At 68.7% G+C, this 56043-nt stretch carries 52 protein-coding genes and 1 tRNA gene; 33 read left to right on the top strand and 20 right to left on the bottom strand.

Annotated features, from left to right (window positions below; genetic code table 11):
• Positions 1–149: 149 nt before the first annotated feature.
• Positions 150–905, top strand: coding sequence for an LPXTG cell wall anchor domain-containing protein (locus HMPREF0043_RS07755; protein ID WP_021602465.1), 756 nt, complete (start codon positions 150–152; stop codon positions 903–905).
• Positions 906–1023: 118 nt separating this feature from the next.
• Here the strand turns inward: HMPREF0043_RS07755 and HMPREF0043_RS07750 are convergent, their stop codons facing one another.
• The 4 genes from HMPREF0043_RS07750 to HMPREF0043_RS07735 form a co-directional block, all read right to left on the bottom strand.
• On the bottom strand, positions 1024–1830 hold the full coding sequence (locus HMPREF0043_RS07750) for an LD-carboxypeptidase (protein ID WP_021602464.1): 807 nt from the start codon (positions 1828–1830) through the stop codon (positions 1024–1026).
• 185 nt (positions 1831–2015) lie between these two features.
• On the bottom strand, positions 2016–2915 hold the full coding sequence (locus HMPREF0043_RS07745) for a DMT family transporter (protein ID WP_021602463.1): 900 nt from the start codon (positions 2913–2915) through the stop codon (positions 2016–2018).
• A complete protein-coding gene (locus HMPREF0043_RS07740) occupies positions 2912–4036 on the bottom strand; it encodes a glycosyltransferase family 4 protein (RefSeq protein ID WP_021602462.1) in 1125 nt (374 codons plus the stop codon). The genes HMPREF0043_RS07745 and HMPREF0043_RS07740 overlap by 4 nt, the downstream gene beginning before the upstream one ends.
• A 226-nt stretch (positions 4037–4262) precedes the next feature.
• Entirely contained in the window at positions 4263–4601 is a 339-nt protein-coding gene (locus tag HMPREF0043_RS07735; RefSeq protein WP_040318157.1) for a MerR family DNA-binding transcriptional regulator, read from the bottom strand.
• A gap of 129 nt (positions 4602–4730) precedes the next feature.
• Between HMPREF0043_RS07735 and HMPREF0043_RS07730 the strand changes: the two genes are divergently transcribed.
• Together HMPREF0043_RS07730 and HMPREF0043_RS10305 are read left to right on the top strand one after the other, a co-directional pair.
• Positions 4731–5870, top strand: coding sequence for an MFS transporter (locus HMPREF0043_RS07730; RefSeq protein WP_021602460.1), 1140 nt, complete (start codon positions 4731–4733; stop codon positions 5868–5870).
• Between the two features lie 200 nt (positions 5871–6070).
• Positions 6071–7132, top strand: a complete 1062-nt coding sequence (locus HMPREF0043_RS10305; RefSeq protein WP_021602459.1) for a hypothetical protein — start codon at positions 6071–6073, stop codon at positions 7130–7132.
• A gap of 410 nt (positions 7133–7542) precedes the next feature.
• Here the strand turns inward: HMPREF0043_RS10305 and HMPREF0043_RS07720 are convergent, their stop codons facing one another.
• Positions 7543–8298 carry an IclR family transcriptional regulator gene (locus tag HMPREF0043_RS07720; protein WP_021602457.1) on the bottom strand — a complete coding sequence of 252 codons (756 nt, stop codon included), beginning with the start codon at positions 8296–8298 and terminating at the stop codon, positions 7543–7545.
• A gap of 99 nt (positions 8299–8397) precedes the next feature.
• Between HMPREF0043_RS07720 and leuC the strand changes: the two genes are divergently transcribed.
• From leuC to HMPREF0043_RS07700, 4 genes are all read left to right on the top strand, one after another.
• The gene (gene leuC / locus HMPREF0043_RS07715; protein ID WP_021602456.1) at positions 8398–9795 is read left to right on the top strand and encodes a 3-isopropylmalate dehydratase large subunit; all 1398 of its coding nucleotides are present in this window, start codon (positions 8398–8400) and stop codon (positions 9793–9795) included.
• A 26-nt stretch (positions 9796–9821) separates the two neighbouring features.
• Entirely contained in the window at positions 9822–10478 is a 657-nt protein-coding gene (gene leuD, locus HMPREF0043_RS07710) for a 3-isopropylmalate dehydratase small subunit (RefSeq protein WP_021602455.1), read from the top strand.
• Positions 10479–10633: 155 nt separating this feature from the next.
• Positions 10634–11956, top strand: a complete 1323-nt coding sequence (gene murA, locus HMPREF0043_RS07705; RefSeq protein WP_021602454.1) for a UDP-N-acetylglucosamine 1-carboxyvinyltransferase — start codon at positions 10634–10636, stop codon at positions 11954–11956.
• A 4-nt stretch (positions 11957–11960) separates the two neighbouring features.
• Complete coding sequence (locus HMPREF0043_RS07700) at positions 11961–12812, top strand: lysophospholipid acyltransferase family protein (RefSeq protein WP_051317497.1); 852 nt, start codon at positions 11961–11963, stop codon at positions 12810–12812.
• 43 nt (positions 12813–12855) lie between these two features.
• Here HMPREF0043_RS07700 and HMPREF0043_RS07695 read toward each other — a convergent pair whose 3' ends face one another.
• Complete coding sequence (locus HMPREF0043_RS07695; protein WP_021602452.1) at positions 12856–13488, bottom strand: AMIN-like domain-containing (lipo)protein; 633 nt, start codon at positions 13486–13488, stop codon at positions 12856–12858.
• Positions 13485–14636, bottom strand: a complete 1152-nt coding sequence (locus HMPREF0043_RS07690; RefSeq protein WP_021602451.1) for a trans-sulfuration enzyme family protein — start codon at positions 14634–14636, stop codon at positions 13485–13487. The genes HMPREF0043_RS07695 and HMPREF0043_RS07690 overlap by 4 nt, the downstream gene beginning before the upstream one ends.
• Before the next feature lie 51 nt (positions 14637–14687).
• On the opposite strand from HMPREF0043_RS07690, the gene HMPREF0043_RS07685 reads away from it, so the two are divergent.
• Both HMPREF0043_RS07685 and HMPREF0043_RS07680 read left to right on the top strand, forming a co-directional pair.
• Entirely contained in the window at positions 14688–15797 is a 1110-nt protein-coding gene (locus HMPREF0043_RS07685) for a D-alanine--D-alanine ligase family protein (RefSeq protein WP_021602450.1), read from the top strand.
• Positions 15798–15970: 173 nt separating this feature from the next.
• Positions 15971–16510: an NADPH-dependent FMN reductase gene (locus tag HMPREF0043_RS07680; protein WP_021602449.1), complete on the top strand. Its 540-nt coding sequence runs from the start codon at positions 15971–15973 to the stop codon at positions 16508–16510.
• Positions 16511–16615: 105 nt separating this feature from the next.
• Here the strand turns inward: HMPREF0043_RS07680 and HMPREF0043_RS07675 are convergent, their stop codons facing one another.
• Entirely contained in the window at positions 16616–18139 is a 1524-nt protein-coding gene (locus HMPREF0043_RS07675; protein WP_084432433.1) for an MFS transporter, read from the bottom strand.
• A gap of 96 nt (positions 18140–18235) precedes the next feature.
• On the opposite strand from HMPREF0043_RS07675, the gene HMPREF0043_RS07670 reads away from it, so the two are divergent.
• Positions 18236–18970: a MerR family transcriptional regulator gene (locus HMPREF0043_RS07670; protein WP_021602447.1), complete on the top strand. Its 735-nt coding sequence runs from the start codon at positions 18236–18238 to the stop codon at positions 18968–18970.
• Positions 18971–18977: 7 nt separating this feature from the next.
• Positions 18978–19937: a thiamine-phosphate kinase gene (thiL, locus tag HMPREF0043_RS07665; protein WP_021602446.1), complete on the top strand. Its 960-nt coding sequence runs from the start codon at positions 18978–18980 to the stop codon at positions 19935–19937.
• Between the two features lie 160 nt (positions 19938–20097).
• Here thiL and rpmB read toward each other — a convergent pair whose 3' ends face one another.
• A complete protein-coding gene (gene rpmB, locus HMPREF0043_RS07660) occupies positions 20098–20289 on the bottom strand; it encodes a 50S ribosomal protein L28 (RefSeq protein ID WP_040318132.1) in 192 nt (63 codons plus the stop codon).
• A 214-nt stretch (positions 20290–20503) separates the two neighbouring features.
• On the opposite strand from rpmB, the gene HMPREF0043_RS07655 reads away from it, so the two are divergent.
• The 7 genes from HMPREF0043_RS07655 (at position 20504) to HMPREF0043_RS07625 (ending at position 26390) form a co-directional block, all read left to right on the top strand.
• The gene (locus tag HMPREF0043_RS07655; protein WP_269528723.1) at positions 20504–22636 is read left to right on the top strand and encodes an ATP-dependent DNA helicase RecG; all 2133 of its coding nucleotides are present in this window, start codon (positions 20504–20506) and stop codon (positions 22634–22636) included.
• A gap of 62 nt (positions 22637–22698) precedes the next feature.
• Complete coding sequence (locus HMPREF0043_RS07650) at positions 22699–23256, top strand: RsmD family RNA methyltransferase (RefSeq protein ID WP_040318131.1); 558 nt, start codon at positions 22699–22701, stop codon at positions 23254–23256.
• A complete protein-coding gene (gene coaD / locus HMPREF0043_RS07645; protein WP_021602441.1) occupies positions 23253–23765 on the top strand; it encodes a pantetheine-phosphate adenylyltransferase in 513 nt (170 codons plus the stop codon). Before HMPREF0043_RS07650 ends, coaD begins: the two co-directional genes overlap by 4 nt.
• On the top strand, positions 23765–24367 hold the full coding sequence (locus HMPREF0043_RS07640) for a hypothetical protein (RefSeq protein ID WP_021602440.1): 603 nt from the start codon (positions 23765–23767) through the stop codon (positions 24365–24367). Before coaD ends, HMPREF0043_RS07640 begins: the two co-directional genes overlap by 1 nt.
• A complete protein-coding gene (locus tag HMPREF0043_RS07635) occupies positions 24358–24927 on the top strand; it encodes a YceD family protein (protein WP_021602439.1) in 570 nt (189 codons plus the stop codon). Before HMPREF0043_RS07640 ends, HMPREF0043_RS07635 begins: the two co-directional genes overlap by 10 nt.
• Positions 24924–25643 (top strand): ribonuclease III, encoded by a 720-nt coding sequence (gene rnc, locus HMPREF0043_RS07630; RefSeq protein WP_021602438.1) that lies wholly within the window; start codon positions 24924–24926, stop codon positions 25641–25643. The genes HMPREF0043_RS07635 and rnc overlap by 4 nt, the downstream gene beginning before the upstream one ends.
• 93 nt (positions 25644–25736) lie before the next feature.
• Entirely contained in the window at positions 25737–26390 is a 654-nt protein-coding gene (locus HMPREF0043_RS07625) for a response regulator (protein WP_021602437.1), read from the top strand.
• Between the two features lie 201 nt (positions 26391–26591).
• Here HMPREF0043_RS07625 and HMPREF0043_RS07620 read toward each other — a convergent pair whose 3' ends face one another.
• From HMPREF0043_RS07620 to HMPREF0043_RS07600, 5 genes are all read right to left on the bottom strand, one after another.
• On the bottom strand, positions 26592–28229 hold the full coding sequence (locus tag HMPREF0043_RS07620) for a GAF domain-containing sensor histidine kinase (RefSeq protein ID WP_021602436.1): 1638 nt from the start codon (positions 28227–28229) through the stop codon (positions 26592–26594).
• Positions 28230–28245: 16 nt separating this feature from the next.
• Positions 28246–30099: a thiol reductant ABC exporter subunit CydC gene (gene cydC / locus HMPREF0043_RS07615; protein ID WP_021602435.1), complete on the bottom strand. Its 1854-nt coding sequence runs from the start codon at positions 30097–30099 to the stop codon at positions 28246–28248.
• Complete coding sequence (cydD, locus tag HMPREF0043_RS07610; protein ID WP_021602434.1) at positions 30096–31748, bottom strand: thiol reductant ABC exporter subunit CydD; 1653 nt, start codon at positions 31746–31748, stop codon at positions 30096–30098. Before cydD ends, cydC begins: the two co-directional genes overlap by 4 nt.
• Positions 31749–31830: 82 nt before the next feature.
• Complete coding sequence (cydB, locus tag HMPREF0043_RS07605; RefSeq protein WP_021602433.1) at positions 31831–32955, bottom strand: cytochrome d ubiquinol oxidase subunit II; 1125 nt, start codon at positions 32953–32955, stop codon at positions 31831–31833.
• An 11-nt stretch (positions 32956–32966) separates the two neighbouring features.
• Positions 32967–34430, bottom strand: coding sequence for a cytochrome ubiquinol oxidase subunit I (locus HMPREF0043_RS07600; RefSeq protein ID WP_021602432.1), 1464 nt, complete (start codon positions 34428–34430; stop codon positions 32967–32969).
• Positions 34431–34797: 367 nt separating this feature from the next.
• Here HMPREF0043_RS07600 and HMPREF0043_RS07595 point away from each other — a divergent pair, with 367 nt between their 5' ends.
• The 5 genes from HMPREF0043_RS07595 to HMPREF0043_RS07575 all read left to right on the top strand — a co-directional run bounded on the left by HMPREF0043_RS07595 (position 34798) and on the right by HMPREF0043_RS07575 (position 41184).
• Positions 34798–37557 carry an Rne/Rng family ribonuclease gene (locus HMPREF0043_RS07595; RefSeq protein WP_021602430.1) on the top strand — a complete coding sequence of 920 codons (2760 nt, stop codon included), beginning with the start codon at positions 34798–34800 and terminating at the stop codon, positions 37555–37557.
• A gap of 144 nt (positions 37558–37701) precedes the next feature.
• A complete protein-coding gene (gene rplU / locus HMPREF0043_RS07590) occupies positions 37702–38019 on the top strand; it encodes a 50S ribosomal protein L21 (RefSeq protein ID WP_021602429.1) in 318 nt (105 codons plus the stop codon).
• Between the two features lie 34 nt (positions 38020–38053).
• Entirely contained in the window at positions 38054–38311 is a 258-nt protein-coding gene (rpmA, locus tag HMPREF0043_RS07585) for a 50S ribosomal protein L27 (protein WP_021602428.1), read from the top strand.
• A gap of 70 nt (positions 38312–38381) precedes the next feature.
• Entirely contained in the window at positions 38382–39905 is a 1524-nt protein-coding gene (gene obgE, locus HMPREF0043_RS07580) for a GTPase ObgE (protein WP_021602427.1), read from the top strand.
• A gap of 328 nt (positions 39906–40233) precedes the next feature.
• On the top strand, positions 40234–41184 hold the full coding sequence (locus HMPREF0043_RS07575) for a hypothetical protein (RefSeq protein ID WP_156897555.1): 951 nt from the start codon (positions 40234–40236) through the stop codon (positions 41182–41184).
• 54 nt (positions 41185–41238) lie between these two features.
• Here the strand turns inward: HMPREF0043_RS07575 and trxA are convergent, their stop codons facing one another.
• Positions 41239–41598: a thioredoxin gene (trxA, locus tag HMPREF0043_RS07570; RefSeq protein ID WP_021602423.1), complete on the bottom strand. Its 360-nt coding sequence runs from the start codon at positions 41596–41598 to the stop codon at positions 41239–41241.
• Between the two features lie 219 nt (positions 41599–41817).
• Between trxA and nadD the strand changes: the two genes are divergently transcribed.
• From nadD to HMPREF0043_RS07545, 5 genes are all read left to right on the top strand, one after another.
• Positions 41818–42564 (top strand): nicotinate-nucleotide adenylyltransferase, encoded by a 747-nt coding sequence (nadD, locus tag HMPREF0043_RS07565; RefSeq protein WP_021602422.1) that lies wholly within the window; start codon positions 41818–41820, stop codon positions 42562–42564.
• A gap of 3 nt (positions 42565–42567) precedes the next feature.
• Entirely contained in the window at positions 42568–43731 is a 1164-nt protein-coding gene (locus HMPREF0043_RS07560; protein ID WP_021602421.1) for a hypothetical protein, read from the top strand.
• 8 nt (positions 43732–43739) lie between these two features.
• A complete protein-coding gene (gene rsfS, locus HMPREF0043_RS07555; RefSeq protein ID WP_021602420.1) occupies positions 43740–44156 on the top strand; it encodes a ribosome silencing factor in 417 nt (138 codons plus the stop codon).
• Positions 44153–44767, top strand: coding sequence for a histidine phosphatase family protein (locus tag HMPREF0043_RS07550; protein ID WP_021602419.1), 615 nt, complete (start codon positions 44153–44155; stop codon positions 44765–44767). The genes rsfS and HMPREF0043_RS07550 overlap by 4 nt, the downstream gene beginning before the upstream one ends.
• 152 nt (positions 44768–44919) lie before the next feature.
• A tRNA-Ala gene (locus tag HMPREF0043_RS07545) sits at positions 44920–44992 on the top strand.
• Positions 44993–45464: 472 nt separating this feature from the next.
• Here the strand turns inward: HMPREF0043_RS07545 and HMPREF0043_RS11145 are convergent.
• From HMPREF0043_RS11145 to HMPREF0043_RS07535, 3 genes are all read right to left on the bottom strand, one after another.
• On the bottom strand, positions 45465–45914 hold the full coding sequence (locus HMPREF0043_RS11145) for a hypothetical protein (protein ID WP_156897554.1): 450 nt from the start codon (positions 45912–45914) through the stop codon (positions 45465–45467).
• Positions 45915–46407: 493 nt separating this feature from the next.
• Positions 46408–47172: an SDR family oxidoreductase gene (locus HMPREF0043_RS07540; protein ID WP_021602416.1), complete on the bottom strand. Its 765-nt coding sequence runs from the start codon at positions 47170–47172 to the stop codon at positions 46408–46410.
• A gap of 75 nt (positions 47173–47247) precedes the next feature.
• Positions 47248–48099, bottom strand: coding sequence for an aldo/keto reductase (locus tag HMPREF0043_RS07535; RefSeq protein ID WP_021602415.1), 852 nt, complete (start codon positions 48097–48099; stop codon positions 47248–47250).
• 666 nt (positions 48100–48765) lie between these two features.
• On the opposite strand from HMPREF0043_RS07535, the gene HMPREF0043_RS07530 reads away from it, so the two are divergent.
• Positions 48766–49881, top strand: a complete 1116-nt coding sequence (locus tag HMPREF0043_RS07530) for a trypsin-like serine peptidase (protein WP_232206079.1) — start codon at positions 48766–48768, stop codon at positions 49879–49881.
• A 135-nt stretch (positions 49882–50016) separates the two neighbouring features.
• On the opposite strand, the gene rbsK is transcribed toward HMPREF0043_RS07530, so the two are convergent.
• Both rbsK and HMPREF0043_RS07520 read right to left on the bottom strand, forming a co-directional pair.
• Entirely contained in the window at positions 50017–50934 is a 918-nt protein-coding gene (gene rbsK / locus HMPREF0043_RS07525) for a ribokinase (RefSeq protein ID WP_021602412.1), read from the bottom strand.
• A gap of 76 nt (positions 50935–51010) precedes the next feature.
• Positions 51011–51829, bottom strand: a complete 819-nt coding sequence (locus HMPREF0043_RS07520; RefSeq protein WP_021602411.1) for a DeoR/GlpR family DNA-binding transcription regulator — start codon at positions 51827–51829, stop codon at positions 51011–51013.
• 190 nt (positions 51830–52019) lie between these two features.
• On the opposite strand from HMPREF0043_RS07520, the gene HMPREF0043_RS07515 reads away from it, so the two are divergent.
• The 4 genes from HMPREF0043_RS07515 (at position 52020) to HMPREF0043_RS07500 (ending at position 55996) form a co-directional block, all read left to right on the top strand.
• On the top strand, positions 52020–53543 hold the full coding sequence (locus tag HMPREF0043_RS07515; protein ID WP_021602409.1) for an FGGY-family carbohydrate kinase: 1524 nt from the start codon (positions 52020–52022) through the stop codon (positions 53541–53543).
• A complete protein-coding gene (locus tag HMPREF0043_RS07510) occupies positions 53540–54571 on the top strand; it encodes a 2-hydroxyacid dehydrogenase (protein WP_021602408.1) in 1032 nt (343 codons plus the stop codon). Before HMPREF0043_RS07515 ends, HMPREF0043_RS07510 begins: the two co-directional genes overlap by 4 nt.
• Before the next feature lie 10 nt (positions 54572–54581).
• Entirely contained in the window at positions 54582–55232 is a 651-nt protein-coding gene (locus HMPREF0043_RS07505; RefSeq protein WP_021602407.1) for a class II aldolase/adducin family protein, read from the top strand.
• Between the two features lie 221 nt (positions 55233–55453).
• Positions 55454–55996 (top strand): DM13 domain-containing protein, encoded by a 543-nt coding sequence (locus HMPREF0043_RS07500; RefSeq protein WP_021602405.1) that lies wholly within the window; start codon positions 55454–55456, stop codon positions 55994–55996.
• Positions 55997–56043: the final 47 nt, after the last annotated feature.

Here is a 56043-nt window from a genome sequence, read left to right as displayed (position 1 = left end):
CCTGGTCGATTGCGGGACGAAGTCCGATCAGCGGCTTGGCGTGTTATATGCGATTGGGTAAACTAGATGACTGTGACAGGTCCGTCCTGACGGATCGGACAACGCTCACTTCCTTTCATACAAATGATTTTGAGAAAAGTGGTGTGAAGATGAAGCGACTGACGCACGTGAACGCCGCATTCGCTCTGGCGGCGACCGTCACGGGGCTTTCCACGGGAGTGGCGGCTGCCGACGACACTGGAACCCCGAACCCTTCAGCCCCGAGCTCTTCGAAGCAGTCGGCCGACGCGTCGACCAAGCCTTCCCCGTCGGGCACGACCTCCTCCACATCCGGCAAGGCGGGAGCCACGGCCCAGGGGAAGCATGCCGACGTCTCGGATGACCCCCCAACCACTCCGAACCCCTCCCCTTCGCCGTCCGCGAGCGGTTCCGGCGATCCGAAGCCGTCCAGCCCTTCCACCTCGACGAGCCCGACGTCCCCCAAGCATCGCGAGGATCCGACGGCCCCGTCCAAGCAGGCGCCGTCCAAGGATCCGGGCGGCGCCTCTCCCGTCATCCCCGGCATCCAGAACCCGGTCGCACGCACGCCGAACCCCGGCGCCGTCGCCGTCTCATCGCAGGAGCGGGCCTCCGAGGTCGGCAAGTGGGCGGGAACGCTGCAGTCGGTCGGCAGGCCCGGCGTCAACGCCAAATCGATCGGGACCGCGAACGAGGGGACGATCAACGCGGGCGGAGACGTCCAGGTGGACGTCACCGTCAAACCCGACACGAAACCCGCGAAGAAGCAGGCACAGGCCTCATCCCTGCCGTCGACCGGCGCGGACTCGCTGACCACCGGCGTGGTCGCGGCCTCCTTCCTCGTGGTGGGCGGCGGGCTGCTCGCCTACCGGCGCCGCTTCAACTGACGCCCCCGGGCCGTCGGAGCATTCATCGACGATTCCGATGCCGTGCTCGGCCCCGTCTGCTCGGACGGGGCCGAGCACGTGGAACGTGCGGGGCTCACAGCCTGCCACGCCCCGCCGCTCACCCGAGCGTCGCGGCCTGCGAATCGGCGGAATGGCCCAGGCCCGGCGCCTCGATCACCGGGATCCGGCCCGCGTATTCGCCCACGAGGGCCAGAGCCGCCTCGCGTTGGCCCGCCTCGTCGACGGCGGTGAGCTGACCGACGGCGATCCCGGCGACCTTCCCGAAAGTCCCCAGATGCGCGTGATGCGCCAGGCCGGCGGCGAGAGCCTTCAGCGAAGCGCCCAACGACTCGACGAGGAGCACGCCCCCGGCGAGGTCCGGCCAGTACCGCGTCCCCGCGAGTTTGAGGAAACACCTGAGGTTGCCCCCGAGCCAGGGGAGCGCCTCGAAGGCGTCCGCGTCGCCGTCGGCCCCGGCGAGCGCGGGCCTGATCGTCTCGCCGGCGAGGGCCGCGTCGAGAACGCCGAATCCGCGGTGCAGGCCGGCCATCGCATTCCACAGGACGGCCGTCCGGCCCGTTCGCGCCACGATCGCGTTGAGGACGCACGTCAAGTCGGAGTACCCGACCACGGGCTTCGGGTTGGCGGCTATCGTCCCCCAGTCGAGGTAGGAGAGGACCTCGTTGGCGAGGTCCCCGCCCGAGACGTCGACGACCGCCTCCACGCCCGGATCGGCGAAGGCCCGGTTGAGCATGCCGGCCCGCCGCCGAGGGTCCCGTCTCCAGCCGTCCGCTCCGAGCTCCCGGATCGCCTCGGCGTCCGGATCGTACCCGGCGGCGGCCAGAGCCGAGACGAGCTCTCCCAGCCTTCCGGCAGGCGGAGGCTGGACGGGATCGGAACACGACACCAACGACAGACGGCCCATGCGCCGATGCTATAGCAATTCGGTGTGGACGGCGGATCAATGATGATACTGGGCGTTCCCCGCATCCGGCTCGTCACCGCGGCCCCGGCCCCTGGCGGCTGGCTAGGAGCGGGCGCCCGGAGCCCCGGCGACGACGGGGGAGCGGTGAGGGCGCACCGGACCGCGCCCGCGCGGCAGGCGCGCCTTCAGCTCAGGTAGTACGCGGCCATGCCCGCGGCCACCACGGCCACGCCGGCGAGCTGGACGATCCCCACGGGCGTCTTCTGGGCTCCGAAGAGGCCGAACTGCTCGATGGTCATCGAGCCCAGAAGCTGGCCGATGAGCACGACCATCAGACTGACCCCCGTTCCCAGCTTCGGAACGAGGCCCGCCATACCGGCGACGAACAGCGCCCCGACGGGGCCGCCGAGCCACATCCACACGGGGCCGGGCTCCTGCCGCTTCGGCCACTGCCAGGTGAGGGCCATGAGGACCAGCAGGAGGAGAGCCCCCGTCCCGTAGGTGATCAGGCCCGAGGAGATCGACGAGCCCAGCGCCTTGTTGAGATTCCCGTTGACCGCGGCCTGGACGGCGGCGTACACGCCCACGAGGACGCCCAGGAACCGCCACACGAGCGCGGGCTTCGCCGAGCCGCGGCCGCGCGCGTAGAAGGCGATGATCATGCCCGCCCCGGCCAGGCAGCCGCCGAGGACCCTCCAGACGGATATCGGCTGGACCGGCGAGTTGAACCAGCCGAAATGGTCGATGAGCAGGCCGGAGACGATCTTCCCGGCCACGGGCAGCACGACGGTCTCCACAGCCCCCACCTTCGGGAAGATGAGGATCACCGTGACGAGGGCGAGCACGCCGAGGGCGCCGCTGGTGTAGGACCACCACGGCGCGTCCGCCCCGGGGAGGACGGGCATCCTGCCGGCCGCTACGAACGCGCCCAGGAAGATGGTGCCGAGCGCGTAGGCGACGAAGGAGGCGGCGAGCGTCGTCCCCACGGAGACCTTCAGCCGGGTGTTCATGGCGCTTTGGACCGGAAGGATGAACCCGACCGCGATCGCCAGCGGGAAGACGAGGACCATGTGGGTGGATGTCATGTCAGCTCCTTCAGCAGGGGGGCCGCGAGGGTCGACCAGCGCCACGCCCGGTCGACCCATCGGCGCCCGGCCTCGCCCATGGCCTTCGCGCGGACCGGATCGTCGAGCATGTACGCGACGGCGGCGGCGCAGGCCTCGGCGCTGCGGCCGGCGGCCACGAGCCCGGTGACCCCGGGCAGGACGGCTTCGGGGGCGCCGCCCGAATCCCCGGCGACGACGGGCAGCCCCGCCGCGTACGCCTCCAGGTAGACGATGCCCAGCCCCTCGATGTCCAGGCCTCCTCCCCGGGTGCGGCACGGCATGGCGAAGACGTCCCCGAGGCTGTAGTGCGCGGCGAGTTCGGCGAAGGGGACCTCCCCGGTGAAGACGATCGACTCCCGCGCCGGGCAGGATGCCGCCAGGGATCTCAGCTTCGCCTCGTAGGGGCCCTTCCCGACGATGACGAGTCTGGCGTCGGGGTGGCCTTCCAGGATCGCGGGCCAGGCCCGGATGAGCGTGTCCTGGCCCTTGCGCTCGACCAGTCGGGAGATGCAGACGACGACGGGCTCGCCCCCGATCCCGTAGCGCTCGCGCAGGGCGGAGCGCCATTCGGAGGAGAAGGCGAAGTCCTCGGGGGCGATCCCGCCCGGCATGCGGACCCTGCGGACGTCGCCCAGGCAGGTCTCCAGGCGCCGCAGCGTCGCCTCCGTCAGGTAGGTGACGACGTCGGCTCCCCGGAAAACGCGTTTGAGGAAGGACCTGGCCCCGGGGATCATCGACCAGCCGATCTCGTGCCCGTGAGTCGTCGAGACGACGCGCGAGGCCCCCGCCGCCCGCGCAGCGCGGGCCATGATCCCCAGAGGCGTCGACGCGCCGAACCAGACGGCCTCCACGGCCCTCTCGCGGATGATACGCTGCATCGTGCGGCGGACGGCGGGCGTGGGGAGCATCGTCGTCTCCGGATGGCGGATCGTCGTCCACGGCTGCTCGGCGTCGTAGTCGGCGGCGCCTCCGCCCGGCGGGCTCGAACAGTAGACCGTGAGCGCCTCGGGGTCCAGTTCCCCGACGAATCCCTCCAGATAGGTCTGGATCCCCCCTCTGCGTGGCGGGAAGTCGTTGGTGACGAGGAGCGTTCGCTTCACCCCGATATCCTAGCTCCCCGGAGGCGTTGCGATCCACAGCGACCTACGCGAGCGTAGGCCGTGCGGCCGACGATGCGGCGGATGGGACCTCGCCGTCCCCGGCGCGGCGCGCGGCCGCCCCGCGCAATCCCGCGTTGCCCGCCGGCATTCGACGCCGCCGGATCGCCTGGTTCGCCCGCAGCCGGATCGCTCCTCGCAGCCGGGAGCCGTGCCGGCGACCGCCGGCCTACCTGGCTTCCAACCTGTCCAGGATGACCTCCTGGGCTTCCTTCAATCGGTCGATCCGCCGCTGCAGGTCCTCGACCTGGCGTTCCAGCGCCCGGCGGGCCGACGGGCACATGGCGGTCGAGTCCCGCGCGATGCACGGGGTGAGCCGGCGCACGTCGCTCAGGCGCAGGCCGACCGCGAACAGGGCGTGGATCCGCCGGGCCCGTCCGGCCGATCCGGCGGCATAGTCCCTGTATCCGTTGGGCAGCCTGTCCGCCGCCAGGAGCCCGGTGTCCGTGTAGTAGCGGACCTGCCGCACGGACAGCCCCGACAGCCTCGCCACCTCGCCGATGCGCACGCGTCCTCCCTCGCCCTTGACTCTGACATCGATGTCAGAGTTTAGCGTAGCGGATGGCATGCGGAGCAGCCGGATCCCCAGGACGCGGAATCCGGCCCGAACGCCGCTCGGCGGCGAGAAAGGCACAAAATGGCACCCCTGTCCATCCTCTCCTTCGGCGTTATGTTCCTCGTGGGAACCGACACCTTCCTCGTCGCGCCCCTCCTGCCGGAGCTGACGGCGCGCTTCGCCAGCCCGCCCGCCTCGGCGGGGTGGATGGTCTCGGCCTACGCGATCGGCTACTGCGTCACCGCGGTGTTCGCCGGTCCGGTGTCCGACCGCTTCGACCGGCGGCGCGTGCTCGTCGCCGGCATGAGCGCCTTCTCCGCGGCGACGGCCGCCTGCGGGCTGGCCTCGACGCTGTGGCAGATGATCGCCCTCCGCGCCCTGGCGGGGGTGTGCGCGGCCGTCGCCGCCCCGCAGGTGTGGGCTGCGATCCCCCAGCTCGTGCCTCCCGGGCGGGTCGTCGCGGCGATGGCCGCGCCGACGGCCGGCCTGACGGTCGCCCAACTCGTGGGCGTGCCCGTGGGAAGCCTGCTCGGCGCCGTCTCGACGGCCGCCCCGTTCCTCGCCGTCGGCGCCGCGGGCGCGGGGACGTCCCTCGCTCTGTGGCTGTGGTATCCGCCCGTGCCGCCGCAGGCCTCGAAGACCCGCGTGATCGCCCAATACGGAGGCCTTCTGGCCGTACCGGCGGCTCGCTGGCGCTTCGCGGCCTACTTTGTCTTCCAGCTCGGCAACTTCGCCGTCCTGTCCTTCGCGCCGACCTGGTTCTCCACGGACTTCGCCCTGGACGCGACGGGGGTCGGCTACGCCATGATCGCCCTGGGCACCGGCAACACCCTGGGCGCACTGGCGGGGCCGCGCATCGTCGCCCGATGGGGGACCGGCCGGACGCTCCTAGGCTGCATGCTCGCCTACCTCGTCTGCTATCCGGCCCTGCCGTGGAGCGGAAACCTGGCCGTGGCCCTCGCCGTCCTGTCCGTCGTCTTCTTCACCGGCGGGACCCTATTCCCCGTGTTCATGGGGCTCTTGCAGTCGCTGACGGCAACCGCGCGGGGGACGGTCTCGGCCCTGGCGAACGTCCTCATGTACGCGGGGAGCGCCGTCGCCGGAGCTCTGGGCGGCCCGCTGATGACCGGCTCATGGGGTTTCGCGGGGATCGCGTGCCTGGTCTGGACGACGACCGCCTGCTCGACGCTCCTGTGGGCCCGATCCGGCGCGATGAGATGAGAGAGCGGGCGGGCGCCCTGAGGCGGCGGACGCTCGCAGGTCGCGGGAGACGGCGCCGGCAGGGTTTCCGCGTGCGGCCTGCGCGGGCGCCGTGGGGAATCCTATCCTGAATGGACCCATTGCGCGCTTCCACGGAAAAGATTAGCCTGCGAAACAAGGACAAAACTACTTATTGTAGCTAATTATTTTAGGAGGATACAATGAGGTTCGTCCGTATCGTAGCGTCGCTGTCGGCATTGTCACTGGGGATAGCGGGGACGTCGGTCGCTGCGGAGTCGTCAGGCCAAGGGGCCGACACCACGTCGAGCGCAACCGCGCAGAAGGCCTACCAAGCCATCGCGGGAGTCGATCGCAAGCTGACCGAGGCGGCCACCGACGTTCCGGCTAGCACGTCCGGCGCAGACGCGTTGAAGACGACGCAGCGAGGCGTCGGCGTCACAATCCCCACCGACCCCAGATCGGATGTGACGATCGCCGGCCGAAACGGCGCCGTCTCCGTGACGCTGCCGTTCTCCGGCTCGGCGGCGAAAGCCGCCTCGTCGCACTCCGGAACCGTCACCTTCGACAACAAGAACAGCTCGTCCACGACTCCGATCGCACGCGGCGACGGCAGCACGCAGATCAATACCGTGATTAATGACGCAAAGGCCCCGAAACGATACACCTATAAAATGAAGGTGCCGCAAGGAGCGAAGATCGAGCAAAAAGCAAATTCCATCCTCGTGACGAAAAATGGGAAGTTGGTCGCTGGAATCGCGCCCGCCTGGGCCAAGGACGCCAAAGGCAAGAGCGTCCCGACCCACTACGAGGTCAAAGGCGATGCTGTCACCCAAGTGGTCGACCACAGCGACAAATTCACGTATCCCGTCGTCGCCGATCCGTGGTTGGGGGCGGACCTGTTCGAAACATTGGAGACGAACAGGAAAGGCCAGTATGAAGGCCAAGATGTCTATTCGGGCATGCTATCGGCTTGGGGAATGGCTGTCTATACTGGAAGTGGCATCCCCTCAAATATAGTCGTAGGCAATCAAATTATTCGTTACATTGGCTGGGAGGAATGGAAAGACCGTCTTGTCGGCCAGAATCCAGCGGCAACGCTAGAACAGCAGTATGCTTGCCACGTTGCGTATGGATATGCGTTTTGGGGAGCTGGCTTCCATTGGGACCTGGAAGCGGCGCGGCCTTCTAATCCGATGTGGGATCTCCCTGGATACGTGTTGCGGCACAAATGCAACTGGACGCAGGACGATCTGTGGTGGTGATGCAAGAAACTGTAAGTGAAGCATTGTGCCCATATAGTGGTTTTGGCCTGTAGGGCGCCTTTTCCGTTGATCGGCATCGGTATGTGCCAAGACTTTTTCCGCTTCGCCCGATAACGGGAAGTGCCATCACGATTGCCTCTGTTTGTCTGTTCGGCAGGGGAGCGAAGCCGGATCCTTCGCTCCCCTGTCTTTTGCTTTGCGTCCGCTATCGAGATACTGCCGTTTCGCCGTCGAGATGTCGGCGCTTCGCATGAAAAGTACTTAGATACATGAAAAGTACGTATTTCATGCATTTTTATGCGTCGATGCACTTTTCGCCCGTCTTTTGCGCATGAATTTTGCGGAGTTTTGCGCGCGGGCTTTGTTTGTCCTGTAACGTGTGCCTGCAAGGCCGCGCCGCAGCCGCACCTTCACAGATCCGCGTTGAGGCCCTCGGTCGTCTGCAGGACGTCGGTCAGGCGCTTGGCCGCGGTGACGACGGCGGCGGCGTGCTGGCGGCCGGGCTGCCGGCCCATTCGCTCGATGGGGCCGGAAATCGAGACCGCTGCGATCACCCGGCCCGAGGGCCCCCGCACGGGCGCCGAGAGGGAGGCGACGCCGGCCTCCCTCTCGGCGATCGACTGAGCCCACCCCCGGCGGCGGACCGCCGACAGGTTGGTCGCGGTGAAGCTCGCCCCGTGCAGGCCTCGGTGGAGCTGGTCGGGCTCCTCCCAGGCGAGGAGGATCTGGGCCGCCGAGCCCGCCTTCATCGACAGCGTCAGGCCGATGGGGATCGAATCGCGCAGGCCGATCGAGCGCTCGGCGGCGGCCACGCACACCCTCTGCTCGCCTTGACGGCGGTAGAGCTGGGCGGACTCGCCCGTGTGATCCCGCAGGGCGACGAGCACGGGGTTGGCCGAGGCCAGGAGCCGGTCCTCGCCCGCAGCCGAGGCCAGCTCGCCCAGGCGGGGGCCCAGGACGAACCGCCCCTGCGAGTCCCGGGCGACGAAGCGGTGGAATTCGAGCGCCACGGCCAGGCGGTGCGCCGTCGGGCGCGCCAGATGCGTGGCCGTCACGAGCTGGGTGAGAGTCTGCGGCCCCGCCTCCAGCGCCGCGAGAACGTAGGATGCCTTGTCGATGACGCCAACGCCGCTGGCGTTGGCGTCCGACGTCGAAGAGCTGTCCATGGGCTGATACTTCCATCTCAAACCGTGAGATGCAAGTGCGCGGATCGGCGGGGTCGCGTCATTCTTGACGGACACGATCGTACACGGGGAGGTAGCGTCATGGGTGCGACTCTGGCGGAGAAGGTGTGGCGGGACCACATCGTCCAGCGCGGCGAGAACGGCGCCCCCGACCTCCTGTTCATCGACCTCCAGCTCGTCCACGAGGTGACGAGCCCCCAGGCCTTCGAGGGCCTCCGCCTCGCGGGGCGCCCCGTGCGCAGGCCAGATCTGACGCTGGCCACGGAGGACCACAACACGCCGACCCTCGACATCGACCTGCCCATCGCGGACCTCACCTCGCGCGCTCAGATCGAGGCCCTGCGGCGGAACTGCGAGGAGTTCGGCGTGCCCATCTACTCGCTGGGCGACGCCGACCAGGGCATCGTCCACGTCGTCGGCCCCCAGCTCGGGCTCACCCAGCCCGGCATGACCATCGTGTGCGGCGACTCCCACACGTCCACCCACGGCGCCTTCGGCTCGCTGGCCCTCGGGATCGGAACCTCGGAGGTCGAGCACGTCCTGGCCACCCAGACCCTTCCCCTCGCCCCCTTCAAGACGATGGCCATCGACGTCGACGGCGAACTCAAGCCCGGAACCACCGCCAAGGACGTCATCCTGGCGATCATCGCCAAGATCGGGACGAACGGCGCCCAGGGCCACGTCATCGAATACCGCGGAGAGGCCATCCGCTCCCTGTCGATGGAGGCCCGGATGACGATCTGCAACATGTCGATCGAAGCCGGCGCGCGGGCCGGAATGGTCGCTCCCGACGAGACGACCTTCGCCTACGTCGAGGGCCGGCCGAACGCGCCGGAGAACTGGAAGGAGGCCGTCGCCTACTGGCGCACCCTCGCCAGCGACGACGACGCCGAATTCGACACCGTCGTCCACCTCGACGCCGACGAACTGGAGCCCTTCGTCACGTGGGGGACCAACCCCGGCCAGGGAATCGGCATCTCGGGGAGCGTGCCGGAGCCGACCGACATCGCCGACGAGACGCAGCGCAGGGCCGCCGAGGGCGCGATCGAGTACATGGGCCTGACCCCGGGGACGCCGATGCGCCAGATCGGCATCGACACCGTGTTCATCGGCTCGTGCACGAACGGGCGCATCGAGGACCTGCGCGCCGCCGCGGCCGTCGTCGAGGGCCGCAAGAAGGCCCCGGAAACCCGCGTGATGGTGGTTCCCGGGTCGGCGCGGGTGCGCCTGCAGGCCGAAGCCGAGGGGCTCGACAGGGTCTTCCTCGACTTCGGGGCCGAGTGGCGCAACGCCGGATGCTCGATGTGCCTGGGCATGAACCCCGACCAGCTCGTGGCCGGCGAACGCTGCGCCTCCACCTCGAACCGGAACTTCCAGGGACGCCAGGGCCCCGGAGGCCGCACGCACCTCGTCTCGCCGCTCGTGGCGGCGGCGACGGCCGTCAAGGGAAGCCTGGCCACGCCCTCGGACCTGGACTGAGCGGCGAATCGGAAGGAGAGCCCGGCATGGAGAAGTTCACCCGGCACACCGGGATCGGCGTCCCGCTGCGCCGCAGCGCCGTCGACACCGACCAGATCATCCCCGCCGTCTACCTCAAGCGCATCACCCGCACCGGATTCGAAGACGCCCTCTTCGCCTCCTGGCGCAAGGACCCCTCCTTCGTCCTCAACCGGGAGGAGTACCGCCGCGGCTCGGTGCTCGTGGCGGGCCCCGACTTCGGGACCGGCTCCTCGCGCGAACACGCCGTGTGGGCGCTGAAGGACTACGGGTTCCGGGCCGTCCTCGCCCCCAAATTCGCCGACATCTTCCGCGGGAACTCGGGAAAGCAGGGCCTGGTCGCCGGCGTCGTCGCCCAGGAGGACGTCGAACAGCTGTGGAAGATCCTCGAGACCGAGCCGGGCACCGAGGTGACGATCGACCTGGAGAGCCGCACGGCCAGCGCGGCGGGCTTCTCATGCCCCTTCCAGCTCGACGACTACACGCGGTGGCGCCTCATGGAGGGCCTGGACGACGTCGGCATCACCCTCCACAGCGAGGCCGCCATCGCCGCCTACGAATCCTCCCGGCCCGCGTTCAAGCCGACGACCCTGCCGAAGAGGCACCTCCCCGCGGAAACGGTCGTCTCCGCCCGGCCGATCGACCGCCAGGCCCCCCTGGCGTGACGGCCGCCGCGGACCCGCGGCACGGCGACGACCGTAGTAACGTTGCCCACGACCGGCGCCGAGCACGCGGGCCGTTGAAAGGCTATTCTGTAGTGACGCGTCCGCCGGGCGCACAGGGCGGGCGGCCCCGCCTCGACTACACAAGAGGATGAGGAATGGCGAGCAGGCTCCGGATCGTTGGCGGCACTCCGCTTCGCGGCCAGATCACCGTACGGGGGGCGAAGAATCTCGTTCCCAAGGCGATGGTCGCCGCCCTCCTGGCACCCCGGACGTCCACGTTGCGCAACGTCCCCCTGATCCGCGACGTCGACGTCGTCTCCGACCTCCTGCGCATGCACGGCGTGACCGTCGACTACGACCAGGAGGCCGGCGTCCTGGACATCACGCCCGGCCGGATCCACCTGCCGTCCGACCCAGTCGAGATGGATCGCCTGGCGGGCTCCTCCCGCATCCCGATCCTCTTCGCCGGGCCCCTGCTCCACAACCTCGGCGAGGCCTTCATCCCCGACCTGGGCGGCTGCCACATCGGCGACCGGCCCGTGGACTTCCACATCCGGGTCCTCGAGGACTTCGGCGCCGTGCGGGTTCCGGGCCGGGGAGGCATGCACCTCGTGGCCAAGAAGGGGCTGAAGGCCAAGCCCGTCCACCTGCCCTACCCCTCGGTCGGGGCGACGGAGCAGACCCTCCTGGCCGCCGTCAGGGCCGAGGGCATCACCGAGCTGACGAACGCCGCCATCGAGCCCGAGATCATGGACCTCATCGCCGTCCTTCAGAAGATGGGCGCCATCATCTCGGTGGAGACGGACCGGACGATCAAGATCGAGGGAGTCGAGAGCCTGCGCAGCTACTCCCACACCGCCCTGCCGGACCGCATCGAAGCGGGGTCGTGGGCGTGCGCAGCCCTGGCCACGCGAGGCGACATCTTCGTCCGCGGCGCCCAGCAGCAGACCATGACGAGCTTCCTGAACGTCTTCCGCAAGGTAGGAGGCGAGTTCGACGTCGCCGACGACGGCATCCGCTTCTGGCACCCCGGCGGCACGCTGCGGGCCATGGCGCTGCAGACGGACGTCCACCCGGGATTCATGACGGACTGGCAGCAGCCGCTCGTCGTCGCCCTCACCCAGGCGACCGGCATCTCCATCGTCCACGAGACCGTGTACGAGAACCGCTTCGGATTCACCGACGCGCTGGTCGAGATGGGAGCCGCGATCCAGACGTACCGCGAATGCCTGGGCGGCCTGCCGTGTCGATTCGGCCAGCGCAACTTCTACCACTCGGCCGTCATCCAAGGCCCCGCCAAGCTCCACTCGGCCGACATCGAAGTCCCCGACCTGAGGGGCGGGTTCTCGCATCTCATCGCCGCGCTCGCGGCCGAGGGGACCTCGCTCGTCTCCGGGATCGACATCATCGACCGCGGATACGAGCATTTCATGCAGAAGCTCCAGGCCCTGGGAGCCGACGCCGTCAAGGAGTCGTGAACCGGTGGGCCGGGAGCGTCCGCCCCTCCTCATGCGCGTCGTCGCGCCGCTGGCCGTCGGGGCCATGAGATGCGTCCAGGACGTGCGCATCAGCGGGGCGGAGAGGATCCCGGAGTTCGGGCCGGTCCTCGTGGTCTCCAACCACACGTGCCACCTCGACGCCCTGTCCGTGTGCATGGCGCTCTACCGGCGGGGACGTGCGCCGGTCACGGCCGGCCGGGCCGACCTGTTCACGGCGCCCGTGCTGGGATGGGCTCTGCGCCGCCTCGGTCAGATACCCGTCTACCGCTCCGACGTGGACCACGTTCCCGCCGACGGCGGAAGCCCCGCCTCCTCGCTGCGCGCCATGTCCGACGCCCTTGCCGCCGGCAGGGCGCTCGTCGTCTTCCCCGAGTCGACCTTCACCCGCGACCCGGACGGCTGGCCGATGCGCGGCAAGACCGGCTCCGCGCGGCTCGCCTTGGCGCACCCCGACGCCGTCGTCCTGCCCGTCGCCCACTGGGGGAACGAGAGGCTCATCCATCCGTGGACGGGCGACATCGGCTGGCGGAGGATGGGGCGCCGCCGGACCCGGCTCGACGTGCGGATCGGCGAGCCCCTCGACCTCTCGGACTACGCGGGGCGGGAGGTCACCCACGAGCTCCTCACGGAGATGACCGAGGCGATCATGGCCGCCATCACGAAGGAGCTGGTCGAACTGCGCCCCGCCGACGTCGCCGCCGGCAGAGGGCCCCGCGAGCGGCGCTGGGACAGGCGCGTGGACGGCGACCCCTACCGCGACGTCGACGCGGCGAACTCCCAAGCCGTCAGGAGGAGGCTCGAACGCCGCGAGAGGAGGCGGAGGGGCCGGCGCTGAGACGCCGCCCCGCACGGCCGCCTGCGCGCCGCGGCTCGCGCGATCACTTCCGCAGGTCGACGACCAGCCGCGTCGGATTCTCCAAGACCATGAGGCGATAGGCCGCATCGGCGTCCAGTCCGACGGTGACGGTCTGGACGCCGCCGCGGGGGAGGCCGACGGACACGCCTTTGATCAGCGTCGCCCCCGAGACGGGAGCGGGCGCGAGGGCCGGCACGGTCTCGCCTTCGTCGGGATCCCTCAGCCCGGCGACCGTCACCCGCAGAAAGCGCCTCCCCGCCAGGCCCGCGGCGTTCCTCCCCGTGAAGCGCGCACGCCACGTGATGTCGCTCGCCCTGCCCGTGTACTGGACGACGACGCGTTCGAAGCCCGGGTGCACGCCCACCCGGGAGGTGTCGGGCATGGCGTGCCCGGCCACGGTAGGATAGCGAGGCGACTGGGCGTCCCCGGTCGTCCAGTCCGTCTCCGGCTCGATCGCCGTCGAGTCGTCTCCGGGCGTCGCGGACGCGGTCGCGCTCGAGGAAGCCTGCGACGCAGCGGGCTGCGAGCGGGAAGGCGGCGCGGATCCGGCCCCGCCGGAGCAGGCGGGAAGGGCGGAGAGGACCGGGCAGAGGGCCCAGAGGGCCAGGCGGGCTGCGAGCGGCCTCCGGCGGCCCCGAGCCGAGCGGTCCGTCATGCGTGCACGGCCCGCAGGGCGGCGTCGAGATCGCGCCACAGATCTTCGACGTCCTCGATGCCCACGCTCACGCGCAGAAGGTCCTCGGGAACCGTCGGGGCCTCCGAGGGGAAGCGGCGCCGGCGCTCGAAGGAGGACTCCACCCCGCCGAGGGACGTGGCCGGCAACCAGATCCTCGTATGCCTCCCGAGGTCCTCCGCCGCGGCGACGCCTCCGACCGGGCGCACGGTCACGACGCCGCCGAAGCAGTCCATGAGGCGCGCGGCGCGCTCGTGCTGGGCGTGGGAGGGAAGCGACGGATGGCACACCTCCGCCACGAGGGGGTGCGCGGCGAGCCGCGCGGCCAGCTCGGCGGCGTTGGCCCAGATACGCTCCATCCTCAAGGCGAGCGTGCGCATCCCCCGCAGCAGGAGCCACGCCTCGAAGGGCCCCGCCACGCCGCCGGACTCGGTCCGCTCCTCGCGGAGGGCCTCGCGCAAGTCCTCCCGGGATGTCACGACGGCCCCCAGGACGACGTCCGAATGGCCAGAAAGGTATTTCGTCGCCGAGTGCACGACGATATCGGCGCCCCACTCGAGCGGGCGCTGGCCGAGCGGCGTGGCGAAGGTGTTGTCCACTCCGACCAGCGCGCCCACGGCGTGCGCCGCCTCGACGATCGCCGGGACGTCGGCGATCTCCAGCATGGGGTTGGTGGGCGACTCGATCCACACCATGCCCGCCTCCGCACCCTCGGACGTGAGCGCCTCGACGACCGCCTCGGTGTCGGCGATGTCGACCTCCCGGACCTCGCCGCCTTCGCGGCGGGCGCGGTCCCGGGCGAGCAGGAGCGAGGCGTGGTAGGCGTGGCGCGGCACGACGACCGGACTGCCCGCGGGAGCCAGGTGAAGCGCGTTGGCGACGGCCGCCATGCCCGACGCGTGCAGGAGCGCGGGGAGAGGAGAGCCTTCGAGCCGGGCGATGAGGCGTTCGGCCGGATGCCAGGATTCGGTGTCCCAGCGGGCGTAGAGCATCGACCCGTCGGGGGCGCCCATGCTGACGTACGTCGAGGAGAGCGTGACAGGGGGATTGACCGGCGCCCCCTGGACGCGCTCGGGCCGGGCGGCCGTCGCCGCGACGGTGTCCGGCGAAAGGTGGAACTCTGTGCTCATAGCGGTAGGCTATCGCCCTAGTGGTTCTCGCAAGTGGAAGGCGACCAGAATATGGCGAAGGTGCGCGTTGCCCTCATCTACGGCGGAGTGTCCGGCGAACACTCGGTGTCCTGCCTGACCGCCGCGTCCGTCATGCGGGCGATGGATCCGGACAGATACGAGATTCTCCCCATCGGCATCCGCCGGGACGGGACGTGGGTTCCGGGAGTCGGGGATCCGGATCGGCTGGAGGCCGCGGGCTTCACGGGCCAGGTGGCCTCGCGCGACGAGCAGGTGCTCATCGAGCTGGCGGGGGAGCACCGCGCCCTGCTCGCCCCTCGCGGGCGCGACGACGGGGCGCTCGCGGCGCTGGGGACCATGGACGTGGTCTTCCCCCTGCTGCACGGGCCCTTCGGCGAGGACGGGACGCTCCAGGGCATGCTCGAGATGGCCGGCGTGCCCTACGTCGGCTGCGGCGTCTTCGCATCGGCCGCCGGCATGGACAAGCACTACATGAAGGTCGTCCTCCAGTCGGCCGGGATCGACGTCGCCCCGTACGTGCTCGTCACGCCCCGCCGCTGGCGGACCGAGCGCGGGCGGATCCTCGAGGAGATCGCCCGCACGCTGAGCTTCCCCGTGTTCGTCAAGCCCGCGCGGGCCGGATCCTCCCTGGGCATCGTGAGGGTCGACGCGCCCGAAGGGCTGGAGGAGGCCGTGGTCCGCGCCCAGGGGACCGATCCGAAGGTCATCGTCGAACAGGGGATCGCCGGCCGCGAGATCGAATGCGCGGTGCTCGGCGGGCACGGCGACGACGCCCCCCGTACGTCGGTCCTCGGCGAGATCGTCATGGACTCGGCCCAGTGGTACGACTACGAGACGAAGTACGTTCAGACCGAGGGCTTCCACATGGCGATCCCCGCCAGGGTGGACGAGCCCGTGGCGACGCGCATCCGCGAGACCGCCGCGCGGGTGTTCGAGGCCTTCGGCTGCGAGGGGATGACCCGCGTCGACTTCTTCCTCACCGAGGCGGGGGAGGTCTTCGTCAACGAGCACAACACGACCCCCGGGTTCACGCAGTTCTCCATGTACCCCCTCCTGTGGCAGGCCACGGGCCTGCCGTACGCGCAGCTGATCGACGAGCTCATCGCCCTGGCGCTCGAGCGCCCCGTCGGACTCCGATAGCGGCGCATTCGATAGCGGCGCAAGGGGCCGGGGCGGCGACGCGACCAAGGCCCTCGCCGCCCTCGTGACTTCTCTCACAGGGCGAAATAAGGGGGCGCTCCGGGTTGTTGACCGCTCGGGTACCCGATACGTCGGCTGCCCGCCGTTCAGCACGTCCCACCGGAAAGGTCCCCATGAAGATCGCCTACATCGTCGGAAGCCTGGCCTCTCAGTCCCTCAACCGCGGGCTCGCGAAGGCCCTGGCCTCCCTGGCTCCCGAGGGCGTCGAGTTCGTCGAGCTCCCCATCGCCGATCTGCCCCTGTACAACCGTGACTACGACGGCCACTGGCCGGAGGTCGCGACCCGGTTCAAGCAGGGGATCCTCGACGCCGACGGCGTGCTCCTCATCACGCCCGAGCACAATCGGATGTATTCCGCCGCACTGGCCAACGCCCTCGAGTGGAGTTCCCGTCCGTGGGGGACGGCGGCGCTCGTCGGCAAGCCCGTCGCGATCGCGGGGGTCTCGCCGTCTCAGCTGGGAACCGCCCTGGCCCAGAGCCATCTGCGCGGCCCCCTCAACTTCTTCGGCGCCGACCTCATGGAGCAGCCCGAGCTCTACCTCAACGCGACGCAGGCGGGCGTCACCGCCGACGGCGACGTCGCCGAGGAATCCCGCGACTACCTGGCCGGCTTCGTCGAGGCGTTCGTCGAGCGCATCCGCACCGGCCAATGATCGGCCCACGACCGCGAACGCAGTGCGTCCCCCGGCGGCTGAAGGCCCCGGGGAACGCGGTGTTCGAAGCGTGCCCGGCAGCGGACTGCCGCCGGGGGACGTCGCTCAGGCGTTCGGCTCGGTCCGCTTCGGCATCGCGAGGACGCACAGGCCTGCCGCGGCCAGGATTCCGGCGCAGACCCACAGGCAGGGGGTCAGGCCGTCGACGAAGCCCTGGCCGGGCGCGTACCGGCCGAAGGCGGTGAAGACGGCTGTGCACAGAGCGATCCCCGTGGCCGTGCCGAGCTGGCGGACCGTCGAATTGATGCCCGAGGCTACGGCGCGGTCGGCCCGGGCGATCCCCGCGAGCGCCCCGGCGGCCAGAGGCGCCACGCTCAGGCCCATGCCGACGCCCGCAACGGCCATCGGCACGACGAACGTCGCGTAGTCCGTCGAATTAGGGACGACGAAGGCGAAGGAGACGAGCGCGAGCGTCTGCAGGCCCATGCCGGCGACGAGGACAGCGCGGGTGCCGAAGCGGCGCGAGAGGACGCCGGCGACGGGAGCCACGGCCATCGGCAGCATGGTCCACGGCGTGGCGCGCACCCCCGACTCCAGGGTCCCGTACCCCAGGCCGATCTGCAGATACTGGCTGATGAAGAAGACGGTTCCGAAGACCCCGGCGGAAAAGAGGGCCGTCGCCGCGTTGACCAGGGCGAACCGGCGATCGCGGAAGAGCCTGAGCGGCATGTACGGCTCGCGGGCGCCGCCCTCGTGCAGGAGGAAGAGGATCAGGGACGCCGCCGAGACGCCGAAGCACCCGATCGTCAGCCTGTCTCCCCACCCGCGTTGCGGCCCTTCGACGAGCGCCCAGGTGAAGGGGAAGACGAACCCGGCGCCGAGCAGGATCCCGGGCGCGTCCATGCTGCGGGGCCGGCGCGGCGATTCGCCGAGGAACCGCAGGCCCAATGCGACGCAGACGACTCCGATGGGGACGTTGATCCAGAAGATGAAGCTCCAGTCCAAGTCCTCGACGACGGCTCCGCCGATGATCGGCCCGGCCGCGACGCCGAGTCCGTTGACGCCTCCCCAGATCCCGATCGCCAGTTCGCGGAGCCGGGTGGGAACGGCGTCGGCCAGGTGCGTCAGGGAAAGCGTCGTGATCGCGGCCCCTCCCGCCCCCTGGACGACGCGGGCGGCGATCAGGGCGCCGGACGTGGAGGACAGCGCGGCCCCGGCCGAGGCCAGCGTGAAGAGCGCGACGCCCCAGAGGAAGACCCTCCGGCGTCGCAGGAGGTTGCCGAGGGCCGCCGCCGGGAGGATGAGCGTGGCGAGTACGAGGGTGTACGCGTTGACGAACCACTGGAGCTGGGTGACCGTGGCGTCGAGGTCCCCGCGGATGTCGGGCAGGGCGAAAGTCATGACGAGGCTGTCCAGGGCCGTCATGAGGGTGGGCAGCGCCGCCGCGACGATCGCCCAGGCCAGGCGGCCGCGTCGGCGCTCTGCGCGGTCGCGTGGACGGGACGGCGCGGTTTCGGCAGTCTCGGGCGCGGCCGGTTCTGCGGGTTCGGGCGCGGCGCTCGGATGGGAGGCGGCGAGGGTCGCCGGCCCGTCGGAGGGCGCCGCGAGGCGGTGTGCATTGGGGGGCATTCGTGTCACTCCTCGATTGGATAGTAATGCTATCTAAATAACTAGGATAGCGTGAGTATCCAGTGAGTCAACCGAGCCCTGAGTGAAAGGGGACACATGCGCATCTCAGAACTGGCGAAGGAGTCGGGCGCCTCCGTGGCGACGATCAAGTACTACCTGCGGGAGTCCCTGCTGCCGCCGGGCGAGGCTCTCAATGCGAGGGAGTCCTCCTACGGGCAGGAGCACCTCGAGCGCCTGCGCCTCATACGCGGGCTCGTCGGCACCCTGGGCGTCTCGATCGACCAGGTCCGCCGAATCCTGGCGATCATCGACGACTCCGAGGCGGGGCCCTGGAAGGCTATGGGGGAGGTGACGGCCGCGCTGCCCACGATGCGCGAGGGCGAGCGGCCGGAGACGGACCGCGCCTCGGCCGTACTCGGCGAGCTCGGATTCGACGTTCCGGCGGACCTTCCCGCCGTCCGGCAGCTGAACTCCGCCCTGGCCTTCGTCGAGGACAGCGGGATCCCCGTGGACGGCGAGCACTTGGCCGTCTACGCGTCGGCCGCCCGCGACGTCGCCCGCGCCGACGTCGCCCGCATTCCGCGGCGGGAGGACTCCCAAGCCGTCTCCTTCGCGGTGCTCGGCACCGTCCTCTTCGAGCCCGTGCTGCTGAGCATGCGCCGAATCGCCCACTACGAGCTCGGTCGGGCGCTCTCGCAGGCCGACGGACTTCCGGAGGGAGGCGAGGCGGCTGGCCGGCGCCCGGAGAGGGAGGCGGCCAGCCGCGGCGGCGACGGAACGGCTACCGGAGGGGGAGCCGGCGGACGTCCAGGCGGGGAGGCGATGGCATGATGGGCCCATGCGCATCGACGACTTGAGCGAGGACGAACTGCTGGCCCGGATCGTCCCGACGCTGCCCCGGGCCGCGCAGGCCGACGTCCCCTCGGGCGACGACTGCGCCGTGCTGCGCCTGACGGGGGAACGCGTCGCAGTCTCCACGGACATGCTCGTCGAAGGGACGCACTTCACCCGCGACTGGTCCACCGGCTACGACGTCGGCTGGCGCGCGGCCGTGCAGAGCCTGGCGGACTCCGTGTCCATGGGGGCGCGCCCGGTCTCCCTCGTCGTGGCGGTGGAACTGCCCGGGGACATGGAAGTGGAATGGCTCGAAGAGTTCGCCCGGGGGACGGCGGCCGCCGCTCGCCGCGCGGGCGCCGGCGTCGACGGAGGCGATCTGACCGGCGGACCCGCCGTATGCGTCGCAGTGACGGTTCTCGGCGACCCTGAGGGCAGGCGGGCACGCCGCCGCAGCGACGCCCGAGTCGGCGAGGACGTCGTCCACTGCGGCCCGCTCGGCTTCTCCTCGGCCGGATACGAGCTGCTCGCCTCCGGCCGCCGGGACGGTTCTCCCGGCGGCGCCGACCTCGTCGACACCTTCCTGCGCCCGGACCCTCCCCTCGAAGCGGCGATGGCGGCCTGCCGCGAGGGGGCGGTCGGCGCCCTCATGGACGTCTCCGACGGCCTCGTCCGCGACGCCCGGCGCATGGCCCGCGCCTCGGGGGTGTGGATCGACCTCGACTCAGCGGCGCTGGAGCCCTGCGTGCGGGAGTTGACGGCTCGCGGTCTGCCCCGCGACGCCGCGATCCGGCACGTCCTGGCCGGGGGAGAGGACCACGGCTTCCTGGGGACGGCCCGCGGGGGCGTCCCCGCGGGCTTCCGCCGGATCGGAGCCGTCCGGCGGGCCGTCGAAGGGGGACGGGTCACGGTGGACGGCTCCGACGTCGCCGGCGCCGGGGGCTGGGACCATTTCGCGAGGTGACCGGGCCGCCGCTTCGGGCCGTTTCCTAGGCGGCCGCCGCTCTCCGGAGGGCCGAGCTCGGAGCCGCCGCCCGCCCGGCGCGCCCCGCGGATCCGGCGGGACCGGAGCGCGGGCATGAGAAAAGGGGCCCCGAGGCCCCTCGAGATCGAATCCCCGTCCCTCAGACGGCGCGCTCGACCTTCCCCGCCTTGAGGCAGGACGTGCAGACGTTCAGACGCTTCGGCGTCCCCCGGACCACGGCGCGGACCCGCTGGATGTTGGGATTCCACCGGCGGCTGGTGCGCACGTGCGAGTGCGAGACGCTCTTGCCGAAACTCGGGTGCTTGCCGCAGACGTCGCAGACAGAAGCCATGATATTCTCCTCGATTCGCTGACGGGACGCCAGCGGCGTCACATGAGAGCCGACCATCCCGTCGGCAACCACACGATTATAGCGAGGACGAGCCACGACCTCCAATCCGGCGGTCGGGTGGCGTTCGGCACTGCGGGAGTAGGCTTGATCCGACCGGGAGCGTCGGAATCGTCGGCGGGGGCCCGGAAGGACCGCGGAGAGGGAGGACGAGCGCGTGGAAGGAGGGCGAGCGGAAGGCCGCGCCGTCGCATCCGACGGCTGGACGGCCCTGAGCCGTCCGCTCGAACGCGCTCTGGGCGCGCGGACGGCTAACGCGATGGCGAAAATCGGCCTCCATACGGTAGGCGACCTCCTGCTCCACGTCCCGTTCCGGCTCGCCCACCGCGGCGAGCTCATGCCCATCTCCCAGGTGTGCGAAGGGGAGTCCGTCACGGTGATCGCCCGGGTGACGGACTCGACCCTGCGCCCCATGAACGCCCGCCGCGGGTACATCCTGACCGTGCGCATCGCCGACGGCCTCCACGACCTCAGCCTCACCTTCTTCGCCAAGGGCCCGCGCCCCCTCGAATACCACGAGCGCAAGCTCGCCCCCGGCACGGTCGCCAGCTTCTCGGGGACGATCTCCTCCTACCGCGGCAGCCTGCAGCTGACCCATCCGGACTACGAGCTCGTCGAGGACGAACAGGACGTGGCCAAGCTCCAGCGGCTCATCCCCATCTACTCCGCGACCGAAAGGCTGCCCTCGTGGCACATCCGGCGAGCCGTCGAGACCGTCCTGCCGTCCCTGAGCGAGGACGACCTCCCCGACCCGCTGCCCGCGGCCTACAGGCGGGAGCGCGGCCTTCCCTCCCGGTACGAGGCGATCCGCACACTCCACGCCCCCGACGACGACGAGGCGTGGAAGCTCGCCCGCACGCGCATGGCCCACGAGGAGGCCTTCGTCCTGCAGGCCGCGCTCGCCGAGCGCTCCCGCGAGGCGCGGACCCGCCTCGGCACCGCCTACCCTCCCAGGGCGGGAGGGCTCGCCGAACGGTTCGAGGAATGCCTCCCCTACCGCCTGACGGCCGGGCAGAGAGCCGTCGGCGAGGAGATCTCGGCCGACCTGGCCGGAACGGCGCCCATGCAGCGCCTCCTGCAGGGGGACGTCGGCAGCGGCAAGACGGTGGTCGCCCTGCGCGCCATGCTCCAGGTCCTCGACGGCGGCGGACAGGCCGCCCTCCTGGCCCCCACCGGGGTCCTCGCCTACCAGCACGTCCGCACGATCGAGGCGCTGCTGGGCCCCCTCGCCCCGGTCGAGCTGCTCACCGGGTCGCTCACGGCGGCCCAGCGCCGCGCCAGCCTGGCGCGCATCGCCTCGGGGCAGGCGGGGCTCGTCGTCGGCACCCACGCGCTGCTGTCCGAGGACGTGCGGATCCCCTTCCTCGGCCTCGTCGTCATCGACGAGCAGCACCGCTTCGGCGTCGACCAGCGCGGCGCCATCGCCTCGGGGATCCACACGCTCGTCATGACCGCCACGCCGATTCCCCGCACCATCGCCATGAGCGTCTTCGGAGACCTCGACGTCTCCACCCTGACGGAGCGCCCCGCCAACCGGGCGGAGGTGTCCACGACCGTGGTCCCCTCCGACAGAGGCCGGTGGATGGAGCGCGTGTGGGAGCGCGTGGCCGAAGAGGCGCGCGGCGGAGGACGCGCCTACGTCGTCTGCCCGAAGATCGACGACGAGGCCGCCGGCGCCCCCCTGGCCTCGGTGTCCGAGACGGCCGCCATGCTCCGCGACCTGCCCGCCACCTCAGGGATCGGCCTGGAGGTCATGCACGGGCGGCTGCCGGCGGAGGAGAAGGCGGCCGCCATGGCCCGCTTCGCCGACGGCCACGCCCCGATCCTCGTCTCGACCACGGTCGTGGAGGTCGGAGTCGACGTGCCCGAGGCCAGCGCCATGGTGATCCTCGACGCCGACCGCTTCGGCCTGTCCCAGCTCCACCAGCTCCGCGGGCGGATAGGGAGGGGAAGCCGCCCGGGAGTGTGCCTGGCCGTCACGTCCTGCCGGGAGGGGACCCCGGCCATGCGCCGGCTGGCGGCCTTCGCGGCCACGACCGACGGTTTCGCCCTCGCCGAGCGCGACCTCGAACTGCGCAGCGAGGGCGACGTCCTGGGGGCCAGCCAGGCGGGCCGGGGATCCCATTTGCGCTTCCTGTCCGTGCTGCGCCATCGCGACGTCATCGACGAGGCGAGGCGGGCCGCGCGAGCCGTCGTCGAGGAGGACCCGGGCCTGGCCGGGCACGCGGTCCTCGCCCGGGCGATCGGCGGCCTCGACGCCGAACGGGCCGACTATCTGGAGAGGGGCTGAGGATCGATGCGCATCCGCGGGGGGAGCGGGGGACCGGAGGGGAACGGGAGGCCGGAGGCGCCGTGACCAGGATCGTCGCGGGAACGGCCGGAGGCCGCCGCCTGAAGGTCCCGCCGTCGAAGACCCGGCCCACCTCCGGGAGAGTGCGGGAGGCTCTCTTCTCCAGTCTGGAGCACCGCGGACGCGTTGAGGGCCGCCGGGTGCTCGACCTGTACGCCGGATCCGGCGCGCTCGGCCTGGAAGCCGCATCGCGCGGGGCAGCCTACGTCGAATGCGTCGAGGCCGTCCGCTCCTCGGCCCAGACCATCCGCCTCAACGCGAGGCTCCTCGGCCTGGACGTGACCGTCTCCCCGATGAGGGTCCGAGCCCGGCTCGGACGGGCTTCCCGCCGCCCCTTCGACCTCGCCATCCTCGACCCTCCCTACGACATGTCCGAGACCGAGCTCGCCGACGCCCTCTGCCTCCTCGGCGCCCACCTGGCCGCGGACGGGCTCGTCGTGGTCGAGCGGTCCGCGCGCTCCCCCGAGCCCTCCTGGCCTTCGGACATGGCGCCGACCGGCCAACGCGCCCTCGGGGATACACGGCTGTGGACGGCGACGCCGGTTAGGCTTGAGACATGACAACCGCCGTGTATCCGGGCTCCTTCGACCCCATCACCCTCGGGCACCTCGACGTGGCCAGAAGGGCGCGCGGTCTCTTCGACGAGGTGATCCTCGCCGTGGGGGCGAACTCCTCGAAGAGCTATCTCTTCGATTCCCGCCAGCGGCTCGACTTGGCGCGCCTGGCGCTTCAGGAGGCGGGCGTCGGGGGGCTGCGCGCCGAGCCGATGGACGGACTGCTCGTCGATTTCTGCGCCGAACACGGCGCCGCGGCGATCGTCAAGGGTCTGCGCGGAGGCGCCGACTTCGACGTCGAACAGCCCATGGCCCTCATGAACAGGCATCTGAGCGGCGTCGAGACGGTCTTCCTCCTGGCGGACCCGGCGCTCGCGCACGTGGCCTCCTCGCTCGTCAAAGACGTCGCGCGACACGCAGGGCGCATCGACGACCTCGTGCCCGCCCACGTGGCCGCGGCCCTCGCCTCCCGCGCCGCGCCCGCCTCCACACCCGCACCCACCAAGGAGATCTGATGTCCTCGCCAGACGAGTCCATCCTCGACATCCTCGACGAACTCATCGACATCGTCACGAACGCGCGCTCGGTGCCCATGTCCGCATCGGCGATGGTCAACCGCGCGCACGTCCTCGACCTCCTGCAGACCGCGCGCGCCTCCGTCCCGGGCCAGATCGTCGAAGCCGACGGCCTCCTGGCCAACGCCGACTCGGTGACGACGGGCGCCCACAACGACGCCGACCGCATCCGCGAGCGGGCCGACCGGGACGCGCAGGACATCCTGGCCGAAGCCCGGGAGCAGGCGTCCAGGCTCGTCTCGGAGGACGCCGTGACGGTGTCCGCCAAGGCCCAGGCGCAGAAGATCGTGGACGAGGCCAAGACCCACTCCGACCGGCTCATCTACGGGGCCAACGACTACTCCGACAACACCCTGCGCGAGCTCCAGGAGCAGGTCGCCGACTTGGGCAATTCCTTGGACGAGCTCGCCTCGGGCGTCCAGAACCACATCGACGTCCTCCTCGGTCAGATCCAGGCGGGCCGCAACGTCATCGCCACCCGCCGGGGCGACATCGACCCGGAGGACGGCGCCGTGGAGGTCGAGGAGGATTCGTGGACCTGAGGAGCCCCTTCGCGGCGTCCCTGGCCAGCCTCCCGCACCAGGAGGGCGCCCGCATCCCCTGGAGCAGGCGGATCCCGGCCCCGGCGGACATGGGACTGGAGATGATCGGCGTGCCCGAGGGAGGCGACCTCGACATCGATCTCGAACTCAACTCCGTATCCGAAGGCGTCTACGTCTCGGGCTCCGTCCGGGCTCCGATCGCAGGCAACTGCGCGCGATGCCTGCGCGAGATAGCGGGAAGCGTCGACGAGCCGATCGGAGAACTCGTCCTGTACCCGCAGCGGCAGGCCGCCCTCGTCGAGGAGGGGGACGAGGAGGCCGGGCAGATGCCCGTCGTCGACTCCGACCACATCGACCTCGAACCGATCGTCCGCGACGCCGTCGTCCTCTCTCTCCCCTTCGTCCCCCTGTGCAAGGGGGACTGCCGGGGCATATGCCCCGGCTGCGGGCAGCTGTGGGAGGACCTTCCGGAAGGCCACGCGCACGAGGCCCCCGCCGACCGCGGCGACCCTCTGGCCGCTCTGGAAGCCCGCCTCAGGGCCGAAGAGGAGGGCGAGTGAGCTACCACGAGCTGGTCGAGCGATGGGGGATCGACATCTCCCGGCCCATGCTGCGCCTGGCTCTGACGCACCGCAGCTTCGCCTACGAGCATGACGAGCCGCACAACGAACGCCTCGAATTCCTCGGGGACTCGATACTCGGGCTGGTCACCGCCGAACTGCTCTACCGGAACTTCCCCGACTCCCGCGAGGGCGACATGTCCCGCATGAAGACCTTCGCCGTCTCCGAGAAGGCCCTCGCCTCCATCGCGCGCGAACTCGGCCTAGGCGAATTCCTGCGTCTGGGCAGGGGAGAGGACCTCAGCGGGGGGAGGGACAAGGACTCGATCCTCTCCGACACCGTCGAAGCGCTCATCGCCGCGACCTACCTCCAGCACGGCATGGAGCCCACGCGCCGCATCGTCGAGCGGCTCGTCGCGGGCAAGATCGAGGACGCCTCCGTGCTGGGCCCCAACCTCGACTGGCAGACGAGCTTCGAGGAGATCGCCCACGCCCGGGGCATGGAGGGCTCGCTCCACTTCGAGGTGTCGAGCACGGGCCCCGACCACATGCGGGTCTTCACCGCCGTGGCCTCGATGGGCGGCAGAGTGTGGGGCCGCGGCACCGGCACCTCCAAGAAGACGTCGCGGCAGGCGGCGGCCGAAGCCGCCTACCGGGTCATCAGCGCCGAACCGGACGAGCGGGGCGAGGCCGTCCGGGACGCGCCGCTTCCTTAGCCGCCTCGAACGGGCATTGCGACGGCCGAAGGTCACATATTCCCCGCGCTCGGGTTACACTATCGGAAGAACGCCTATTCCGTGGGAGGTCCGATGGTGAACGCAGGCGACGACGTTCGCGTCATGATCATCGACGATCACGAGGTCGTGCGCCGAGGGATAGCGGAAGTCGTCGAAAGGGCCGACGGCCTCGGGGTCGTCGCCGAAGCCGGCAGCGTCCAGGAAGCGATCCGCCGCGGCGAGCTCGTGCGCCCCGACGTCGCCCTGGTCGACCTGCGCCTGCCCGACGGCACCGGGATCGACATCATCTCTCGCATGCGCGAGGCCTCGCCGGAGACGAAGTGCATCGTGCTCACGTCCTTCGACGACGACGACGCCCTCGCCGAAGCCCAGGAGGCCGGCGCGCGGGCCTACCTCCTGAAGTCCGTCCGCGGAGCCGAAATCACCGAGAACATCAAGGCCGTCGCCAGCGGCCGGATCCTCCTCGACGAGCGCACGGTCAGCCGCAGGCGGGCCGACCACTCCGACCCGACCGCGGACCTCACGCCGTCCGAGCGCCGCGTGCTCGACCTCATCGGCGACGGCCTGTCCAACCGGGAGATCGGGGAGCGTCTGGGCGTGGCGGAGAAGACGGTCAAGAACCACATCACCTCGCTCCTGTCGAAGATGGGCCTGCAGCGCAGAACCCAAGTGGCCGCCTGGGTGGCGGGCCAGCGCGCTGCAGGCTGGCGCAACGGAATGAACTGAGGCTCGCTCCTTCTCCGTCCGCGGAGCCCGAGGCCGGGCGCTGCCGGCTCGGCCGGACGGCCCGGGTTGCGGGAGCCTGAGCGCCGACGAGCGCGCATCACGTGTCCGGCCCCGGACCGCGGGAGCCTGAAACCGGCCGGAGCCCGAGGCAGAGCGCTGCCGGCCCGAGGCCGAACGAAGCCGACCCGAAGCCGGACGCCGCTATTCGACGATGGCCATCCACTCGATCTTCGTGCCGGCCGCGTCGTCCCCGGGCCGGATGGTGAAGGTGCCGTGGTGCCTGCGAGCCCTGGCCGCCAAGTTGGACAGGCCGGATCGGCGCGAGAGCTCGCGGCTGATCCCCCGTCCGTCGTCGGTCACCCGGACGTGCACCCGGTGGTTCTCGATCGTCACCGCCACGCCGACGCGCGAGGCGTGCGCGTGTTTGGCGGCGTTCGCCAGGCATTCGCGCACCACGGCCACGACGTCGTCGGCCACGTCGGCGCCGAGCTCGTCGTCGATCTCCGTGTGCGGGCCCGGGCCGACCTCCTCCCCGAGGTTCCTGATGACCATCCGCGGCGCGAATCCGAGCAGGCGCGAGACGTAGTCCACTTCGCGGCGCAGTCGCATCACCAGAGGCACCGTGGCCTGGGGGTCCCTCAGCGAGTGGATGATCTGGCGGATCTGCCCGACGGACTCGTCGATGGACGTGATGGCGCTGTCCAGGCTGGCCAGGGCCGAGGGGGAAGCCGTCCCGGAGGCGTCTAGGTCCTCTCGCAGCGCGGACAGTTCCAGCCCGGAGGCGAAGAGCTGCTGGATCGCGAAGTCGTGGAGGTCGCGGGAGATCTGCGACCGGTCCTCCAGCTGCGCCGCCTGGGCCTTCGCGTGCCTGGCGGAGGCCAGCTCCAGGGCGAGGGTCGCCTGCTTGGCGACGCTCTCGGCCATGGCCAGGTCGGACAGGTCGAACTCCTGCTTGTCGATGTCGCGCAGCAGGACGATGACCCCCGTCGTCGCCCCCTTGTCCACGAGCGGAGCGTAGAGGGCGGCGCCGTAGTGGGCGAGCGTGGGGACCAGGAGGTTCGGCTCGCGCGCCATGGCGTCGACGATCAGGCCCTCGTGCTCCCGGATCACCTTCTGGGCGCGGCCCGCTGCGGGGAATTCGATGCCGATGACCTCGGAGGCCGCCTCGCCGTCGGCGATCTCGCAGGTCCACGCCCCGCCGACCCCCTGGAGGATGATCAGCGCAAGATCCGACTTGGCCACACGGCGCATCTCGTGGGCGATGAGCTGGAGGGCTTCCTCCTCGTCGGTGCCCTCCAGGAGGGCGGTGGTGATGGCGCGCGAGGCTGCGATCCACTGCGACCGGACCACCGATTCCGCGAAGAGGCGCGAGTTCTCCACGGCGATGCCCGCCGCCCGCGCCAGCGCCATGACGGCCTGGCCGTCGGCTTCGCAGAAGCCTCCGGGTTTGCCGGCCAGGCAGAGGCGCCCGTAGAGCCGTCCCTGGACCGTCAGGGGCACGCCGAGGAGGTCGTCCGCGCCGGGGCCGCCGTCAGGCCGGGGGGATCCGCCGGCCTGGCCGTCCGCCTCCCGGAAGAGGATGTAGGAGTCTTCGGGGATCTTCTCGAGGATCCCCATGTCCGCCGGCGCGCGGGAGAAGCCGTCCGAGCCGCCTTCGGACCCCGAGTCGACGAGCTGGCCCGCGTTCCCCCTGGCGTCGAGGATCGACAGGGCGCCGTACGCCGCCCCGGTGAGCTTGATCGCCGACTCCACGAAGCTCTGGAGTGCGGAATGCTGGTCCAGCCTCGCAGTCAGGTCGAGCGACCGGTCGAGCAGGTCGTGGGGGTCGGGACCGTTCATTCGCAGCTCCTGTCACTCACAGCTCCTGTCGAAGCGACCAGCGGTAGTCGGGGATGAGGTTCGCCAGCTCTTCGTGCTTCCCGGCGGCGGCCACGCGGACCCGGCCGTCCTCCTCGGACAGAAGGATAACCCGGTCGGCCTGCCAGAGTGGAGTCAGGCGATGAGTGACCAGCACGACTGTGCGCTCTCGTTCGCGAGGGGCCTTCCCCGCTGCGAGAAGGTCGGCCACGAGCGCGTCGGCGGTATCCGAGTCGAGGTGTTCGGCGGGTTCGTCGAGCAGCAGGTAGTCCGCGGGCGAGGCGAGGGCGCGGGCGAACAGCAGGCGCCTTCTCTCTCCGCCCGACATCGTCGTCGCGTCCGCGCCCAGGAGGGTGTGGACTCCTTCGGGAAGGTCGCCGAGCCATCCTCCCAGCCCCGCCCGGTCGAGCAGCTCGACCGCCTCCTCCTCCGTGACGTCCGGGCGGGCGACGCGGAGGTTCTCCAGGACGGTCGTGGCGAAGACGTGGGCGTCCTCGGCCGTCAGGACGAGAGTCGAGGAGACCTCCTCGCGCGGGATGTCGCAGACTTCGCGGCCGTCCAGGCGCACGTGTCCTGACCGCGGGCGGATGAGCCCCGCGAGCGTGTACAGGAGCGTCGTCTTCCCGATGCCGGACGGGCCCACGACGGCCAGGGTCCCGCCCCGGGGGACGTCGATGTCGAAGGGACCCGCGACGACGGGCCCGTCCGGCCAGCCGACGGTCAGGCTCCTGGCGTGCAGCCCCGGCGCCGCGCTGTGTCCGCGCCGTCGGGAATCCGGTCTCCCATCCGCCGGCGGCGTCCTTCCCTGTCCGCGCCTCTCGGGATCCGGGGTTTCGGCGGCTCGGGAGGCCGACTCCCCGATCGGCTCCCCGGACGCGGTATCCAGGAGGGCGAGGATGCGCTCGCCCGCGGCCGCCGAGCGGACGAGCTGGACGGCTGCCTGGCCGAGCGGCTGAGTGGCCTCGAAGGCCGCCAGCGGCGTGAGCGCGATGATCGCCAGTTCGACGGGCGCGAGGCTGCCCGCCGCCAGCTCCGCCGAGCCGATGAGGATCGCCGCCACGGTGGCCGCCCCCAGCGCGAGGGCGTCGACGGCTCCGGCGTAAGCGGTCGGGCGGGCCGCGGCGTCCCGGTTGGCGAAGATGCGGCGTTCCGTGCGCCGGGCGCTCTCCTCCATCGCAGACAGGCGGCCGGAGACGCGCAGCTCAGAGGCGGATTCGAGCATCGTCAGGGAAAGCGCCGCCAACTCGGCCCGATCCTCGACTTGGCTGCGCTCGGCCAGGCGCGCGCCCCGCATGGCCGGGAGCGGGCCGAGAAGGCAGGAGGCGAGCAGGCAGGCGGCCAGCGCGGCGGCGGAGAGGGGGGAGAAGCAGGCGACGATCCCCACGGAGACCAGGCTCGATGCGACCGCGACGGCGATCGGCTCCAGGGCTCGCACCACCAGGTCTCCGACGGCCGTCACGTCGCGCCCGGTCCGGGCGAGGATGTCCCCGCGCCGGATCGACGCCACCGCGCCGATCGGCGCGTCCGCGAGCCTGGCATAGGCCTCGTAGCGGAGATTCGACATCCCGTACAGGGCGACTCGGTGGCCCGCGACCTGCCGGAAGTAGCGGAACACGGGCTTGCTCGCCCCGAAGGCGCGCACACTCGTCGTCGCCAGCGCGAGCGTGGCCACGAGAGGCAGCTGGGAGGCGCGGGCGATGAGCCAGGCCGAGACGGCCGCGAGCCCCACCGTGCAGAAGAGCGTCAAGGTCCCCGCCGCAACGGATCGGAGGAACCCCGCGCGGTCGATGGACAGGAGGGTCAGCGTGCGGCGGACGGCCGAACGCTCCTCCCGCGTGAGGAACGCGCTCACGAGGCGGCCCCGCCCGCTGCGGCCCCGACCTCGACGACGGCGTCCGCCTCGCCGATGAGCGCGTTGCGGTGCGCGACGACGACGACCGTGTGGCCCGTGTCGGCCAGTTCCCGGACGGCCGCGGAGACGTGGCGTTCGCTGATCGCGTCGAGGTGGGCGGACGGCTCGTCGAGGAGGACGAGCGGCCGTGCCGCCACGAGCGCCCGCGTCAGGGCCAGGCGCTGCCTCTGGCCGACGGACAGGCCGACGCCCGCGTGCCCCAGGCGGGAGTCCCATCCGTTCGGCATGCGGGCGACCACCTCGTCGAACCCCGTCAGCGCGGCGGCGCGCCGAAGCTCCGGTCCCGGCGGGAATCCGACGTTCTCGAGGACCGTCCCGGGCACGATGGCCGGACGCTGCGGGACCCAGGAAATCTGCCGCCACAGGGCCTCCCGGTCGATCGCGTCCATCGGAACGCCTCCCACCGTCACGCGCCCGCCGGTCGGCTCGAGCAGACCGAGGAGCGTTGAGACGGCCGTCGACTTCCCCGACCCCGAGGGCCCCCGCAGGACGGTCACCTTGCCGGGCTCGATCCGCGCGGACAGATGCGAGGGGGCGACGGTCGCGCGGCCGGGGGCCTGCACGCAGACGTCACGGAATTCGATCACGGCGCTCGACAGGTCGGGCGCCTCCGCTCCGTCTGCGGACGTCCGCGCCGCGCCGTCGAGGATCTCGAAGGTCGCCCGTGCGGCCGAGACCCCGTCCGAGGAGGCGTGGAACTGCGAGCCGACCTCGCGCAGCGGCCGGAGGGCTTCGGGGGTGAGCATGATGATCGTCAGCCCCGTGAAGAGGGAGACGTCGCCGTTGGCCAGGCGCAGGCCCACCTCCACGGCGACCAGCGCCGTGGACAGCGTCGCGAGGAATTCCAGGACCGCCCCGGAGAGGAAGGCGACGTACAGCGTGTTCATCGTCTTCGCCGCGTAGTCGTCGCCCAGCTCGCGCACGCGGCGCTTGGGGGATGCCTCGCGGCCCAGGGCCTTGAGCGTGGTCAGTCCGGCGAGCAGGTCGAGGAGTTGATCGCCCAGGCGCTGCATCGCCGCTAGCCTCCCTTCGGCGTAGCTCTGGGTCATCCTTCCGACGAGGACCATGAACACCGGGATGAGGGGGATGCACACGAGGATCGCGATCGCGCTGATCCAGTCGAGCCAGAGGATGACGAGGAGCGTCAGGGGAGTGGCCAGGCAGGCCAGGACGAACTGGGGGAGGAAACGCACGAAGTACGGCTCGAGGTCGTCGAGCGCCTCGGTGACGAGTGTGACGGTCGAGCTCGTGCGGCCCTCGGAGAGCCACCGCTGCCCGCGATCCCCCGCCGTGCGGAGCACCTGCGTGCGCAGGTCGGATATCGTGCGCAGGGCAGCCCGGTGCCCGTAGGCCTCCTGAAGGTAGACGACGCCAGCGCGCGCCGCGAAGGCGACGGCGGCCGCGGCGAGGGCCGGGAAGGCCCCGGCCAGGTCGGCCTCGCCGTCCACGAGGGGCGAGACGGCTCCCGATACGCCCATGCACTGGACGACCGTCAGCACGGTCAGCGTCAGGCCCGTCGCGACGAGGAACATCGTGTATCCGCGGGCGGAGCGGGCGTACGCCAGCAGGCGCGGGTCCAGGGGCTTCACGTCGTCCTCCCTCGTCTTCCGATGGCTTGGCGTCGGGGGCGCCGTAGCCGGGGCGGTCGCCCGTCCGCCCCGCCTCCGCCCGTCAGCGGGCGTCGAATTCGCGGATCCTCTTCGGGTCCAGCCCGACGGGCGCGTCGGGGATCTGGTCCACGGCCAGGCGTCTGGCGAAGACCCTGTACGACCACACCGTGTAGGCGAGGACTATCGGCACGAACACGACCGCGGCGATCGTCATGATCGTCTGGGTCGGCGCGGTGGCGGCCGCTTGGGAGAGGGTGAGGGAGTACCGTCCGTCGATCGAGGACTTCATGGCGTCGGGGAAGATGGCGAACCAGATGAAGACGACCGCCATGGCGATGCCCGCGAAGTGGGCGATGAAGGCCTTGACCTCGTCGCCTTTGGCGATGAGCAGCGCCGTCGCCGCCAAGCACAGGGCGCACAGGGCCAGGGGCAGCGCCGACAGGGCGTTGCCGGAGTAGGCGAGCTGCGCCCACAGTCCCCAGGCGCCGGTGACGGCCGCCGCGACGACGGCCGATTTGGCGGCGAAGGCCTTCGCCCGGTCGCGCAGGTCGCCCGTCGTCTTGATCGCCAGGTACAGGGCGCCGTGCGAGAGGAACAGCGTGAGGGTCACCAGCCCGCCGAGGAGCGTGAACGGGGTCAGCAGGGAGAGGAATCCGCCGGTCAGGTAGTGGTGGTTCTCGGCCAGGGATCCGGCCGCGGCCGCCGGGTCGACGGCCGTGAACGCGCCCTTGTCGTACCTGCCGACTTCGATCGACATCCCCTGGACCAGGTTGGCGAACGCGACGCCCCACAGGACGGACACGATCCAGGACGACGCGGTGTGGGCGACGTCCCATCCCCTGCGCCAGGCCTCCGTGTTGATCTGCTTGCGCCACTCGATGGCGCAGATGCGCACGATCAGGCACACGAGGACGAGGACGAGCGCCAGGTACATGCCGGAGAACATAGTGGCGTACCATTCGGGGAAGGCGGCGAAGGTGGCGCCTCCCGCCGTCAGGACCCACACTTCGTTCCCGTCCCAGTGGGGGCCGATGGTGTTCAGCGCCAGACGGCGCTCCTTCTCGGACTTCGGCAGGATCTTGAGCAGCATTCCCACTCCGAATCCGAAGCCCTCCAAGGCCAGGTAGCCGATCCAGAGCACCGCGATGAGGATGAACCAGAGAAGCTGGATGGGTGTCAGGTCCACAGCGGTTCCTTTCAGTATACGAAGCTCATGGGAGCCTCGGCGGTCTCGTCGGCCGCCGGCGCCTTCTTCGGATTGATGCCTTCGAGCGCGTACCGCTTGAGCAGCGCCAGCCAGATGACTCCCAGGCCGGTGTACAGAAGCGTGAAGACGACCATCGACCCCAGAACCGTGGCCCCGGACACGGAGTTGGACAGGCCCTGGTTCGTCAGGAGCATGATCCCCCTCTCGCCCGGATTGATGATCCACGGCTGGCGCCCCATCTCCGTGAGGATCCATCCGAAGGTGTTGCCGATGAAGGGAAGGGGGATGGCGAGCATCCAGAGCTTTCCCTTGAACTCGGAGGCGTTGACCCTGCCGCCTCTCAGCGCGTACAGGCCCAGGATCGACATCGCCAGGCCGAGGAGGCCGACGCCCATCATGACGCGGAAGGACCAGAAGGCGACGGTGAGATTCGGTCGGTAGTCCTGGTCGGATCCGTAGACGCCGGCGTACTTCTCCCGGAGTTCGGCGTTGACGTCGTCGAGGCCTTTCAGGAAGGACTTCGAGCCGGAGAAGTGGTTGGTGGCCATGAAGGACTCGAGCCCGGGAATGGGGGCGGTCAGCTGCGGGCCTTTGCAGTCGGAGGTCCACATGGCGATGACGAGCTTGTGGCTCTCCCCCGATTCGCACACGCCCATCATGGCGGCGGCCTTGGCCGGCTGGATGTCGACCAGATGCTGCCCCATGAAGTGGCCGGAGAATACGGTGCCCAGGGAGGCCGCCAGCATGGTGACCAGGCCGATCTTCGCCGCGGGCCTCCAGTAGGCGCGGGCTTCCTCTTCGTCGCCGGTCAGGCGCTTCGAACGGGCCATCCACCAGAAGCTCAGGCCCGCCACGAGCCCGCCCGCCACGAGGAAGGCCGCGCTCATCGTGTGGGCGAAGGTGTAGAGCGAGGTTTCGTTGAACAGCACTTTGAGGAATCCGCCCATGCCGTCCAGCTCCAGGCGGCCGGTCCGCTTGTTGAGGACCGCGCCCGTGGGGTTCTGCATGAACGAGTTCGCCGTGAGGATGAAGAATCCCGAGAGCATCGTGCCGATCGCCAGAAGCCAGATGCACATGTTGTGCAGCCTGGGGGAGAGCCGGTTCTTCCCGAAGATCCACAGGCCCAGGAAGGTCGATTCGAGGAAGAACGCGAGCAGCGCCTCGAAAGCGAGCGGAGCGCCGAAGATGTCCCCGACGAAGCGCGAGTACTCGGACCAATTCATGCCGAACTGGAACTCCTGGACGATGCCCGTCGCCACGCCGAGCGCGAAGTTGATGAGGAGGATCTTCCCGAAGAAATCGGTGACTTTCTCCCATCGGGGGTTCTGGGTCCTGCGGCCCATCGTCTGCATGACGGCGACGAGAGTGGCGAGGCCGATCGTGAGCGGCACCTGGAAGAAGTGGTAAACGGTTGTGATACCGAACTGCCAGCGTGCGAGGTCAAAAGCTTCCACCGTGAAACCTTTCGTGAGGCCTGGGCCGGATTCTTTTCTTGAGCGATCCCAGTCTACGCCATCCCCGCGACAACTCTGACACTCTGTCAGGAATTCGGAGTCCCGTGCGATCCGATCGGGTCGCGCCACGGCGGCCGGAGCGAGCTTGGCGCGTCTCACAGTCGATGTTTCAAGGCGGTGTGCGACAATATTAGGCGGGGTCGAAGTCCTCCGCAGGCTTCCGGCCGTCAGGTGAGACGCACTGTGCTCCGCGAATGGCGATGCAGCCGGTGCGCGCATTTAGACTTCCGCGGTCGATCCGCGACGACATAGCCCGGGGTGGCGTGATGCGGACACGCCGACTGCGGGCTGGAAAGTGCATCTGCGCATGGCTGAGAATGCCACGATATCGGGCGGCGCCGCGACCGCCCGCACAAAGGAATCGGAAGAGTCGACGGTCCGCGACGAGGCGAGGAACGCCGGGGAGAAGGCCGCCGCCGCTGTGGCGGAGTCCCTCGCCCAGCTCGAGCCTCGGCCGAGGAAGGCCCGGGCGACCGCCGTCGAAGACGTGGCGGGCACGCTCGACGCCATCGTCGAGGGGGTCAGGCCGGCGAGCGCGGAGGGCGAGTCCGCCCCGGAGCCGCACCGGCGCACGTCGAAGAAGGCCTCCGGAGCCGCAAAGGCCTCCGAGTCGAAGAAGAAAGCCGGGGAGGCTAAGTCCGGCGACGCTCCGGAGGAGGGCTCCGGCCTCCGATTCTCCTCCGCGGAGGAGCCGCCGAACGCCCAGATCCCGGCGGTCAACATGACAGCCCTGCTCTTCCAGGAGCCCGACACCAGCCGGGTGCGGACGAGGCGCCGTTCCCGCGGCGAGGACGCCTCCTCGTCTCCGTCTCGCCGCCGGAAGGCTACCGGCGGCGAGACGTCCGAGGAGCCGCAGGAAGCCTCTTCCCAACCTCCGGCCGGCTCCGGGGAGTCCGGTCAGGACGCCGTCGGCGAGAGAGAGCCGCGACGCCGTCGGCGCGGAAGCCGAGGGCGCCGCAAAGGCGCCGAGACACCCGAGACTCCGTCCGGTGGGGAGGAGTCTCAGAGCGGGGCTCCTCGGGAGGAGGCCGGCGGCACGCGCCGACGCCGACGGCGCGCGAGATCCGCGCAGGCCGCCGGGGGCGACGGGGTGACGACCCCCAAGGGGTCGACCCGCCTGGAGGCCAAACGGCAGCGCCGCAAGGAAGGCCGCGAGGCCGGGCGCAGGCGCCACGTCATCACGGAATCGGAGTATCTGGCGCGGCGCGAGTCGGTCAAGCGCGAGATGCTCATCCGCGAGCAGGACGGCCTCAACCAAATCGCCGTCCTGGAGGACGACGTGCTCGTCGAGCACTACGTCGCCCGCCACACGCAGGTCTCGATGGTCGGCAACGTCTACCTGGGCCGGGTCCAGAACGTCCTGCCCTCGATGGAGGCGGCGTTCGTGGACATCGGCAAGGGCCGCAACGCCGTCCTGTACGCGGGCGAGGTCAACTGGGAGGCCGCGGGCCTGGAGGGCAAGCCCCGGCGGATCGAGCAGGCGCTCAAGTCGGGCGACGTCATCATGGTCCAGGTGACCAAGGACCCCATCGGGCACAAGGGCGCGCGCCTGACCGCGCAGATCACCCTCGCCGGGCGCCATCTCGTCCTCGTCCCCTCCGGGGCGATGACCGGCATCTCCCGCAAGCTCCCCGACAAGGAACGCCAGCGCCTCAAGCGCCTGCTGCGCGAGCTCATCCCCTCCGAGCACGGCGTCATCGTGCGCACAGCCGCCGAAGGGGCCAGCGAGGAGCAGCTGCGCGCCGACGTCGAGCGGCTGACCAAGACCTGGGAGGACATCCGGGCCAAGGCTAAGAACGTGAAGTCCGCGCCCACGCTTCTCAAGGGCGAGCCGGAACTCGCCGTGCGCGTGGTGCGCGACGTCTTCAACGAGGATTTCCTCTCCCTGAGAATCCAGGGGGCGGGGGCGTGGAAGACGATCTCCGGCTACGTCCGGGAGCTCTCCCCCGAGCTCACCGAGCGCCTGGAGCATTGGACGGGCGCCACCGATATCTTCGTCAAGTACCGCGTCGACGAACAGCTCGCCAAAGCCTTCGACCGCAAGGTCTGGCTGCCCTCCGGCGGCACCCTCATCATCGACCGCACCGAGGCCATGACGGTCATCGACGTCAACACCGGCAAGTTCACCGGCTCGGGGGGGACCCTCGAGGAGACCGTCACCCGCAACAACCTCGAGGCCGCCGAGGAGATCGTCCGCCAGCTTCGCCTCCGCGACATCGGCGGGATCATCGTCATCGACTTCATCGACATGGTCTTAGAGGCGAATCGGGAATTGGTCCTTCGGCGCCTCGTGGAGTGCCTCGGCCGGGACAGGACGCGCCACCAGGTTGCCGAGGTGACGTCTCTGGGCTTGGTCCAGATGACGAGGAAGCGCGTGGGGCAGGGGCTCGTCGAAGCCTTCTCCACGGTGTGCCAGACGTGCGAAGGCCGCGGATTCATCACGCACGCCCATCCGGTCGAGCGCAACGAGTCGGGCTCGGGCCGTTCGAGCCGCAAGGCCAAGGCCGAGGCCCGCACGGAGGAGTCCAAGCGTCACGAGGTCAAGGACGCCCTCAACTCGATCGCCGCCGCGGCCTCCAAGCACGACGAGGACCCCCAGACGCCGCCGGCGGCCGACGCGTCGGACCAGGCGAAGGCGGGCGCGAAGAAGGCGTCGGCGGACAAGTCCGCGCGAGGGGGGCAGTCGCGCGTCCGGGCCAGAGGCAGGAAGTCCTCCGCCGCCGAACAGGCCGGAGTCGCCGGCGGCGAGCCCGAGAAGCCGGCCGCCGAGGACGCACCGAAAGCCGGGGAGTCCTCTGCAGGCGCCGAGGCGCCGACGGAGGGCGGGCCGAACGCCTCCGGTGCCGGCGAGGGAGAAGCCGCCGCCGCGCGGGGAGCGGACGGCGCCGAGACACAGGACGCCGTGGCGACGCCGGATGGGCAAGGCGGCGAAGAATCGCCCGACGAGCCCGACGGCAAGGGGACGCCGGAGGACGCCAGATCGCGCAAGCATCGCGTCTCGTCCTCGGGGACGATCACCCCGGGCGCCAGCCAGGCCTCGGCCATCCTCAGCTTCCCCGCCAAGTAGCGATGACGTGGTCTATTCCATATCGGCGCCGGCGTCGAAGACTTGCCAGTGAAAATACCAGCTTGTATCGTAGAGAGTCGGCGCATTCAGCGCCTCCTCAGCCCGTAAGACTCGCACGGCGTGCGGGTGTCGATCGATACAGAGATGAGCAGTAACGTGGTGTACGCGATTGTCAAGGCAGGCGGCCGTCAGGAGAAGGTGTCCGTCGGTTCCGTCGTCGTGGTCGACAAGCTGGACGGCGAGGTCGGCGACACGGTCGAGCTCGAACCCCTCATGCTCGTCGACGGCACGAAGATCACCACGGCTGCCGACGGCATCGAGGCGAAGGTGACGGCCGAGATCGTCCGGCCGGAGCTCGGCCCCAAGATCTCCATCGTCAAGTACAAGAACAAGACCGGGTACCGCAAGCGCCAGGGTCACCGTCAGAAGCTGACCCGCCTCAAGGTCACCGGCATCGAGTGAGTTCGCTCCACCAACGTAAAGGCAGGTTTCAGCCATGGCACACAAGAAGGGCGCCAGCTCCTCCCGCAACGGCCGGGATTCCAATGCGCAGCGTCTGGGCGTCAAGCGTTTCGGAGGCGAGCTCGTCAACGCCGGCGAGATCATCGTCCGCCAGCGCGGCACTCACTTCCACCCCGGCGTCAACGTCGGGCGCGGCAGGGACGACACCCTGTTCGCCTTGACGGCCGGCCACGTCAAGTTCGGGACTCGTCGCGATCGCAGGGTCATCGACATCGTGACCGCCGAGGCTTGAGGTCTCGTCGCAGATCACGGGGCGGAAGGTTCCTTCCGCCCCTTTTCCTATAACGGACGAGGAGGCTGCCGTGGTCAGTTTCGTCGATCGCGTCGTCCTGCACGTGCAGGCCGGTGCGGGCGGCAACGGATGCGCATCCGTACGGCGTGAGAAGTTCAAGCCGCTCGCGGGGCCCGACGGCGCGAACGGGGGGCACGGCGGCGACGTCGTCGTTGAGGTGGATCCCCAGGTGACTACGCTGCTCTCCTTCCATCGCTCCCCCCATCAGAAGGCCGGATCGGGAACCCAGGGCGCCGGCGACATGCGGGCCGGGCGCAACGGCGAGGACCGGATCCTCAAGGTGCCCCTGGGAACGGTCGTCAGAACGCCCGAGGGGGACGTGCTCGGGGATCTGACCGCCCCCGGAGACCGCCTTGTGGTGGCCAGGGGAGGCCGCGGAGGGCTCGGCAACGCCGCGCTGGCGTCTCCCAGAAGGAAGGCGCCGGGCTTCGCCCTGCTGGGCGACGAGGGGGAGAGCCGGGACGTCGTCCTCGAGCTCAAGTCGATGGCGGACGTCGCCCTCGTCGGATTCCCGAGCGCCGGCAAGTCGTCGCTCATCGCGGCCATGTCCGCGGCCCGACCCAAGATCGCCGACTATCCGTTCACGACCCTCGTCCCGAACCTCGGGGTGGTGCAGGCGGGGGAGGAGCGCTACACGATCGCCGACGTGCCCGGCCTCATCCCCGGAGCGTCGCAGGGAAGAGGCCTCGGTCTGGAGTTCCTCCGGCACATCGAGCGCTGCGCGGTGATCGTCCATGTCGTCGACTGCGCGGCCGTCGAGTCGAGCCGCGATCCGCTCTCCGACTTCGACCTGCTGGAGGCCGAGCTCGGAGCCTACGCACAGCAGTTGGATCCCGCGGAAGGCGGCATCCCGCTCATGGAACGCCCACGGCTCGTCGTCCTCAACAAGATAGACGTGCCGGACGGACGCGAGCTCGCCGAGTTCGTGCGCGACGACCTCCGCAGCCGCGGGCTGCCCACCCACCTCGTCTCTGCCGTCTCGCGCGAAGGTCTCCGCGAGCTCTCCTTCGCCCTGGCGTCCGCGGTCGCCGAGGCGCGCGAAGCAGTCCCCGCCCCCGCGGCGGCGCCGCGCCTTTCGCCCCGTCCGCGAGCTCGGCGTGAGGACGGGTTCACGGTCTCGCGCAGGAGTCAGGGCGGACAGGAGTTCTATCTCGTCCGCGGCGGCAAACCCGAACGATGGATTCGCCAAACCGACTTCGACAACGATGAGGCGGTCGGCTATCTCGCCGATCGCCTCAACGCCCTGGGAGTCGAAGACGCCCTCGTCGAGGCCGGGGCCCGCGCCGGCGACACGGTGGTCATCGGCCCGGAGGATTCGGGGGTCATCTTCGACTGGGAGCCGACGATGCGCACGGGTGCCGAACTCCTCGGTCCGCGCGGCACAGACCTCCGGCTCGACGAGGGGAGGCGCTCCTCGCGCAAGGAGCGCAAGGCCGCCTACCACGAGCGCATGGACGCGAAGGCCGATGCCCGCGAAGGGCTGTGGATGGACCGGCAGGCGGGTCTATGGGTCGATCCCGCCGAGGAGGGCTGACGGCGGCGGGCGCCGTCCGAAACGTCTGCCGCCCGCGTCGGCCTCAGTGAGAACTTCCACACTCGCGTGCCGATGTCTTGCTATATGGATGGGCCGCTGGTTTACTAAACCGTAAGTTGCTTGATATCCAGTGACGGCGCATATCCGCGGAAGCCGCCTCTTGTTTCCCACGCGGAATGGGCCCGTCAAAAGCGGATGTGGAATTTCATACCGCTTCCTACGCCGTAGATGTCTCGGTCCCGGCGTCTCCGGGACCGCATCGCGGGGTCCAGCGCGACTCGCTCGCGTATGCCGAAATGACTTGGCCGAATACGAACGGATGAATGCCATGACAATTCAATTGGCGACGAGGGATCTACCGGCGAGTACGAGCTCCAGCGGGTGCGAAGGCGTTGTGGAGGCGTCGATAGGCATCGATCTGACGCTCCTGGGAGCCGCCCATGCGAATGCGTCGACGTCTGTGGGCGCCGTTCTTCCCGTCGGCTACGCCAATTTCTCGCGGCTCGTCTCGTCTGCGTGCGCGGCGATGCGCGGTGGCATCGACTTCGTCAGCCTTGACAAGACCTTTCGCTCGCGCTCGGACGACCCGCGTCCCACGGAGGCCGTCAAAGTGGCGGCTTGGATGCTCTCGCGCAGCGAAGGAGGGGTCAGCGTCGAGGTTCCGCCCACCGTCGGCGCCATCAATGCGGCCGTCGGCATCCTGTCCCGGTCGAGTCGCGGGCGGGCGACCATCGCCGTCGAGCCGGTCGAGGGATGCGATCTCGCCGCGATCGCCAGGGCCGCCGCGCAGGCCAGATCGGCCGGAATAGGCTTCGCCGTGCGAACGGCGGCCGAGGACCTCACGCCGTCAAGCATTCAGGCGATCGCCCGCTTCGCCGACTCCGTCCATCTGCTGACCGGCGATCCCCACCGCGCTCGGGAAGCCAGATTCGCCCTGCGTTCGGCGGCCGCCGCCTTCGACCGGCAGTTGACCCTCCTCACCGAGATCGGCATCATCGTCTCCGGGTCGATGCCCGCCGCCCGAGAGCGGTCTCTGCTCGTGGAGACCATGACCGGCAGGCCGGTGTTCGACGGCAAGGCCAGCGTCGTGGGGACGGTCTACGACGTGGCCGACACCGTCGAAGAGTGGATATGCCTCGGCGCCGTGGACGGAATCGTCTTCCTACCGGCCTCGCTTCCCACCGACCTCGCCTCGGTGATCCGGGGCATCATGCCGCTCCTCTACGCCAGGGGGATCGACACCGTCTGCCCCTGCGGGCACAGGGACCTGCTCCCATGAGACGAGGGTGGCGAACCGGTCGGCCGCCACCCTCTCGAAGGGCTTCCCCTGCCCTTACTTCTTGCTCTCCTCGATCTTGCGTCGCACGTCGTCCATGTCGAGGCCCTCGACCTGGCTTATGAGGTCCTCCAGCTGCTTCTTGGGGAGTGCGCCGGGCTGGGAGAACACTCGGACTCCGTCACGAAAGGCCATGACCGTGGGAATGGACGTGATGCCGAACTCGCGGGCCAGCTCCTGCTGGTCTTCGGTGTCCACCTTCCCGAAGACGATGTCGCCGTGCTGCTCCGAGGCCGCCTCGTATATCGGCGCGAATTGCCTGCACGGGCCGCACCAGGACGCCCAGAAGTCAAGAAGAACGATGCCCTCTTTGACGGTTTCATTGAAGTTCTCGATGGTGATGGCCTGAGTTGCCATATGGCGAATCCTTTCGCTCGTTTCGTGCCACCATGGGCAACGCCGCGATTTCGGGGAGTATTCCCGTCCTCCGGGGTTGTTCTCGAATGGTGCGGCGGCATCGTAAACGAGGCCGAAAACACGTAGGCTACAGCTATGTGGCAGCATGTCGAGGTCGTGGGGCGGGCCGTTCGCACGGCCTTGTGGGGCGGGCCGTCGCGCGAGGTATAGGGGAGGGATATGTCCGAGTTCGAGGTTCCGGTGCTCGTCACGGGGAGCCAGGGGCGTCGGCGCCGGATCGGAATCATGGGCGGGACTTTCGACCCGATCCATCACGGACATCTCGTTGCCGCCTCCGAGGTGCTCAGCGTCTTCAACCTCGACGAAGTGATCTTCGTGCCCACGGGGAACCAGCCCTACAAGCAGGACAGGGACGTCACGCTCGCCGAGCACCGCTATCTCATGGCGGTGGTGGCCACAGCCTCGAATCCGCGGTTCTCGGTCTCTCGCGTCGACATAGAGCGGGAGGGGACGACCTACACCATCGACACCCTGCGCGACCTTCGCCGCGTCTATCCCGACGCCGACTTCTTCTTCATCACCGGGGCCGACGTGCTGCCTCAGATCCTAGGCTGGAAGAATTCGGACGCGCTATGGTCTATGGCGCATTTCGTCGGCGTGACTCGGCCCGGTCATCAGCTCGATACGGCGGGGCTGCCTCCCGAGGGGATCACCCTCATGGAGATCCCCGCGATGGCCATCTCTTCGACGGACTGCCGGAATCGTGTGAGGTCCGGCATACAACCGTGGTATCTCGTACCCGACGGCGTGGTGCAATACATCGCCAAGTATCGGCTCTATCGGGCCGACGGGAATGTAGGCTCGGATAGAATGGTTGTTTCCGACGATGTTTCCGCACGTGCGGTTGGAAGCTCTGGGCACGGCAGGGATTCGCACGCGGACCTCACTGGGCAGCGGAAAGGATAAACGATGAGTGACGAACAACCGAGGATGTCACGGCGCGAGATGCGGGCGAAGGGCTTGCTGGCGCCGATCCTGGATGGCGCGTCCCCTCTTGACGATCTCACTCCGACGGCGGAGATCCGCCTCAAGCGCCTCACACGCAAGGAGATGCGCGAGCGCGAGGCCATGGAGGCGCACTCAGCGCAGTCTCCCTCCCGATCGGGTTCCAGGCCTTCGGACTCGCCGCGCAGCAGGTCCTCCGATCTGACGAGATCCCCGGAGCCGACCCGCAGGTCGGACTTGTCGCGCAGCAGGTCCTCGGATTTGACGAGGGCTCCGGAGCCGACCCGCAGGTCTTCGGAGGGGACGAGGCTGGGTCAATCGGCGAGGGCCAAGGCGCACGCAGCCTCGGGGGAGCCGCGTTGGAGGCACGTCGAGGACGACCCCGCGGTCGTCGCGTCCTTCAACGAGCCTCGAAGCGACAGGAAGGACCGGGCATCCGATTCCGGCGTGGCCATGCCTTCGCAGCTGTCTTCGAGAGCGGCCGATGTGGAGACTCCCGAACACGTCGACGAGCGTCTGGAGTCGGGGCCGTTCACCCACTCCCTGGAGCCGCGCAGGATCGCGGACTCATCTCGCCGCGACGCCCCGGAGGAGCCGAGGGAACCGACGAGGCAGTCGGTGTTCAACAGGTTCGAACAAGACGCGTCCCAGACGTCGGGCGTCGACCTGGCCGGCTCCGCCGGCGGCGACGAACCGGACGACCAAGAGCTCTCCCAGGCGGCCTCCTTGAGGGCTCCGCTCCTCCAACGGCTTCAGCGCGAGAGCCAGCACGAGGATCAGTCGGATTCGCCCGGCGCACCGGCCCCCGACGAGGAACCGGCTGAGAGCGGGTCCTCCGACGCCCGGACGGTGACCATACCTCAAGCGCCCGAACCCATCGTCGGGGCGCAGCTCCCCGACTCCTCGAGCGGCTATCGCAGGGATACGGGCGAATACGACTCCGACCTCGTCGCCGATGCGCTCGAGGACGAGAAGCCACGGGGGTGGCTGATGACGCTCATCGCGATACTCATCGGACTCGCCCTGGGCGTGGGAATCGGCCTCGTAGGCCGCTATTTCCTCAAGTCCGACGGCGTTCAGCCCGTCCTCGAAGCGGCAGCGGCCACTTACGGCCTGCCAGGGTTCTAGGGGAGATATTGGCCGTTTCGGAAGAATCGCTGAAGTGCACGCGGATCGCGGCGAAGTCCGCCCATGAGCTCAAGGCGACGAGCGTCTTCGCCATCGACGTGTCGGAGCGGCTCGCGCTGGCCGAGGTCTTCCTCGTCGTGTCCGGCTCCAGCGACAGGCAGGTGCGCTCGCTCGTCGACGAGGTGGAGAGGGCGCTCCACGAGGCTGTGGGGCTTCGGCCCGTGCACACCGAGGGCCTGGGCGACGCCCGCTGGGTGCTCCTCGACTACGGCGACCTCGTCGTTCACGTCCAGCAGGACGAGGATCGCGATTTCTACGCTTTGGACAGGCTGTGGGGGGACTGCCCGTCCGTCGATCTCGACGTCCCGGACGGGCAGGGCGAGGCGGCGGACGCGGGAGCCGTGGACAGCGGGGCCACGGCGTGAGCGCTTCCCGCGTGGTGCTGTGGCGCCACGGTCAGACGGATCTCAATATCGCCGGCCGGATCCAAGGGTCCTTGGACGTCCCGCTGAACGACAGCGGACGCAGCCAGGCCCAGGCCGCCGCTGCTGTGCTGGCCGAATACTCGCCGAGCCTCGTCGTCAGCTCTCCGCTGGCCCGTGCGCACTCGACCGCCCAGGCCCTTGCGCATTCCCTCGACTTGGACGTCGCCGTCGACGACCGGCTGGTGGAACGCGACTTCGGCCGGTGGGAGGGGCTCGACCGAGACGCGATCCGCAGCGGATGGCCCGAGCAGTTCGCGACCTGGACATCCGGGGGCCAGCCCGAGGGCCTCGGCGTGGAGACGAGGGCTGCCGTGGGGGAGCGCGTCAGCGCGGCGATCGACGAATGGGCCGGACGCGCGGAGGGGACCGTCGTGGTCGTGGCCCACGGTTCGGCGCTCACGTGCGGGGTGAGCGCGCTCCTGGGAATGGACCCGGAGAACTGGTTCGGCCTCAGGGGCATGGACAATTGCCACTGGGCGATCCTCGCCTCCCAGGTCGGACGGCATCCCGCGTGGAGGATCAACGCCTACAATCTCGGCGCGAAGGCCTAGGGGAGGCGGCTCGTAGGGGCGGCCAGCCGCCGCATTCCCCTTCTCCGTCGGGGATCTCGTGGGCGATGAGCTCCTGCGGTGAGCCGCATCTCAACGCTCGCCTCCGATTTGCCGGTAAAGGCCCGCTCGAGTAACATCTATGAAGTCCGCACGGGGCTATGGCGCAGTTGGTAGCGCGCTTCCATGGCATGGAAGAGGTCAGGGGTTCGAATCCCCTTAGCTCCACGCAAGTTGAGAGGATCGAAACTAGCCCCGTCTGTCGGCGGGGCTGTTCCGTGTCTGGGATTACCTCAGGTGGAATGTCACCGTGGATAGAGGGTCGTGACGATTTATTTGCTGGATGATTAAATCATGTTTAATCATGATTTCAATACATTTACCAATGAAAAACGAAATAGGTGCGAGAAGTGGTTTTTCGGCATTATGAGATTCTCAACCACAATCAGAGGACTCAAAAGCTTGACACAACTTTTTGACTGTAAATAATGTAATTTAATCTGTTTATTGGTCTTATTGATAAATTTATGAGCATACATATATGATTTATCGAATTCATATTCGATATTTTTAAGATACAAAAATCCATTAAATACATTGTATATTACAGTCAGTCATTAATTAAATAATTATAGGATTGATTTATCAATAAATTTGTAATTATACATGTAATGACTTGCTGAAAGGTTAATAATGAACATTAAGCTTTGTATCCAATTACATCTGTTGATACTTGTTTAATTCTTTGAACCATTTTTCGAATATTATTGATAGTATTCTGATCTGGGTTAATGTCTTGTACTGGCTTGTACCAGGATGGGTCGGCACGATAGACAACGTCATATCCAACCAACTGACACGCAGCTCGTATTGAATCGTCTGTCAGACCATCTAGATGCCTCAAAAGATTCAGAGCCGTCGTCTCGTCTTGGATCAGATGCGCTCCGTGCAATGATATTTCGAAAGCTGAGAAGGGATCGCCATACGTTGTAAAACGTGTGAGATAGTCGACCGCGATGCCAACCAAATTTGCACGAATGTTTTCAGGGGAAGTGACTTCCCCAATCTCATCCATGTCCGTGACCGTGAAATTACGCAAGGGAAGATAGCCGCCTCGCGGTTGTTTGATCTCCTTGATGCGTTCTGTCACTGTGGTCATACTAATTTCGCCCCCCGATTGTCAAATGTGATTGTGGTGAGGTGGACCTCCAATAGGATTCTACTGCCTTCGGACCCGGCCATGTCAGGGCCGAACCAAAGGTGTTTTCCGTACGTAGCCTTGAATCGTTTGATCGGTCTTGCACTTTCGTGCCGCGTGGCAGCCCAGTGCGAGAGCGTATATCCACTTCTGTTGGAAAGGACCCGCTCCTTCAAAGGCAACCTGGAACCTGCGGCCTTCGGGCAGGTTGGAAAGTCGGTAGCAGCCGACGGTTGTATCGGTCCACCTAACCAATGAGTTGCTGCCGATCGGACACGGCAGAGTCAGAAACTTGAACTGTGTCAAGAGCGAGATTCTCGGCTCACTCGATCTATGTTATTTGTGAGAACGCTGATGGTAGCCAAGGGGCCTCCCGGACGTTCGCCAGGAGGCCCCTGTCGATGTGGGGGAGTGCGCCTCTACCGAGTGCCGGATCGCAGCGGACTCACCGCGGCGGCCTCTTCCCGAAGCGCTCCAAATCGGCCACGACCCGGGCGGGTTCGCCGTCCAGCGGGAGATTTGGCGGGTCCAGGGCTCCGTCGAGGGATCCGGGCGCATCCGCCTGGGTTGCCGCGAAGAGCGCGTCCCAGTCGGAGACCGGCGAGCCGGGCCCGGAGAAGACCTCCACGGTTCGGCCGGATGCCGACGGCGTGAGGACCGCCTCGACGAGCGTCTGAGCGACGTGTTCGCGGCGCACCCCTCCCATCCTCGCCGTGTCGCCCTGAGCGAGGACGGGACGGTCGTCGGCGAATTCGACGGCGTCGAACCATCCGGGCCGCACGATCGTGTAGGCCAGCCCGCTTGCCCGCAACAGGCGCTCCCCGCGCCGCTTCCAGGTCAGCAGATCGGCGTAGGGACCCGACGCATCGGTGGCGTTGATCGAGGACATGAGCGCCACGTGCGGCCGGCGCCCGTTCAACGCCCCCAGCAACGCGGGCACGACGCCGTAATCGACGCCCTCGGGGCGGGAGTCGTCGCCGTGGACGAGGATGACGGCGTCCACGGCGTCGACGAAGCGGAGGAGGGAGGCGGGCTCCGTGGCGTCTCCCTGCACGACTTCGACTCCCGGGATCCCCGCGAAGGCGCGGTTGGCGCGAGCCGCGTCCCGGCTCAACGCGCGGATCCCCAATCCCCGCAGCGCGGCAGCATGCACGACGTGGCGTCCGATGCTGCCTGTGGAGCCGACGACGAGAACGCTGGGTGTGGCCATGACACAATCCTTCCGATCGAACCTCGGTCCGGGTGGCGTCCGCGGTCGGCGCCCCCGGAACCGTTAACGACGCCTTTATTCGTTGGTGAGCGTCAGCGTGCTGAGGAACTTGGCCGCTTCGGGGTCCCTGTGGTCCAAGAACTGACTCTTGCCCGTCTCCAGCGCGGTGACGTCCATCATCTCGGCGTCGGAGAGATTGAAGTCGAAGACGTCGATGTTCTCGCGCATCCGCTCGGGCCGCACCGATTTGGGGATGACGACGACGCCCCTTTGAATCAGCCAGCGCAGAACCACCTGCGCCACCGACTTCCCGTGGGCTTCGCCTATCGCCGTCAGCGTCGGGTGAGTGAACAGGCCGTTGCGGCCCTCGGCGAAGGGGCCCCACGACTCGATCCGGACGCCGAGTTTGTCCATGAAATTCTGGTCGGCGACGCGCTGGAAGAAGGGATGGGTCTCGACCTGGTCGACGGCCGGGACGATCTCGTTGTGGTTGATCAGGTCGATGAGCCTGTCGGGGAAGAAGTTCGATACGCCGATCGCGCGGATTCTCCGTTCGGCGTAGAGCTTCTCCATGGCCCGCCACGATCCGTAGTAGTCGCCGAAGGGCTGGTGGACGAGGTACAGGTCCAGCGTCTCCAGGCCGAGTTTGTCCATCGAACGCTCGAAGGCCTGCCGGGCCGAGCCCTCGCCGGCGTCGGAGATCCACAGTTTCGTCGTGACGAACAGGTCGTCGCGCGGGATGCCGCTGGCGGCGATGGCGCGGCCCACCGCTTCCTCGTTGTTGTACACGGCGGCCGTGTCGATCGAGCGATAGCCGGCCTCCAGGGCCTGGGAGACGGCCCGCTCGGTCTCCTCGGGCGGGACCTGGTAGACGCCGAAGCCGAGGATCGGCATGCTGACGCCGTTGTTGAGTGTTACACAGTCCATTGGGATTCCTTGTCCGATCGGCAGTGGTGCGGGGAACCGTTCGAGTCCCGGCGGAATTTCGAACTCGGCAGGGGTGAAAGGGGTATTGCCGGGTTCAGCCGGAAACGCGACCCTTCGCCGAAGCGGTCTCGGTGCCTCTGAAGGTGCCGGTTCCGATTGTGATGACGCGAAAACGACGAACCGCCGTCTCAACGTGACCGCCGAACCATCGCCGACGGCTGTCCCATCATATGACGGCATGCTTCGCACGGCGAGAGCGTTCAGCTCTCGGAGAGTCGGGGAGCACGAGGGTCGCCGCGGACGCCAGCCTGCTCGGCCGTTGGCAGGCCTGCTCGGGACTCCATTTAACTGAAATTTCAATTTTCCGCTGTCGACCGCGACTGTCGAAATCCGAGCATGGTCCATAGTCCCCATTGCCTTGACCGTCCCGCTACTCGACGCCTAAATTAGCCGTGTGAGCGATTGCGCTCATGCTCGAGAATATCGACTTTATCCGTTAGATACGAAGAAAGTTGATCATTCAATAGTCGAACAATGTGCTTATCGCAGCGCAACGATGAGCCAATATATTTCGAGCGATCGAATCACAATGGATTGCTCTGAAGGTGTGATTGTTAGGTTACGATGAAAAAATCCATTCACATATCAAGCTGCATTATGGCTGCTTTGCTTGCTTTGTCCGCTCCTGCATTCGCGGCCGACGGCCAGGGGACAGCGGATCAAACGCCCAAGTCGAAGGGATCGTCCGAAAGCGTCGCCGTCAAGGCCCCTATCGTCTCCTCCCAGGGCGATGACCTCGTCAAGCCCCAAACCGTGACCAAGGAGAGCCAGCAGGCCACGGCGCTGAACTCGTCGCGTGACGGGGCCTACGTCCGGCAGACGGCTGAGAGCTACTGGACGTCCGAGCGCATGGCCAATGCGACGCCGATAGAGAGTGCAGAGCAGATCGCCGATGCGCAGGCCCAGGCCGCAGCGGGAGACAGCATCAAGCCGATGGACGAGGGGAAGGCCGCTCCCGAGCAGGTCGTCGCCAAGCCCATGGCTCCGACGGCCAATGCCTCGGCGACGAAGGCCGAGACGGCAGACGGACGGGTCACCAACTACTCCCAAACCAACGGCAAGGTGTTCTTCCGCAACGCCACCAACGGGAAGGACTACGTCTGCTCGGGTTCCTCGGTGACGAGCTCCTCGAAGCGACTGGTGATCACGGCCGGGCACTGCGTCCACGGCGGCGGCAAGAACGGGAAGTGGCACCAGAACTGGGTCTTCGTTCCGGGATACGACCGCGGCAAGGCCCCGAAGGGGAAGTTCCAGGCCGCTTCTCTGCGAGCCTACAAAGATTGGATCGACAAGGGAGGCAACAACAGCGCCGTAGGGTTCAACTCCGACGTGGCCTTCGTGACGACCCACGACGGAACGTCGGGCGGGAAGGTCAATGAGAAGGTCGGAGGGCACGGCATCATCGCCGGAGGCAGTTGGACGTTCGGCGTCGACATCTTCGGATATCCGGCCAATTTGGACCGGGGTCAGGCCATGAAGTCCTGCTCGTCGAAGACCGCGCGCGCTCAGATGCAGTCGTGGTACTTCTACACGGTGCAGGGATGCAACTTCGAAGGCGGATCCTCCGGAGGCCCGTGGCTGCAGAGCTACGCCAATGGAACGGGCCAAGGCTATGTCCGCTCGGTCACCTCGCATATGCTGGTCGGCCGCAACACCATCAGAGGCCCCTATTTCGATCAGAGACTGGCGGGCTTGTACAAGGAAGCGGACGGGTCTCGCTGAACGATCGCCTCAGCTGCGTCTAGCTTCTCAGCCGACCGGCCTGCACTACAGCGGCCGGTCGGCTTCTATTGCGGCGAGCGGGGCCTGCCAAACGCATGTGGTCCGGCTGAGATCGCCGGCTTATTCCCGAGGGCGTCAGAACAGCTGGGGGAAGGCCGCTTCGAATTCGGCCTTCGTGGCCAGGGACGTCTGCGTGCCCAGCTTCGTCACGGAATCGGCCGCATAGTGACTGGCCAGTCGGAGCGCGCGTTCGACGTCTCCGCTCGCCACGAGATAGTGGCTGAAGCAGCCGATGAAGGCGTCGCCTGCGCCGGTCGTGTCCACGGCCGCGACCTCCACTGCCGGTATGAGCTTCTCCTGCGAGGCAGCGATCCAGAAGGCTCCGCGCGCTCCGAGCGTGACGATGACATTCTCCACTCCCGCGCCCAGGAGCACCCTGGCCGCCCGCTGGACGTCCTCAAGAGTGTCGACGGGCATGCGGGTCAGCAGCGCCAGTTCGGATTCGTTGGGCATGACGTAGGCGCAGCCCCTGACGCGGTCGAGCTCGAGGTCGGGATGGGCGGGCGCAGGGTTGAGAAGCACCGGGATGCCGTGCCGCTTCCCGAGGTCGATCGCCGCGTACACGGTGTCCAAGGGCACTTCCAGCTGCAGCACGATGAGGCTGCACTGGGCAATGTCGGGCTCGGCCGCCTCAACGTCGGCGGGGGTGAGCAGCGCGTTCGCGCCTTTGATGATGATGATCGAGTTGTGCGCCTGGGGATCGACGAAGATCGGCGCGACGCCGGATGTCGCATCCGTGGGCAGCACGTGCGCGGTGTCGATGCCGTTGCGGGCGAAATTCTCGATCGTGTTAGCGGCGAAGACGTCGTTGCCCACGCGCGTCACCATCAAGACGTCCGATCCCAGCCGGGAGGCGGCCACCGCCTGATTGGCGCCCTTGCCACCGCAGCCTATCGTGAAGTCGGGCGCTTCGACGGTCTCCCCCTCCTCCGGCATCCGATTGATGTAGGCGATCAGGTCGACCATGTTTGAGCCGATCACCGCGATGTCCATGTTGCTCCTCCTCGAGTCGGTACGTGGACCAGTCTATGGGCAAGAGCCTGCATCGGCCAGGATCCAGGTCCCCGCCTCACCGTCCGGGCACCGGCACGACCGTGACCTCCGCTCCGCTGGCCGCGAGCATGTCTAGTTGCTGCTCGGTGGCTCCGTCGTCGACGAGGATCGTCTCGAAGGTCGTCAGCGAGGTCGTTTTCTGCCAGGCCCGGCGCGCGAATTTGGAGTTGTCGATCATGAGGACTCGGTGGAAGGACTGCTCGAGCATCGTCCGCTTCATATCCGTGACGTAGTCGGTCGGGTTGTACACGCCGTCGTACCAGACGGCGGCGTCGGACATGAAGCACAGGTCGGCTCTCAGGTTCTTGACGAAGCCGGTTCCCAAGCTTCCGTAGAAGGCCTCGGCCCAGGGATAGTAGCGGCCTCCGATGAGCACGAGCTCGGTGTTCTTCGACGCCGCCAGCGACCGAGCGACCGGCATCGAATTGGTGATCACCGTCAGGGGGTTGACTTTCGCCAGCTCGGGGACCATGGGCAGCGCGGTCGAGGAGTCGTCGATGATCACCGCGTTCCCGGCTGAGACGAGGCGCGCGGCCGCCTGGGCCAGGGCTCCCTTCTCGATGCGCGACCGGATCCGCCGCATGCGCGGGGGAAGCTCGGCGGTCGAGGATGCGCGGGGTCGCAGCTCCCCTTTTGAGAGGGTGAGCAGTCCCGAGTCCTCGAGGATCTGCACATCCCGGTATATCGTCGCCGCCGACACTCCGAGGGAGTCGGCCAGGCCCTCGATGCGCAGCGTCCCGTCCTCCAGGACGGCGTCCACGATGGCCGAACGCCTTCTCTCCGGGGTGGGCTTGGCGTCGGCGTCGGTCTGCGCCGCGGGGTTCGAATCTGCCATGTCGCTGGTCGCCTTCCGGGTGCTCGGCAATGTCGAAGAAATTTTACATCGATCTTGCAAAATCAGGTTCATATTATCATTTCAGTTGACAAATCTTTCAGAGAAAATTAGCGTGGAACGCACGGCATAGCCGAATCGGGCGACGATCACGCATGGAACGGCCCCCGATTGTCTCAATGAGGAGCGAAATATGAATGAAGTCATCATCGGAGTGGACGGTGGGACCACGGCCGTCAAGGCCGTCGCCTTCGATCTCACGGGCGAGGTCCGGGCAGTCCACCACGAATCCGTCCCGGTTCACTACGGCGGTCGCGGGGAGGCTGAGCAGGACATGGCGCTCCTGTGGGACGCCGTCGTAGCATGCCTGGCCGACGTCGCGGCACAGCTCGGCGACGCCACCGTTCTCGGAATCGGCTTGACGGGCCAAGGCGACGGAGCCTGGCTCGTCGACGCGGACGGCGAACCGGCCCGCCGGGCGGCCAACTGGATGGACGGCCGCGCGGCCGGACGCGTCGACGAATGGAACGCCGACGGCCGCGGCCGAAGATTGCTCGACGTCACCGGAACGACGGTCTTCGGCGGTCTCTTCCCCGTTCTCATCGAAGAGCTCGCCGAAACCGATCCCGACGCCGTCGCCAAGGCGGCATCGCACCTGAACTGCAAGGACTGGATTCGGTTCAAGCTCACGGGAGTCCGGGCCACGGACCACACGGAGGCCTCACGCACCTTCCTCGACGTCCGCGACGGCTCCGGATACGACGAAAACCTCGCCGCGGACCTCGGCCTCGACCGTTTCCTCGGGCTCCTCCCCGACATCCGCCATCCAGCCGGCCAGGCGAGCCCGCTGTCCGCCGAAGCCGCCGAACTCACCGGGATCCCCGCGGGCACGCCCGTCGGCGTGGGAATGATCGACGTCGCCGTCACGGGCATGGGGCTGGGCGCGGTAGGCGACGGCGCGTCGTGGCTCATCCTCGGCACGACCGGCTTCGTCGGAGTCCTCCTCCCCAGTATCGCCGACCGCCGCTCGGACCTGTCCATGGTGCTCGCCACGGGCAACGGCACCCAGGTGCTCGAATTCATGGCCCCCATGACGGGCACGCCCAACCTCGACTGGATCCGTTCGACCCTCGGCCTGAACGAGGAATCCTGGAGCGACATCGAGGCGATAGCCCGCGAGGCGAACCCCGGGGCGCACGGTGTCGTCTACCTGCCGTACGCATCTCCCGGAGGCGAACGCGCGCCCTTCCTCGACACGAACGCCTCGGCGTCGTGGCAGGGCATGTCACTGACCAGCAGCCGCGCCGACATCCTCCGATCCGTGTACGAAGGCGTCGTGTTCTCCCTCGTCGAGTGCATCGACGCCCTGCGGATAGAAGGCGACATCGTCGTCTCGGGCGGCGGTTTCCGCTCCGACCTCCTGTGCCAGATCCTCGCCGACACAACCGGCAGACGCGTCCTTCGCCAGGACGCGCCCGAAGCCGGAGCCCGCGGAGCCGCGGTGCTCGCCCTCGTGTCGGCCGGTCGTTTCCCGGACGTCCGCGCAGCCTCCGAAGCCCTCGGCGCCACACTGGAGGCGTTCGACCCGCACCCGGAGGCGAAGGATGTCTACGCCTTCGCGTACGACGTCTTCCGGGAGACCAGGCGAGCCCTGCGCCCCGTATGGAAACCGATGCGCGAACTGCGCAAGGCCACGACCGATGGAGAGAGAGCATGAAAGTCCTTCTGGCATCCGACGGCTTCGTCACCGACGACGTCCTGCGCACGGCGATGTCAGCCGCAGCCCCCGAAGCGCAGCTGGCCGCCATAGCCTCGACCTGGCCGGTTCCCCCCTACGGCGACGTCGGCGAAGTCAGGGAGGCCGCCGGCGACGAGGACGAGCTCGTCGCGGCCCTCCGAGGGTGCGACGTCGCCTTCTCCCACACCTTCCCGTTCACGAGGAAGGTCATCGAGGCGTGCCCCGACCTGAAGATGATCGCCATCTGCCGTGGGGGCCCCGTCAACGTGAACATCGAGGCGGCGAGCGACCACGGGGTTCTCGTCTCCTACGCGCCCGGACGCAACGCCGTGGCCACCGCCGAGCACTCGGTGGGGATGATCCTGGCGGCCATGCGGCAGATCCCGCAGCGGAACGCCGAACTCCTGGCCGGCCAGTGGCGATCCGACTACTACATCTTCGACAACGTGGGGCCCGAAGTGGGCTCCTCCACCGTCGGAGTGATCGGATACGGCGCCGTAGGACGGCGAGTCGCCCACGTCATGGCCTCCTTCGGAGGCGACGTCCTCGTCCACGACCCGTGGGCCGCCGACCGGTCGGGCGAGGGCGTCGCATTCGTCGACACCCTCGAGGAGCTGCTGCGCCGCAGCGACATCGTCACCCTCCACGCCCGCGCCACGCCGGACAACCACCACATGATCGACGCCGAGGCGCTGGCCCTCATGCCCGCCAATTCGGTGTTCGTCAACTGCGCTCGCGGAGAGCTCGTCGACTACGACGCCGTGTGCGACGCCCTGGACTCCGGCCACCTCTTCGCGGCCGGCTTCGACGTCCTGCCCGCCGAGCCCCTGCCGCTCGACCACAGGCTCATGTCGACGCCCCGCGTGGTCCTCACACCCCACCTGGCGGGCGCCTCGAAAGAGGCGGCGCGCCTGGCCGCGCGCATCGGCGCAGCCGACATCGCGGCCTTCATCCGAGGCGAGCGTCCGGCTCACCTCGCCAACCCGAACGCCTTCGAGAGAAAGTAGAGCCCCAGCCATGATCATGGAAGACGAACGCCGGGCGGTGGTCGACACCTGCCTGCTCATGCAGAGGCAAGGCCTCGTCGTCGGCACGGCCGGAAACGTGTCGATCCGCACCGCAGACCTCATCGCGATCTCGCCCTCCGGCGTCCCCTACGAGGAGATGGCCCCCGAGGACGTTGTCGTCGTCGGCACGGACGGCGCACGGGTCGACGGCGATCTCGAACCGTCATCCGAGCTTCCGCTCCATCTGAGCGTCTACCGCGCCACCGACGCGGGAGCCATCACCCACAACCACGCCCCGGCGTCGACGGCCCTCGGACTCGTCGTCGACGAGATCCCGCCCTCCCACTACTACTCGGTCATGTTCGGCGGGGCCATCAGGGTTGCGCCGTACGCGGGATTCGGCACGGACGAACTGGCCGCGAACGTCACCGAGGCGTTGAGGGACCGCACCGGCGCCCTCATGAAGAACCACGGGGCCATCACCATCGGCCCGACGGTGGCCAAGGCCGTCGGCATGCTGCCGATCCTCGAATACGTGTGCGAGGTCCACCTGCGCGCCATGGCCAGCGGCGCTCCCATCGCCCTCCTCTCGGACGCCCAGATGGACGACGCGCTGAAAGGCCTGGCGAACTACGGGAAGCAGCCTGCCCGAGGGAAGTAGCCAGTTCGGGGCGTCCGGCCGGCGCCTCCCCCGACCGGACGCCCCTCGGGCACGGGATCCCCTCATGGAGGAGGCGAATCCGACGGTGGCCCGTACGCTTCCTTTGCGGGAGCGGTCGCCGCGGCTGATCGGCCTGAAGAAGGCGTCAGGACGCTCCTCGGGTGCGAGTGCGATCCGAACGACACGATATAGTTGAACGGATAACTTGCGGAGGTGCGCTCATGATCCGAACAGACCGAAAGCGCTCGCGCCGACGCCTGTACCTCATACTCGGCGGGCTCGGGCTCGTCGTCCTGGCAGCGGGGTTGGCGATCTTCCAGCCCTGGCTGCTGTGGGTGGACAACGACGTGCACGACGAACTGCCGACCGCGTCGGCCGGGGGCTCGTCGGGACGGCAGGCGGGAACGGCGACGCTGATTTCGCGGGGAACGTTCGTCTCCCACGAACACGAGACAGCCGGGACGGCGAGCCTCTACCGGCTGCCCGACGGACGGTATCAACTGGCGCTCGCCGGGCTCAGGACGACGACCGGGCCGGACGTCCGCGTGTGGATGAGCGCGGGCCCGGTGGTCGAGGGGAAGGCCGGATGGCACACGGCGGAGAAGCACCGCCATCTCGACGTCGCGCCGATCAAGGGAAACCGCGGGGACCAGCTCTACAACCTGCCCAAGGGCTTCGACCCGGCCCGATGGCCGACGGTGGACCTGTGGTGCGTCCGCTTCTCCGTCTCCTTCGGAGCCGCGGCTCTCAAGCCCGTCAGCTGAGCCGCGGGCTCCCCGCGAGCGCGCCGGCGGGCGGGGTTCGCCGCCCG

Origin of the sequence: Actinobaculum sp. oral taxon 183 str. F0552 (assembly GCF_000466165.1) — a bacterium.
GTDB lineage: Bacteria > Actinomycetota > Actinomycetes > Actinomycetales > Actinomycetaceae > Peptidiphaga.
The sequence above is the reverse complement of the archived record's forward strand: the minus strand, read 5'-3'. Positions and strand labels throughout refer to the sequence as shown.

What these genes read in the sequence shown, in the direction of transcription:
- HMPREF0043_RS07625 (WP_021602437.1), top strand. Translation starts at nt 25,737, where the DNA reads ATGGTGAACGCAGGCGACGACGTTCGCGTCATGATCATCGACGATCAC.
- HMPREF0043_RS07540 (WP_021602416.1), bottom strand. Translation starts at nt 47,172, where the DNA reads ATGGCCACACCCAGCGTTCTCGTCGTCGGCTCCACAGGCAGCATCGGA.
- trxA (WP_021602423.1), bottom strand. Translation starts at nt 41,598, where the DNA reads ATGGCAACTCAGGCCATCACCATCGAGAACTTCAATGAAACCGTCAAA.
- HMPREF0043_RS07755 (WP_021602465.1), top strand. Translation starts at nt 150, where the DNA reads ATGAAGCGACTGACGCACGTGAACGCCGCATTCGCTCTGGCGGCGACC.
- HMPREF0043_RS07505 (WP_021602407.1), top strand. Translation starts at nt 54,582, where the DNA reads ATGATCATGGAAGACGAACGCCGGGCGGTGGTCGACACCTGCCTGCTC.
- HMPREF0043_RS07670 (WP_021602447.1), top strand. Translation starts at nt 18,236, where the DNA reads ATGCGCATCTCAGAACTGGCGAAGGAGTCGGGCGCCTCCGTGGCGACG.
- rpmB (WP_040318132.1), bottom strand. Translation starts at nt 20,289, where the DNA reads ATGGCTTCTGTCTGCGACGTCTGCGGCAAGCACCCGAGTTTCGGCAAG.
- leuD (WP_021602455.1), top strand. Translation starts at nt 9,822, where the DNA reads ATGGAGAAGTTCACCCGGCACACCGGGATCGGCGTCCCGCTGCGCCGC.
- HMPREF0043_RS07675 (WP_084432433.1), bottom strand. Translation starts at nt 18,139, where the DNA reads ATGCCCCCCAATGCACACCGCCTCGCGGCGCCCTCCGACGGGCCGGCG.
- rplU (WP_021602429.1), top strand. Translation starts at nt 37,702, where the DNA reads ATGAGCAGTAACGTGGTGTACGCGATTGTCAAGGCAGGCGGCCGTCAG.
- HMPREF0043_RS07690 (WP_021602451.1), bottom strand. Translation starts at nt 14,636, where the DNA reads ATGAGCACAGAGTTCCACCTTTCGCCGGACACCGTCGCGGCGACGGCC.
- HMPREF0043_RS07720 (WP_021602457.1), bottom strand. Translation starts at nt 8,298, where the DNA reads ATGGACAGCTCTTCGACGTCGGACGCCAACGCCAGCGGCGTTGGCGTC.
- HMPREF0043_RS10305 (WP_021602459.1), top strand. Translation starts at nt 6,071, where the DNA reads ATGAGGTTCGTCCGTATCGTAGCGTCGCTGTCGGCATTGTCACTGGGG.
- coaD (WP_021602441.1), top strand. Translation starts at nt 23,253, where the DNA reads ATGACAACCGCCGTGTATCCGGGCTCCTTCGACCCCATCACCCTCGGG.
- HMPREF0043_RS07730 (WP_021602460.1), top strand. Translation starts at nt 4,731, where the DNA reads ATGGCACCCCTGTCCATCCTCTCCTTCGGCGTTATGTTCCTCGTGGGA.
- HMPREF0043_RS07745 (WP_021602463.1), bottom strand. Translation starts at nt 2,915, where the DNA reads ATGACATCCACCCACATGGTCCTCGTCTTCCCGCTGGCGATCGCGGTC.
- HMPREF0043_RS07510 (WP_021602408.1), top strand. Translation starts at nt 53,540, where the DNA reads ATGAAAGTCCTTCTGGCATCCGACGGCTTCGTCACCGACGACGTCCTG.
- HMPREF0043_RS07620 (WP_021602436.1), bottom strand. Translation starts at nt 28,229, where the DNA reads ATGAACGGTCCCGACCCCCACGACCTGCTCGACCGGTCGCTCGACCTG.
- HMPREF0043_RS07595 (WP_021602430.1), top strand. Translation starts at nt 34,798, where the DNA reads ATGGCTGAGAATGCCACGATATCGGGCGGCGCCGCGACCGCCCGCACA.
- HMPREF0043_RS07575 (WP_156897555.1), top strand. Translation starts at nt 40,234, where the DNA reads ATGACAATTCAATTGGCGACGAGGGATCTACCGGCGAGTACGAGCTCC.
- rbsK (WP_021602412.1), bottom strand. Translation starts at nt 50,934, where the DNA reads ATGGACATCGCGGTGATCGGCTCAAACATGGTCGACCTGATCGCCTAC.
- HMPREF0043_RS07685 (WP_021602450.1), top strand. Translation starts at nt 14,688, where the DNA reads ATGGCGAAGGTGCGCGTTGCCCTCATCTACGGCGGAGTGTCCGGCGAA.
- HMPREF0043_RS07560 (WP_021602421.1), top strand. Translation starts at nt 42,568, where the DNA reads ATGAGTGACGAACAACCGAGGATGTCACGGCGCGAGATGCGGGCGAAG.
- nadD (WP_021602422.1), top strand. Translation starts at nt 41,818, where the DNA reads ATGTCCGAGTTCGAGGTTCCGGTGCTCGTCACGGGGAGCCAGGGGCGT.
- HMPREF0043_RS07520 (WP_021602411.1), bottom strand. Translation starts at nt 51,829, where the DNA reads ATGGCAGATTCGAACCCCGCGGCGCAGACCGACGCCGACGCCAAGCCC.
- HMPREF0043_RS07680 (WP_021602449.1), top strand. Translation starts at nt 15,971, where the DNA reads ATGAAGATCGCCTACATCGTCGGAAGCCTGGCCTCTCAGTCCCTCAAC.
- HMPREF0043_RS07750 (WP_021602464.1), bottom strand. Translation starts at nt 1,830, where the DNA reads ATGGGCCGTCTGTCGTTGGTGTCGTGTTCCGATCCCGTCCAGCCTCCG.
- rpmA (WP_021602428.1), top strand. Translation starts at nt 38,054, where the DNA reads ATGGCACACAAGAAGGGCGCCAGCTCCTCCCGCAACGGCCGGGATTCC.
- HMPREF0043_RS07535 (WP_021602415.1), bottom strand. Translation starts at nt 48,099, where the DNA reads ATGGACTGTGTAACACTCAACAACGGCGTCAGCATGCCGATCCTCGGC.
- HMPREF0043_RS07640 (WP_021602440.1), top strand. Translation starts at nt 23,765, where the DNA reads ATGTCCTCGCCAGACGAGTCCATCCTCGACATCCTCGACGAACTCATC.
- HMPREF0043_RS07515 (WP_021602409.1), top strand. Translation starts at nt 52,020, where the DNA reads ATGAATGAAGTCATCATCGGAGTGGACGGTGGGACCACGGCCGTCAAG.
- HMPREF0043_RS07695 (WP_021602452.1), bottom strand. Translation starts at nt 13,488, where the DNA reads ATGACGGACCGCTCGGCTCGGGGCCGCCGGAGGCCGCTCGCAGCCCGC.
- thiL (WP_021602446.1), top strand. Translation starts at nt 18,978, where the DNA reads ATGCGCATCGACGACTTGAGCGAGGACGAACTGCTGGCCCGGATCGTC.
- murA (WP_021602454.1), top strand. Translation starts at nt 10,634, where the DNA reads ATGGCGAGCAGGCTCCGGATCGTTGGCGGCACTCCGCTTCGCGGCCAG.
- HMPREF0043_RS07500 (WP_021602405.1), top strand. Translation starts at nt 55,454, where the DNA reads ATGATCCGAACAGACCGAAAGCGCTCGCGCCGACGCCTGTACCTCATA.
- leuC (WP_021602456.1), top strand. Translation starts at nt 8,398, where the DNA reads ATGGGTGCGACTCTGGCGGAGAAGGTGTGGCGGGACCACATCGTCCAG.